The sequence below is a fragment of the Streptomyces sp. MAR4 CNX-425 genome (assembly GCF_048656465.1).
Classification (GTDB): Bacteria; Actinomycetota; Actinomycetes; order Streptomycetales; family Streptomycetaceae; genus Streptomyces.
Genome location: NZ_JBMDLF010000001.1, coordinates 226,644 through 281,975 on the forward strand (window position 1 = coordinate 226,644; position 55,332 = coordinate 281,975).

General features: G+C 76.7%; 53 protein-coding genes and 1 riboswitch (2 of these 54 running past the window's edge). Of the genes, 34 read left to right on the forward strand and 19 right to left on the reverse strand.

What is annotated here, in order from left to right:
- Positions 1–337: the beginning of a LysR family transcriptional regulator gene (locus ACHZ99_RS00980; protein WP_420302354.1), read on the reverse strand. Its footprint begins 605 nt before the window's first position; 337 of the gene's 942 nt are visible here — the first part of the coding sequence; its start codon is at positions 335–337; its stop codon lies beyond the left edge, outside the window.
- Between the two features lie 119 nt (positions 338–456).
- Positions 457–876 (reverse strand): hypothetical protein, encoded by a 420-nt coding sequence (locus tag ACHZ99_RS00985; protein WP_420302355.1) that lies wholly within the window; start codon positions 874–876, stop codon positions 457–459.
- Positions 877–1,094: 218 nt separating this feature from the next.
- Here ACHZ99_RS00985 and ACHZ99_RS00990 point away from each other — a divergent pair, with 218 nt between their 5' ends.
- The 5 genes from ACHZ99_RS00990 to ACHZ99_RS01010 all read left to right on the forward strand — a co-directional run bounded on the left by ACHZ99_RS00990 (position 1,095) and on the right by ACHZ99_RS01010 (position 6,056).
- Positions 1,095–2,399, forward strand: a complete 1,305-nt coding sequence (locus tag ACHZ99_RS00990; RefSeq protein WP_420302356.1) for a sensor histidine kinase — start codon at positions 1,095–1,097, stop codon at positions 2,397–2,399.
- Entirely contained in the window at positions 2,396–3,085 is a 690-nt protein-coding gene (locus ACHZ99_RS00995) for a response regulator (protein WP_420302357.1), read from the forward strand. Before ACHZ99_RS00990 ends, ACHZ99_RS00995 begins: the two co-directional genes overlap by 4 nt.
- A gap of 90 nt (positions 3,086–3,175) precedes the next feature.
- Positions 3,176–4,321 carry a DEDDh family exonuclease gene (locus tag ACHZ99_RS01000; RefSeq protein WP_420302358.1) on the forward strand — a complete coding sequence of 382 codons (1,146 nt, stop codon included), beginning with the start codon at positions 3,176–3,178 and terminating at the stop codon, positions 4,319–4,321.
- Positions 4,322–4,366: 45 nt separating this feature from the next.
- Positions 4,367–5,296, forward strand: coding sequence for an SURF1 family protein (locus tag ACHZ99_RS01005; RefSeq protein WP_420302359.1), 930 nt, complete (start codon positions 4,367–4,369; stop codon positions 5,294–5,296).
- Between the two features lie 4 nt (positions 5,297–5,300).
- Positions 5,301–6,056, forward strand: a complete 756-nt coding sequence (locus ACHZ99_RS01010) for an SDR family oxidoreductase (protein ID WP_420302360.1) — start codon at positions 5,301–5,303, stop codon at positions 6,054–6,056.
- Positions 6,057–6,081: 25 nt separating this feature from the next.
- Here ACHZ99_RS01010 and ACHZ99_RS01015 read toward each other — a convergent pair whose 3' ends face one another.
- Genes ACHZ99_RS01015 through ACHZ99_RS01035 form a run of 5 tightly spaced genes read right to left on the reverse strand, consistent with a single transcriptional unit; the run spans position 6,082 to position 8,680 of the window.
- A complete protein-coding gene (locus tag ACHZ99_RS01015) occupies positions 6,082–6,831 on the reverse strand; it encodes a hypothetical protein (RefSeq protein ID WP_420302361.1) in 750 nt (249 codons plus the stop codon).
- 5 nt (positions 6,832–6,836) lie between these two features.
- On the reverse strand, positions 6,837–7,508 hold the full coding sequence (locus ACHZ99_RS01020; protein ID WP_420302362.1) for a DUF6286 domain-containing protein: 672 nt from the start codon (positions 7,506–7,508) through the stop codon (positions 6,837–6,839).
- Complete coding sequence (locus ACHZ99_RS01025) at positions 7,505–7,948, reverse strand: hypothetical protein (protein WP_420302363.1); 444 nt, start codon at positions 7,946–7,948, stop codon at positions 7,505–7,507. Before ACHZ99_RS01025 ends, ACHZ99_RS01020 begins: the two co-directional genes overlap by 4 nt.
- A 3-nt stretch (positions 7,949–7,951) precedes the next feature.
- A complete protein-coding gene (locus ACHZ99_RS01030) occupies positions 7,952–8,146 on the reverse strand; it encodes a hypothetical protein (RefSeq protein WP_344296173.1) in 195 nt (64 codons plus the stop codon).
- Between the two features lie 48 nt (positions 8,147–8,194).
- Positions 8,195–8,680: an Asp23/Gls24 family envelope stress response protein gene (locus tag ACHZ99_RS01035; RefSeq protein WP_420302364.1), complete on the reverse strand. Its 486-nt coding sequence runs from the start codon at positions 8,678–8,680 to the stop codon at positions 8,195–8,197.
- A 144-nt stretch (positions 8,681–8,824) separates the two neighbouring features.
- On the opposite strand from ACHZ99_RS01035, the gene ACHZ99_RS01040 reads away from it, so the two are divergent.
- On the forward strand, positions 8,825–9,772 hold the full coding sequence (locus ACHZ99_RS01040) for a hypothetical protein (protein ID WP_420302365.1): 948 nt from the start codon (positions 8,825–8,827) through the stop codon (positions 9,770–9,772).
- Positions 9,773–9,811: 39 nt separating this feature from the next.
- On the opposite strand, the gene ACHZ99_RS01045 is transcribed toward ACHZ99_RS01040, so the two are convergent.
- The 3 genes from ACHZ99_RS01045 to ACHZ99_RS01055 form a co-directional block, all read right to left on the reverse strand.
- Positions 9,812–10,603, reverse strand: coding sequence for an enoyl-CoA hydratase/isomerase family protein (locus ACHZ99_RS01045; protein ID WP_420302366.1), 792 nt, complete (start codon positions 10,601–10,603; stop codon positions 9,812–9,814).
- A 91-nt stretch (positions 10,604–10,694) separates the two neighbouring features.
- Complete coding sequence (locus ACHZ99_RS01050) at positions 10,695–10,913, reverse strand: helix-turn-helix domain-containing protein (RefSeq protein WP_026276177.1); 219 nt, start codon at positions 10,911–10,913, stop codon at positions 10,695–10,697.
- 346 nt (positions 10,914–11,259) lie between these two features.
- The gene (locus tag ACHZ99_RS01055; RefSeq protein ID WP_420302367.1) at positions 11,260–12,858 is read right to left on the reverse strand and encodes an ABC-F family ATP-binding cassette domain-containing protein; all 1,599 of its coding nucleotides are present in this window, start codon (positions 12,856–12,858) and stop codon (positions 11,260–11,262) included.
- Positions 12,859–13,079: 221 nt separating this feature from the next.
- On the opposite strand from ACHZ99_RS01055, the gene ACHZ99_RS01060 reads away from it, so the two are divergent.
- On the forward strand, positions 13,080–13,487 hold the full coding sequence (locus ACHZ99_RS01060) for a VOC family protein (protein WP_420302368.1): 408 nt from the start codon (positions 13,080–13,082) through the stop codon (positions 13,485–13,487).
- Positions 13,488–13,524: 37 nt separating this feature from the next.
- Here ACHZ99_RS01060 and ACHZ99_RS01065 read toward each other — a convergent pair whose 3' ends face one another.
- The 3 genes from ACHZ99_RS01065 to ACHZ99_RS01075 form a co-directional block, all read right to left on the reverse strand.
- The gene (locus tag ACHZ99_RS01065) at positions 13,525–14,829 is read right to left on the reverse strand and encodes a hypothetical protein (protein ID WP_420302369.1); all 1,305 of its coding nucleotides are present in this window, start codon (positions 14,827–14,829) and stop codon (positions 13,525–13,527) included.
- A 164-nt stretch (positions 14,830–14,993) separates the two neighbouring features.
- On the reverse strand, positions 14,994–16,133 hold the full coding sequence (locus ACHZ99_RS01070; RefSeq protein WP_420302370.1) for an alpha/beta hydrolase: 1,140 nt from the start codon (positions 16,131–16,133) through the stop codon (positions 14,994–14,996).
- Between the two features lie 77 nt (positions 16,134–16,210).
- Positions 16,211–16,888, reverse strand: a complete 678-nt coding sequence (locus ACHZ99_RS01075; protein WP_420303162.1) for a class II aldolase/adducin family protein — start codon at positions 16,886–16,888, stop codon at positions 16,211–16,213.
- Positions 16,889–17,000: 112 nt separating this feature from the next.
- Between ACHZ99_RS01075 and ACHZ99_RS01080 the strand changes: the two genes are divergently transcribed.
- From ACHZ99_RS01080 to ACHZ99_RS01090, 3 genes are read left to right on the forward strand one after another with little or no spacing between them, the layout of a single operon-like run.
- Positions 17,001–18,230 carry an inorganic phosphate transporter gene (locus ACHZ99_RS01080; RefSeq protein ID WP_420302371.1) on the forward strand — a complete coding sequence of 410 codons (1,230 nt, stop codon included), beginning with the start codon at positions 17,001–17,003 and terminating at the stop codon, positions 18,228–18,230.
- A gap of 36 nt (positions 18,231–18,266) precedes the next feature.
- Positions 18,267–18,509, forward strand: coding sequence for a hypothetical protein (locus ACHZ99_RS01085; RefSeq protein ID WP_420302372.1), 243 nt, complete (start codon positions 18,267–18,269; stop codon positions 18,507–18,509).
- Positions 18,509–20,035, forward strand: coding sequence for a cobyric acid synthase (locus tag ACHZ99_RS01090; protein ID WP_420302373.1), 1,527 nt, complete (start codon positions 18,509–18,511; stop codon positions 20,033–20,035). Before ACHZ99_RS01085 ends, ACHZ99_RS01090 begins: the two co-directional genes overlap by 1 nt.
- 189 nt (positions 20,036–20,224) lie before the next feature.
- Here the strand turns inward: ACHZ99_RS01090 and ACHZ99_RS01095 are convergent, their stop codons facing one another.
- Positions 20,225–21,271, reverse strand: a complete 1,047-nt coding sequence (locus tag ACHZ99_RS01095; protein ID WP_420302374.1) for an SCO1860 family LAETG-anchored protein — start codon at positions 21,269–21,271, stop codon at positions 20,225–20,227.
- A gap of 154 nt (positions 21,272–21,425) precedes the next feature.
- The gene (locus ACHZ99_RS01100) at positions 21,426–22,517 is read right to left on the reverse strand and encodes an amidohydrolase family protein (RefSeq protein WP_420302375.1); all 1,092 of its coding nucleotides are present in this window, start codon (positions 22,515–22,517) and stop codon (positions 21,426–21,428) included.
- 407 nt (positions 22,518–22,924) lie between these two features.
- Here ACHZ99_RS01100 and ectA point away from each other — a divergent pair, with 407 nt between their 5' ends.
- The 4 genes from ectA (at position 22,925) to thpD (ending at position 26,204) form a co-directional block, all read left to right on the forward strand.
- Positions 22,925–23,479 (forward strand): diaminobutyrate acetyltransferase, encoded by a 555-nt coding sequence (gene ectA, locus ACHZ99_RS01105; RefSeq protein WP_420302376.1) that lies wholly within the window; start codon positions 22,925–22,927, stop codon positions 23,477–23,479.
- Between the two features lie 53 nt (positions 23,480–23,532).
- The gene (ectB, locus tag ACHZ99_RS01110) at positions 23,533–24,801 is read left to right on the forward strand and encodes a diaminobutyrate--2-oxoglutarate transaminase (protein ID WP_420302377.1); all 1,269 of its coding nucleotides are present in this window, start codon (positions 23,533–23,535) and stop codon (positions 24,799–24,801) included.
- Positions 24,802–24,906: 105 nt separating this feature from the next.
- Positions 24,907–25,305: an ectoine synthase gene (locus tag ACHZ99_RS01115; protein WP_420302378.1), complete on the forward strand. Its 399-nt coding sequence runs from the start codon at positions 24,907–24,909 to the stop codon at positions 25,303–25,305.
- 5 nt (positions 25,306–25,310) lie between these two features.
- Entirely contained in the window at positions 25,311–26,204 is an 894-nt protein-coding gene (gene thpD, locus ACHZ99_RS01120; RefSeq protein WP_420302379.1) for an ectoine hydroxylase, read from the forward strand.
- A gap of 230 nt (positions 26,205–26,434) precedes the next feature.
- Here the strand turns inward: thpD and ACHZ99_RS01125 are convergent, their stop codons facing one another.
- Both ACHZ99_RS01125 and ACHZ99_RS01130 read right to left on the reverse strand, forming a co-directional pair.
- Positions 26,435–27,142, reverse strand: a complete 708-nt coding sequence (locus ACHZ99_RS01125) for a DsbA family oxidoreductase (RefSeq protein WP_420302380.1) — start codon at positions 27,140–27,142, stop codon at positions 26,435–26,437.
- Between the two features lie 82 nt (positions 27,143–27,224).
- Positions 27,225–27,806, reverse strand: coding sequence for a histidine phosphatase family protein (locus ACHZ99_RS01130; RefSeq protein WP_420303163.1), 582 nt, complete (start codon positions 27,804–27,806; stop codon positions 27,225–27,227).
- Between the two features lie 121 nt (positions 27,807–27,927).
- Positions 27,928–28,008, forward strand: a riboswitch (cobalamin riboswitch).
- Positions 28,009–28,066: 58 nt separating this feature from the next.
- On the opposite strand from ACHZ99_RS01130, the gene ACHZ99_RS01135 reads away from it, so the two are divergent.
- The 16 genes from ACHZ99_RS01135 to cobC all read left to right on the forward strand — a co-directional run bounded on the left by ACHZ99_RS01135 (position 28,067) and on the right by cobC (position 47,707).
- Positions 28,067–28,303 (forward strand): CbtB domain-containing protein, encoded by a 237-nt coding sequence (locus ACHZ99_RS01135; RefSeq protein ID WP_420302381.1) that lies wholly within the window; start codon positions 28,067–28,069, stop codon positions 28,301–28,303.
- A 34-nt stretch (positions 28,304–28,337) separates the two neighbouring features.
- Positions 28,338–29,132: a CbtA family protein gene (locus tag ACHZ99_RS01140; RefSeq protein WP_420303164.1), complete on the forward strand. Its 795-nt coding sequence runs from the start codon at positions 28,338–28,340 to the stop codon at positions 29,130–29,132.
- 82 nt (positions 29,133–29,214) lie between these two features.
- Positions 29,215–30,255, forward strand: a complete 1,041-nt coding sequence (locus ACHZ99_RS01145) for a cobalamin biosynthesis protein (protein ID WP_420302382.1) — start codon at positions 29,215–29,217, stop codon at positions 30,253–30,255.
- Positions 30,252–33,902, forward strand: coding sequence for a cobaltochelatase subunit CobN (gene cobN, locus ACHZ99_RS01150; protein ID WP_420302383.1), 3,651 nt, complete (start codon positions 30,252–30,254; stop codon positions 33,900–33,902). The genes ACHZ99_RS01145 and cobN overlap by 4 nt, the downstream gene beginning before the upstream one ends.
- Positions 33,903–34,095: 193 nt before the next feature.
- A complete protein-coding gene (locus ACHZ99_RS01155) occupies positions 34,096–36,234 on the forward strand; it encodes a putative cobaltochelatase (RefSeq protein ID WP_420303165.1) in 2,139 nt (712 codons plus the stop codon).
- Positions 36,234–36,848: a cob(I)yrinic acid a,c-diamide adenosyltransferase gene (gene cobO, locus ACHZ99_RS01160; RefSeq protein WP_420302384.1), complete on the forward strand. Its 615-nt coding sequence runs from the start codon at positions 36,234–36,236 to the stop codon at positions 36,846–36,848. Before ACHZ99_RS01155 ends, cobO begins: the two co-directional genes overlap by 1 nt.
- A 5-nt stretch (positions 36,849–36,853) precedes the next feature.
- Positions 36,854–38,323 (forward strand): cobyrinate a,c-diamide synthase, encoded by a 1,470-nt coding sequence (locus ACHZ99_RS01165; protein ID WP_420302385.1) that lies wholly within the window; start codon positions 36,854–36,856, stop codon positions 38,321–38,323.
- The gene (gene cobI / locus ACHZ99_RS01170; RefSeq protein WP_420302386.1) at positions 38,320–39,048 is read left to right on the forward strand and encodes a precorrin-2 C(20)-methyltransferase; all 729 of its coding nucleotides are present in this window, start codon (positions 38,320–38,322) and stop codon (positions 39,046–39,048) included. The genes ACHZ99_RS01165 and cobI overlap by 4 nt, the downstream gene beginning before the upstream one ends.
- 125 nt (positions 39,049–39,173) lie before the next feature.
- The gene (gene cobM / locus ACHZ99_RS01175; RefSeq protein ID WP_420302387.1) at positions 39,174–39,962 is read left to right on the forward strand and encodes a precorrin-4 C(11)-methyltransferase; all 789 of its coding nucleotides are present in this window, start codon (positions 39,174–39,176) and stop codon (positions 39,960–39,962) included.
- Between the two features lie 8 nt (positions 39,963–39,970).
- The gene (locus ACHZ99_RS01180; RefSeq protein ID WP_420302388.1) at positions 39,971–41,203 is read left to right on the forward strand and encodes a cobalt-precorrin-5B (C(1))-methyltransferase; all 1,233 of its coding nucleotides are present in this window, start codon (positions 39,971–39,973) and stop codon (positions 41,201–41,203) included.
- 464 nt (positions 41,204–41,667) lie between these two features.
- Positions 41,668–42,942: a precorrin-6y C5,15-methyltransferase (decarboxylating) subunit CbiE gene (cbiE, locus tag ACHZ99_RS01185; RefSeq protein WP_420302389.1), complete on the forward strand. Its 1,275-nt coding sequence runs from the start codon at positions 41,668–41,670 to the stop codon at positions 42,940–42,942.
- Positions 42,943–43,048: 106 nt separating this feature from the next.
- Positions 43,049–44,755, forward strand: a complete 1,707-nt coding sequence (cobJ, locus tag ACHZ99_RS01190; RefSeq protein ID WP_420303166.1) for a precorrin-3B C(17)-methyltransferase — start codon at positions 43,049–43,051, stop codon at positions 44,753–44,755.
- Positions 44,752–44,982 (forward strand): indolepyruvate ferredoxin oxidoreductase subunit alpha, encoded by a 231-nt coding sequence (locus ACHZ99_RS01195; RefSeq protein WP_420302390.1) that lies wholly within the window; start codon positions 44,752–44,754, stop codon positions 44,980–44,982. The genes cobJ and ACHZ99_RS01195 overlap by 4 nt, the downstream gene beginning before the upstream one ends.
- Entirely contained in the window at positions 44,979–45,614 is a 636-nt protein-coding gene (locus ACHZ99_RS01200) for a precorrin-8X methylmutase (protein WP_420302391.1), read from the forward strand. Before ACHZ99_RS01195 ends, ACHZ99_RS01200 begins: the two co-directional genes overlap by 4 nt.
- Positions 45,615–45,684: 70 nt before the next feature.
- Complete coding sequence (locus ACHZ99_RS01205; RefSeq protein WP_420302392.1) at positions 45,685–46,614, forward strand: sirohydrochlorin chelatase; 930 nt, start codon at positions 45,685–45,687, stop codon at positions 46,612–46,614.
- Positions 46,604–47,707 (forward strand): Rv2231c family pyridoxal phosphate-dependent protein CobC, encoded by a 1,104-nt coding sequence (gene cobC / locus ACHZ99_RS01210; RefSeq protein WP_420302393.1) that lies wholly within the window; start codon positions 46,604–46,606, stop codon positions 47,705–47,707. The genes ACHZ99_RS01205 and cobC overlap by 11 nt, the downstream gene beginning before the upstream one ends.
- Before the next feature lie 21 nt (positions 47,708–47,728).
- On the opposite strand, the gene ACHZ99_RS01215 is transcribed toward cobC, so the two are convergent.
- Together ACHZ99_RS01215 and ACHZ99_RS01220 are read right to left on the reverse strand one after the other, a co-directional pair.
- On the reverse strand, positions 47,729–49,753 hold the full coding sequence (locus ACHZ99_RS01215; protein WP_420302394.1) for a hypothetical protein: 2,025 nt from the start codon (positions 49,751–49,753) through the stop codon (positions 47,729–47,731).
- A 160-nt stretch (positions 49,754–49,913) separates the two neighbouring features.
- Entirely contained in the window at positions 49,914–51,458 is a 1,545-nt protein-coding gene (locus ACHZ99_RS01220; protein WP_420302395.1) for an aldehyde dehydrogenase (NADP(+)), read from the reverse strand.
- Positions 51,459–51,593: 135 nt separating this feature from the next.
- Here ACHZ99_RS01220 and ACHZ99_RS01225 point away from each other — a divergent pair, with 135 nt between their 5' ends.
- From ACHZ99_RS01225 to ACHZ99_RS01240, 4 genes are all read left to right on the forward strand, one after another.
- Complete coding sequence (locus ACHZ99_RS01225) at positions 51,594–52,367, forward strand: IclR family transcriptional regulator (protein ID WP_420302396.1); 774 nt, start codon at positions 51,594–51,596, stop codon at positions 52,365–52,367.
- Positions 52,368–52,454: 87 nt separating this feature from the next.
- On the forward strand, positions 52,455–53,777 hold the full coding sequence (locus ACHZ99_RS01230) for a hypothetical protein (RefSeq protein WP_420302397.1): 1,323 nt from the start codon (positions 52,455–52,457) through the stop codon (positions 53,775–53,777).
- Positions 53,778–53,781: 4 nt separating this feature from the next.
- Positions 53,782–55,014: a sensor histidine kinase gene (locus tag ACHZ99_RS01235; protein WP_420302398.1), complete on the forward strand. Its 1,233-nt coding sequence runs from the start codon at positions 53,782–53,784 to the stop codon at positions 55,012–55,014.
- Positions 55,015–55,190: 176 nt separating this feature from the next.
- Positions 55,191–55,332: the start of a response regulator transcription factor gene (locus ACHZ99_RS01240; RefSeq protein ID WP_420303167.1), read on the forward strand. 500 nt of this gene lie beyond the right edge of the window; only the first 142 of its 642 coding nucleotides appear in the window; it begins with the start codon at positions 55,191–55,193; the stop codon falls past the right edge of the window.

Below are 55,332 nucleotides of genomic sequence, written 5' to 3' on the forward strand. Positions count from 1 at the left end.
CGCCGTAGTGCAGGGCGGTGACGATGTCCGGCAGCCACTCGCCCGCCAGTGTCTCCGGCGCCCCGATGCGCAGCCGGGGCCGGGAGGCGGCGGCGGCGCGGCGCATGCGTTCGTCGACCTCCAGCGCCTCGCGCGCGTACGGGAGCAGCCGGCGGCCGGCGTCGGTGAGGGAGGCGCCGGTGGAGGTGCGGACCACGACCGTCACGCCGAGTTCCTGCTCCAGCCGGCGCAGTTGGGCGCTGAGGCTCGACTGGGCGTAGCCCAGGCGCTCGGCGGCTGCCGATATCCCGCCGGACTCGGCCACCGTCACGAATGCGCGCAGATATCGTGAGTCCACCGTGGGATCGTGTCACCGCCCTCTTCGCCCGCGCCATCACTTTTTTGCATGCACGCGCCACACCCTACGGGCGGCCTCCGGTGTGAAGTGGCCCAGGGGGGCGGGCAGTTGAACCGCCCTCACGCCGCGGCGTCGAATCCGAAGGCGTCCAGATCGATCCCGGACCACGCCAGCTCGATGAGCACGTCCACCGCCCGCCGGCCGTCCGGCACCTCGGCGATCAGCACCGCCGGGTCGGCGCCGGGCAGCGGGGGCGCGTCGAGGACGAGCGCGAGCAGCCGGCGCGCCTCGGAGCGGCGCGCGGGCTCGCACAGCCGCAGCCGCAGGTGCCGCGTCTGCCCGGCCGCCGGCCGCCACGCCCCGGCCGCCCCCGACCCGGCCGCCTCCCACTGCCCGGTCTCCCACTGCCCGGTTTCCGGCCGCCCGGGCTCCGGCCGCGCGGCCTCCCACTGCCCGGCGGCGCGCCGCCCGGCGGGGCGCGGCGCCGTCGGCCGCGGGATCCGTACCCGCTGGTTTCCGTCCGCTCCGTGAAGGGGCATGGTGGGTCTCCCGTCTGCCGTGCGCTGCCGGCCGTCCTCGGCCGGCTGCCGTCGGGCTCCACGATCCGCCTCTCCCCCGCCGTCCGTCATCGTCCGCCGAGCGGCTCCCGCGCTGCCGTCCGGGGCGTACCGGAGCGGCGGCTGCAACCTGCGCAGCAGCGCCCGCTGCGCCTTCCGGAGGACGCCTGACCGGCACGGACTGGTCTACGGTGCAGAACATGACGGCGGCAACGCAGACCGAGGCGAGCATCGAGCGCACGGTGCTCCGCTACCTCACGACGGCGGTCGAGGGCGGGCGGGAGGCCGCGCGCCACTCCCGCGTGTGCGCCAGGGACGCGGGCTTCGCCGCCGCCGTGGCGCTCGCCGCGGTGAGCACGATGCTGCTGGCGCCCGACGGCCGGCACGGCTTCGACGCGCTCGCCTGGGTGCTCGGCACGGTGGGCAGCGCGGCGCTGATCGGCTCGCAGCGCTTCCCGCGTACGGTGCTGGCGGTCACGGTGCTGGCCATGCTCGCGTACCAGCTCCGCGGCTACCCCGACGGCAGCCCGGTGCTGCCGGTGCTGGTCGCCACATACCGCTGCATCCGGGCCGGGCACCGCGGCTTCTTCCTCGTCACCGCCCTGCTCTCGCTGGCCGTCGGCCTCGGCTCGCTGCCCTTCCTCTCGCTCGGCGACGAGGCGCTGCGCGCGGCGCTGGAGAAGCGGTTGCTGTCCTTCGGCTGGGTGCTGGCGTGCGCGATGGCCGCCGCGATGCGCATCCAGCACGAGGCGATGCTCGCCCAGGCCGAGGAGCGGACGGCCGAGCACGCGCAGCGCAGCGCCGACGAGGAGCGGCTGCGGATCGCCCGCGAGCTGCACGACACCCTCACGCACAGCATCTCCGTGATCAAGGTGCAGGCCGGGGTGGCCGTGCACCTGGCGAAGAAGCGCGGCGAGGAGCCCACCGCGGCGCTGCTCGCCATCCAGGAGGCCAGCGGCGACGCCGCGCGCGAGCTGCGCTCCACGCTGCACGTGCTGCGCAACGCGGACGGCGGCGCCGAGGGCGTCGGGCTGGAGCGGCTGCCGGAGCTGGTGGAGCGGGCGCGGGGCTCGGGGGTACCGGCGACGGTGGCCGTGACGGGCGAGCGGGCGGAGCTCCCCGCGGAGGTGGACCGGGCCGCGTACCGGATCGTGCAGGAGTCGCTGACGAACGTCGCCCGGCACGCGGGGCCGGCGGCGGCGGTGGCCGTGCGGGTCTCGTACGGGCCGGAGAGGGTCGTCGTCCAGGTCGACGACGACGGCGCCGCCGACCCCGGGGCGCCGCCGGAGCCGGGCATCGGGCTGACCGGGATGCGCGAGCGGGTCGCCGCGCTCGGCGGCGCGCTGCACGCCGCGCCCCGCCCCGAGGGCGGCTTCCGGGTACGCGCCGAGCTGCCGCTGCGGCAGCCGCGGCCACCGCGGCCGGAGCATCGGCGGCCGGAGCAGCAGCAGTCGGAGCGGCGGCAGCCGGAGCCCGGCGGGCCCGCCGCGGAGGCCGCCCGGTGATCCGGGTGCTGCTCGTGGACGACCAGGCCCTCATCCGGGGCGGGTTCCGGGCGCTGCTCGACGCCGAGGACGACGTCGAGGTGGTCGGCGAGGCCGCCGACGGCGCCGAGGGCGTGCGGCTGGCCGCCCGGCACCGGCCGGACGTGGCGCTGGTCGACGTGCAGATGCCGGTGCTCGACGGCATCGAGGCGACCCGCAGGATCGCCGCCGACCCCGAGCTGGCCGGCGTGCACGTCGTGATCCTCACCAACTACGGCGTGGACGAGTACGTCTGGGGCGCGCTGCGCGCCGGGGCGGCGGGCTTCCTCGTCAAGGACATGGAGCCGGAGGACCTGCTGCACGGCGTACGGGTCGCCGCCCGCGGCGACGCCCTGCTGTCCCCCGCGCTGACCCGCAAGCTGATCCAGGAGTACGTCTCCCGCCCCGCCGGCGGCACGCCCGACGCGGAGGACGCGCTGTGCGACCTCACCCGGCGCGAGCGGGAGGTCGTCACGCTCGTCGGCGGCGGCCTCAGCAACGAGGAGATCGCCGCCCGGCTGCACATCAGTCCGATCACCGCGAAGACGCACGTCAGCCGGGCGATGACGAAGCTGGGCGCCCGGGACCGGGCCCAACTCGTCGTGATCGCCTACGAGACGGGCCTGGTCACCCCGCGCGGACCGGCGGCCGGACAGCCGTCCGGCTGATCCGCCGGCCGTGGGACGGCGCGCGGGCGCGCGCCCGGACGGCACCCGCGCGGGCGGCGGTGTCAGTGGCAGGCTCTATGCTCTGACTCCATGCTCGAAGACCGCGCGGCGCACCTGAATCCCCGTCAAGTCGCGCAGCAGGAGCCGCTTCCGGGCACCGATCCGGCCGCGCCGCCCCCGCCCGCCAGCGGCCCGGCCGGGACCGCGGACCCCGGCATCCCCGCGCCCGCCGCCCCGCCCGACGGCTGGCCCGCCGACTACCCCGAGGCGTACGCCGTCGTCGACGTCGAGACCACCGGCCTGCGGTCCGACGACCGCATCGTCTCCGCCGCCGTCTTCCGCCTCGACGCCCGCGGCGCGGTGGAGGACAGCTGGTACACGCTGGTCAACCCGCAGCGCGACCCCGGCCCGGTGTGGATCCACGGCCTGACCCGCGAGATGCTCGCCGACGCCCCGCTCTTCCCCCAGGTCGCCGAGGAGTTCGCGGCGCGGCTGGAGGGCCGGGTGCTCGTCGCGCACAACGCGGTCTTCGACTGGATGATGATCGCCCGCGAGTACGCCCGCGCCGGGCTGACGGCGCCCGTGCGCCACCGGCTGTGCACCATCGCGCTCGCCCGGCAGCTGCGGCTGCCGCTGCCCAACGCCCGGCTGACGTCGCTGGCCGCCCACTTCGGCGTCGCGCAGCGCCGGGCCCACGACGCCGAGGACGACGCCCGCGTCCTCGCCGAGGTCTTCCGCCCCAGCCTGCGGCAGGCCGCCGAGGCCGGCGCCCGGCTGCCGCTGCTGGCCTGCCAGCCGCTGACGGAGTGGGCGGATGCGCCGGCGGCCGGCGGGTCCGGCGCGGGCGGCACCCGGTCGCCGGGCGGGCACGGGGCGTACCAGTGGCGCACCTGGCGGCCGAACCGCCGGCTGCCCCCGTCCCCGTACCCCAACCCGGGGCGGTACGTGCGCGGCGGGCGGCTGAAGCAGGGCATGCGCGTGGCGTTCTCCGGCGACACGTCGGTGGACCGCAGCCTGCTGGAGGACCGGGCGGTCGAGGCGGGGCTGCACGTCGCGGCCAGCGTCTCCCGCTACACGAGCCTGCTCGTCACCAACGACCCGCAAGCGCCGACGAGCAAGGTGACGCGGGCCGCGGCCCACGGCACCCCGGTGCTCGACGAGGCCGCCTTCCTGCACCTCATGCGGGACGTCGAGCCCGCGGACGCGCCGCCGCAAGGGGACGGCGGGGCGGGGTAGCGGGGTCGCGTCGGGCGCCCGGGCCGCGGGGGGTACGGTCAAGGGGTGTACCGCTTCCTGTTGTCCCGCCAATGGGTGATCGTCACCCTGGTGGCCGTCCTGCTCATCCCCGTGATGATCCAGCTCGGCTTCTGGCAGCTGCACCGCCACCAGGACCGGGTCGCACGCAACGACCTCGTCGCGCGGAACCTCAAGGCGGAGCCGGTGCCGGTGGAGCGGCTCACGCGGGAGGGGCGCGCGGTGCCGCGGGAGGACACCTGGCGCCGGGTCACGGCCACCGGTTCGTACGAGCCGGAGCAGGAGGTCGTCGTACGGCAGCGGCTCGGCGCCGACGACAAGCAGGGCTACTTCGTCGTCACCCCCCTCCGCCTCGACGGCGGCGCCGCCGTCCTCGTCAACCGCGGCTGGGTGCCGGCGGGCGCCGACCTCACCCGCCTCCCGAAGGTGCCGCCCCCGCCGGCCGGCGAGGTCACCGTCACCGGGCGGCTCCGCCCGGACGAGACGACGGACAGCGGCATCCGCGACAAGGCGGGGCTGCCCGACCGCATGGTGATGCTGATCAACAGCCGGCACCAGGCGGCCGACGGGCTCCCGGGCCCGGTGCTCGGCGGCTTCGTCGAGCTGACCGCCACCTCGCCGGAGCCCGCCGGCAAGCAGCCCGAGCCGGTCGGCGAGCCGGACCACAGCAGCATCGGGGTGCACGTCGCGTACGCGATCCAGTGGTGGATCTTCGCGGCGGCGGTGCCGCTGGGCTGGTGGATTCTCGTACGCCGCGAGCGCCGCGACCGCGAAACGGCGGCGGCCGGGGCGACGGCGCAGGCCGCGGAAGGGACCACGGAGCACGCCGGGGAGAAAGCAGAGGAGAAAGCCGGGGAGAAGGCCGCAGAGAACGCCGCGGAGAACGCCGAGGAGAAGGCCGCGGACGACGAGCGTGCCCCATCCCTGGCGCCCGCCGAGCAGATGGCGGCAGACTGACCCCATGGATCTTGGACTCAACGACCGCGCCTACGTCGTGACCGGGGGTTCCCGCGGCCTCGGTCTCGCCGTCGCCGAGCAGCTGCTCGCCGAGGGCGCGAAGGTGGTGCTCAGCGGCCGCGACAAGGACCGCGTGGCGGGCGCCGCCGCCGCACTCGGCGAGTCCGCCGTCGGCGTCGCCGCCGACAACGCGGACCCCGCCACCCCGGACCGGCTCATCGCCGCGGCCCGGGAGCGCTTCGGCCGTTTCGACGGCGTGCTCATCAGCGTCGGCGGCCCGCCCGCCGGCAACGCCACGGCCAACACCGACGCCGAGTGGGAGGCGGCGTTCGACTCCGTCTTCCTCGGCGCCATGCGCATGGCGCGGACGGCGGCGGGCGAGCTGACGGCGGGCGGGGTCGTCGGCTTCGTGCTTTCCGGCTCCGTCCACGAGCCGATCCCGGGGCTGACCATCTCCAACGGGCTGCGCCCCGGCCTCGCCGGGTACGCCAAGTCCCTCGCCGACGACCTCGGCCCCCGCGGCGTGCGCGTCGTGGGCCTGCTGCCGGCCCGGATCGACACCGACCGGGCCCGCGAGCTGGACGCGCTGTCCGGCGACGCGGCGGCGGCGCGGGCGCGCACGGAGGCGAAGATCCCGCTGGGCCGCTACGGCACGCCGGAGGAGTTCGGCCGCACGGCGGCGTTCCTGCTGTCGCCGGCGGCCTCGTACCTGACCGGGATCATGCTGCCGATCGACGGCGGCATGCGGCGGAGCATCTGAGGCGGGCGCGGCGGCGCCCGCGCGGTCAGGAGACGCGCTCCGGGCGGTGCTTGGCGGAGCGGAACCTGATCTCCGCGGGCAGCCGCGCCAGGCCCACCGACGCGCGGGCCGGGGCCAGCGCCCGCTCCTCGATGTGGTCCACCGCCGCCGCGGGGCGGGCGCCGGGGCCCAGCAGCACGCCGAAGCTGGCGCGCGGCGCCGTGCGGCGGCCGGTGAGGGTGACACGGGCCCGTTCCACGCCCGGCAGCGCCCCCGCCTCCTCGGCGAGCACCTCCTCCAGCGCCGAACCGCGCAGCAGGGCCAGCGGGGCGGCCGGCAGCGTGAGCGTGGCGGGGCCGTCCGGCCCGTCGCCGTCCTCGCCGCCGAGGCCGTCGGGGTCTGCGCCGGTGTCCGGCTCCCGGTCGGGGTCGGTGGCGGTGGCCCAGTCGCCGCCCGGGCCGCGGTCCGCTCCGGACCCGTCCGGTACGGAAACGGCGCCGGCGCCGGTGTCGACGACGACCTCGCCGAGCCGGGCCCGGCGCAGCTGGGCGGTCAGCCACCAGCCGCCGCAGAGCACCAGCAGCGCCAGCCCGCCGACCACCGTCGGCCACCACCAGCCCTCGTCCCGCCGGCGCAGCCGGGTCTCGCGGCTCAGCAGCACGTCGTCGGAGCCGTCGGCGTACGGCGCGAAGCCCGGCCGCGGCAGGTCGAGGCCGGCGGCGAGCACGGCGATGCCGGCCGCGGCGACCGCGAGGCCGGTGAGGCCGAGCAGGATGCGGTTGACCACGCGGAGCATCGCGCTCACCCCTTCGCCGGCGGCCGGCGCACGTGCACGGACAGCTCGGGCGTACGGGCGAGGCCCAGTTCGCGGATGCCGTCGCCCAGCACGGCGGCGAGGTCGGCGCGGACGTCGTCCAGCTCGCGGAAGTGGGACTCGGCGCGGGCGCCGACCCGGCGGCGGCCCACCGTGACCCGCACCGAGCGCACGCCGGAGATCTGCATCGCCCGGTCGCGCAGCACCACCGACGCGGCCCGCCGGTCGAGACCGGCCCGCAGGTCCGGCGACGGGTGCCGCATCGGCAGCACCCCGCGGAGCCCCGGGGTCACGGCCAGCACCACCAGCCAGGCGCCGGCCAGCACGGCCACACCGGCGGCGGAGAGTACCCAGGCGTCGTCGAGCGGGCGGGCGGCCAGCTCGTCGGCGACGCGGCGCCGCCAGCGCATCGCGGGGCGTTCGGCGCGTACGGCGACGACGTCGTAGAGCAGCAGCCCGACGCCCGCGGTGACCGCGGCGGCGGTGAGCGCGGCGGGCACCCGGCGTACGGACCAGAAGCGGGCCGCGGCGTCGGCGGGGCCGCCGCCCGCGCCGTCCGGTCCGGCGGCGTACCCGGACGCCGACGTGCTCTGCCGCCACTCGTCCGGCTCCGCGGCCGCCCCGCCCGCGGGCCAGGACTTCGTCTTCTCCGCGCTCATCGCACCCTCCCCCGCGGCGCGTTCGGCCGCTCCGTGGTGTGCAGCCGCTCGACCTCCACGGCCACCTCCGGCACCTCAAGCCCGACCAGCGCCTCCACCCGCTCGGTGACCGCCCGGCACACGGCGCGGCACTGGCCGCCGAGGTCGGACGGGAAGCCGAGGTGGACCCCGACGCGGACGCGGGCGGTGTCGCCCCGTACGACGACGGCGGCGTGCGCGGCGTCGGTTCCCGGCGCGCCGAGCAGCGCTTCGCGGGCCGCCTGCGAGGCGATCTTCGCGATGACGCGGTCCTCGACCCGGGTCGCGCCCCGCTCCCCCGCCGGTACGGCGGCTTCGGCGGCTTCGCCGGCTTCTTCGGCTTCACCGGCGCTTCCGGCCCGTGCCGGATCGCTCTCCTGACGCTGCTCCTGCTCCGCGTGCCCGCTCGCGAGGGACCCCACCGGTCACCGCCGCCGGTCGTCGCGCTCGCTCGGCCGGCGGAAGAAGTCCCCCGGCTCCAGGTCGCCGTCCAGCACCCGGCCGACCACAAAGCCGATCGCGCCGAGCGCCGCCACCAGCAGGAAGGCACCGAATCCGCCGAAGTAGCCGGCGAAGCCCAGCGCCATGCCGGCCAGCAGGCCGACCACTGCCATGCTCATCGCACGCACCTTCCCGAAGCTCCCCGGGGCGGCCTGCCCGCCCCGCCGTCACTGCAACCGCGGCTGCTCGGCGTCCTCCTCCTCGTCGTCGGGCAGCTTCACGTCGGTCACCGCGATGTTGACCTCGACCACTTCGAGGCCCGTCATCCGCTCGACGGCGGAGATGACATTCTCCCGTACGACGCGGGCGAGTTCGGTGATGGAGACCCCGTAGTCGACGACGATCTCCAGGTCGAGCGCGGTCTGCACCTCGCCGACCTCGGCCCGCACCCCGGCCGGCGACCGGCCGGTGCCGGGCAGCCGGTCGCGTACGGCGCCCGCGGTGCGGGAGAGCCCGCTGCCCATGGCGTGCACGCCGACGACGTCGCGCGCGGCCAGACCCGCGATCTTCTCGACCACGCCGTCGGCGATGGTCGTACGCCCCCGGGTCGCCGGATCGCCGGTGCCGCGCCGCGTGCCCAGCACCTTCGGCGGTGCCGGGGCCGGCTCCCGCGTGGCCTCCCTGACCGTGGACTCGCTGTTCACCGTCTCCACCCTTCCTGGCGCACGTGCCGTGCGCGCGTTTCGCTCCCCCACTATCCGTCCCCTGCCCGGGGTGGGCCAGGGGAATGCGACAGCCGGCCCACCGGAGATCGGCGATCGGGTGGCGGCGGGCGCGGGTGGGGGAGGATGGGACGCATGACGGCGGGGAGCTGGGAGCAGGCGGTGCGCGAGCAGGTGGCGCTCGGCCGGCTGCTGCCCCTGGGCGACGCGGCGGACGGCGCGTGGATCGCGGAGCGCGCGGCGTCGGGTGTGCTGCGGCGGGCGGCGGCGGGTGTGCGCGGGGTCCGGGTGACGGCGCTGCGGGTGGAGCCGGCGGACCGGTACGCGGAGGGCGCCGGGGGCGAGGCGGGGCCGGTGCGCGACGGGGGCGGCGCGGGAGCGGCGCCGGGCCGCGCGGGCCCCGAATCCGCGGAGCCCCCGCACGACGGCGGTGACGCACCAGCGGCGGACGGCACCGGCGCGGGTTCCGGATCCGCCGAGCCCTCACACGACGGCGGTGACGCACCGGCGGCGGACGGCACCGGCCCGGGGCACGGAGACGGCGCGGGTTCCGGATCCGCGGAGCCCCCGCACGGCGCGGGTCGCGCGCGGGCGGCGGACGCGGCGCGGCGCCCCGGCGAACGGGGCCCGGGCGCGGCGGTCCCGGGGCCGCCGCCGGTGAGCGCGCTGCCGTTCGGGGAGCTGCTGATCACGGCGGAGTGCGACGCCGCGACGGACCGGCCGATGACCGCCGCCGCCGACGCTCTGCGGGCGGCCCTGCTGCGGGGCGCAGACGAGCGCCTCGGGCTGCGCGTGGCGGCGGTGGACATCCACGTGACCGGCCTGCTGGAAGCCCCGCAGAACGCCGCTCAGGCGGCGGACGGCACCGGCGGCGGCGCCCCGCCGGCCCCGCCTGCGCCCGCCGGGCCCGCCGCCGCGCCCCGCGTGCCCGGGCTGCTCGACGCCGACGTGCGCGAGGTCGCCGGCCACGCCGAGGTACGGGCGGTCACCGACGCCCGGCACCGCGCGCTCGACGTCGCCACGGCCGTACGCGCCCGTATCCCGGCGGCGACCGTCACCGTCCTCATCACGGACATCCGCTGAGCCGCCCCGCGACCGCGCCCGCCCCGCGGCCGGGCCCCGCTACTCCCCCACCCCCGCGAGGTCCCGCAGCCGACGCGCCTGCGCCGCGCGCTCGGCCGCGCGCTGCTCGTCGTCCGACCGGCCCGCGGCCCCCCGCAGCAGCGCCTTCGTCTCGATCACCGCGTCGCGCGGCGCCGCCAGCAGCGCCGCCGCCAGGTCCTCGACCGCCGCCCGCAGCTCCGCCGCCGGGACGACGAGGTTCGCCAGGCCCGCCCGCTCGGCCTCCTCCGCGTGCACGAACCGTCCGGTGACGCACATCTCCAACGCCCGCGCATATCCGACGAGTTGCACCAGGGGCCGGGTTCCGGCGAGATCGGGCACCAGCCCGAGCGAGGTCTCCCGCATCGCGAACTGCGCGTCGTCCGCGCACACCCGGAGGTCGCAGGCGAGTGCCAGCTGAAATCCGGCGCCAATCGCATGTCCCTGCACCGCCGCCAGGGAAACGATGTCATTCCGCCGCCACCAGGTGAACGCCTCCTGGTATTCGGCGATGACGGCGTCGAGGTCCCCGTCGGAATAGCGGGCCAGCTCCGGGAATGACGGCTCGTCCGCAAAGCCTTCCGGGGTGAATGCCTGCCGGTCGAGTCCGGCGGAGAAGGATTTGCCCTCGGCGCGCAGCACGACCACGCGGACGCTGCCGGGGAGTTCCCGCCCCGCGGCGGCGAGCGCCCGCCACATGGCGGGCGACTGCGCGTTGCGCCGGTCGGGGCGGTCGAGGGTCACCGTGGCCAGCGTTCCGTCCGCGCCGTCCAGGGCGAGGCGGACGCCGTCTCTGTTCAGCAGCTCTGTCATATACCGAACAGTAACCACCCGGCCGGTCCAACGGACCGGCCGGGTGCCCGAACGGTGCCGGGGCGCCGGTCACGGCGGCCGCGGCGGTCCGTCAGGACGACGCCTTCTTGCCTCGCGTCGCGCCGCCGCGACCGCGCAGGGTCACGCCGGATTCGCTGAGCATCCGGTGCACGAATCCATAGGAGCGGCCCGTTTCTTCGGCCAGCGCCCGGATACTCGCCCCGGAGTCGTACTTCTTCTTCAGGTCAGCCGCGAGCTTTTCGCGCGCGGCGCCGGTAACCCGGCTGCCCTTCTTCAGAGTCTCGGCCACCCGTGCCTCCTCGTACGGAAGTGCGCTCTGGACTCTCATGATCACCCCTTTATCGCGTCCTGGCCACCCATTCGGCAAGGTCCGCGGCACGAGGTTTTCTCCCCAGTTCCCCCCGGAGGCCGTCGGAGCCCAGCATTCCGAGCCGCCCCCGGACCTCGCCCGGGACCGCGGCTCCGAGTGATTAAGCAGGTCAGGGGCGGTGGCGTGACACCTGGTCACGGCGCGTCCGGCGGCGTCGCGCGTAGCCGGCACCGCATGCTCGGTGACCAGGTGCCACACCGTGGTACGAGCAGCTCTCACTCAGATGATGGATCACGCATGAGCCGAATGATCCAGACGGAGGTGATCAAGCAAGCGCTACCAGGTCTGCGTAGCCCTGGTTCCACAGGTCCTCCACGCCGTCCGGGAGCAGGATGATCCGCTCGGGCTCCAGGGCGTCCACCGCCCCCTCGTCGTGGGTGACGAGGACGACGGCGCCGGTGAAGGTGCGCAGCGCGCCGAGGATCTCCTCGCGGCTGGCCGGGTCGAGGTTGTTGGTCGGCTCGTCGAGCAGCAGCACGTTGGCCGAGGAGACGACGAGGGTGGCCAGCGCGAGCCGGGTCTTCTCGCCGCCGGAGAGCACGCCGGCGGGCTTGTCGACGTCGTCGCCGGTGAAGAGGAACGAGCCGAGCACCTTGCGCATCTCGACGGCGTCCATGTCGGGCGCGGCCGAGGCCATGTTCTCCAGGACCGAGCGGCCCGGGTCGAGGGTCTCGTGCTCCTGCGCGTAGTAGCCGAGCTTGAGGCCGTGGCCGGGCGTGACCGCGCCGGTGTCGGGCTTCTCGACGCCGGCCAGCAGGCGGAGCAGGGTGGTCTTCCCGGCGCCGTTGAGGCCGAGGATGACGACGCGGGAGCCCTTGTCGACGGCGAGGTCGACGTCGGTGAAGACCTCCAGCGAGCCGTACGACTTGGACAGGCCCTCGGCCGTCAGCGGGGTCTTGCCGCACGGGGCCGGGTCGGGGAACCGCAGCCGCGCCACCTTGTCGGCCTGGCGCTGCTCGTCGAGGCCGGAGAGCAGCCGCTCGGCGCGGCGGGCCATGTTCTGCGCGGCGACGGCCTTGGTGGCCTTGGCGCGCATCTTGTCGGCCTGGGCGTTGAGCGCGGCGGCCTTCTTCTCGGCGTTGGCGCGCTCGCGGCGGCGGCGCCGCTCGTCGGCCTCGCGCTGGGCGAGGTAGAGCTTCCAGCCCATGTTGTACGCGTCGATGCGGGCGCGGTTGGCGTCGAGGTAGAAGACCTTGTTGACGATGGTCTCGACGAGCTGTTCGTCGTGGGAGATGACGACGAAGCCGCCGTGGTACGTCTTCAGGTAGTCCCGCAGCCAGATCACCGAGTCGGCGTCGAGGTGGTTCGTCGGCTCGTCGAGCAGCAGGATCTCGGAGTCGGAGAAGAGGATCCGGGACAGCTCCACGCGGCGGCGCTGGCCGCCGGAGAGGGTGTGGAGCGGCTGGGCCATGACCCGCTCGGGCAGCCCCAGGCTGGCGGCGATGGTCGCGGCCTCGGCCTCGGCGGCGTACCCGCCCTTCGTCAGGAACTCGGTCTCCATGCGCTCGTAGCGCCGCATGGCCTTGTCGCGGGTGGCGCCCTTGCCGTTGGCCATCCGGTCCTCGTCCTCGCGCATCTTGCGGATGACGGTGTCGAGGCCGCGGGCGGAGAGGATCCGGTCGCGGGCGAGCACGTCGAGGTCGCCGGTGCGCGGGTCCTGCGGCAGGTAGCCGACGGTGCTGCCGCGGGTGACGGTGCCGGCGGCGGGCTGGCCCTCGCCGGCCAGGACCTTGGTGAGGGTGGTCTTGCCGGCGCCGTTGCGGCCGACGAGCCCGACCCGGTCGCCCTTGGCGACGCGGAAGGTGGCGGATTCGAGGAGGAGGCGGGCGCCGGCGCGCAGCTCCAGGCCGGAGGCGGTGATCACGGAAGTTCTCCAGGGCAGGTGGGCAGACGGCAGGGACGAATGTTTAAGGAGCTTCGCCGTTACTCATGCACGAGGAGAGTGGCCATGCGGCAAGTGTATCGGGGGCCGCAACCCGTTTGTTCCGCCGGACCCCCGCGGCCGCCGCGGGCCTCCGGCCGGGCTGCCGCTGTCGGTGGCCGGTGCCAGACTGCCCGTAGAGACACCGAGAGGACGTGATCGGCATGCCCGGCAGCGGAAGCACCCCCACCGTCTACCCGACACTGCTGTACCGCGACGCGAAGGCCGCGGTCCGGCTCCTGACCGAGGGGCTGGGCTTCCGGGAGGTCGCGGTGTACGAGGGCGAGGACGGCAAGGTGGCGCACGCGGAGCTGGCCCAGGGCAACGGGCTGGTGATGCTGGGGTCCAAGGGCACGGGCAGCAGGTTCGACGAGGCGATGGGCGCCGGCGGCCCGGCGGGGGTGTACGTGGTCGTGGCCGACGTCGACGCGCACCACCGGCAGGCCGTGGCGCACGGCGTGGAGATCCTGATGCCGCCGACCGACCAGGACTACGGCTCGCGGGACTACATGGCGCGCGACCACGAGGGCAACGTCTGGAGCTTCGGCACGTACGCCCCGAACCCCGGCTGACGCGCGCCCGCCCCGGGCCGGCGGGCGCCCGCGGCGGTCACGCCCCGCCGGTGTGCACCCGGAAGGCGGCCCGGCGGACGGCCTTGGCCACCGCCGGGTCGGGGTGCGCGGCGGCCAGCGCCACCAGCACCTGGACCGTGCGCGGATGCCCCGCGCCGCCCACCTCCGCGAGCAGCGCCGGCACGCTGCCCTGCACCGCGGACTCCAGATGCCGTACGAGCAGGCTCCCCTCGCCGTGGTCGGCGACCGCGGCGGCGGTGTCCACCCACAGCCAGGTCGCCTCCTGGCGGCTCAGCGCGCCCAGCGCCTCGTCCGCGTCGCCGCCCTCCTGTTCGGCCAGCCACAGCAGCGCGTACGGCCGCAGCATCGGCTCGTCGCACGCCTGGCGCACCGCGCTCTGCGCCGCCGCGCCCACCACGCGCAGCGCCTCGAACGCCAGCCCGCGCAGCAGCGCGTCGTCGCCGCGCGCCACCTCCAGCAGCTCCGCGATCGCGCTGCCCGAAGGGCGCGCCGCCAGCCAGGCGCGGTACTCGGCGCGCGCCGGCCCCGGGGTCAGCCCGGCGCAGCTGCGGAGCATCGCCTCGGCGGGCTTCTCGATGTGCCCGTCGGGGCCCTGGGCGGCGATGCAGATCTGCTCGATCTTCATCCACACGGCCCAGTTCCCCAGCGGCGTCAGCGACACCTCGCCGCCCTCGCGCGTCAGCGCGCCCACGGAGGCGAACGCGGCCAGCGCCCAGTCCAGCAGCCCGGGCAGCAGCGCCGCCAGCTCCGCGTCCGGCACCGCCGCCGGGGGCGGATCGGCGGCCCGGCCGGGCACGGGGGTGCCCTCGCTGCCGTACGCCACCTCGCAGCGCTCGGTGCGCAGCTCCTCGACGCGCTGGCGGAGGAGGTCGAGCAGGGCGGGCACGCGCACGGGGCCGCCGGTGAGGTGGAGCAGGGCGAGCATCTGCGGCATGGCCTCGATCGCGTCGCCGAGGGCGACGGAGTCGTGGGCCAGCGGCTCGGGCGCGGGGTGGGCCAGCGACCAGGCGTCGAAGAGCGCGACCCAGCCGCGGAGCACGGCGCGCTCGTCGCGCTCCCAGGCGCGCAGCCGCCAGGCCGGGCGGGCGTACGCGCCCTGCACCTCGACCAGGCCGGCGAGCCGGGCCCGGTCCCACTCGGCCGGCGGCGCGTCGGTCCACGGCCGGGGGCGGCCCTCCGCCGCCCGGGCGACGCGGACCGCCTCGGCGAGCAGTTCGCGGGCGTGACCGGCGAGTACCCGGGGTGGCGCGATGCCCTCCGGGGGTCGCGGCGCGGGGCGTAGCGCCCGGTCGACGACGGCCCGGCGGGCTGCGGCGGCCATCTCGCGACGGGGCTGCCTGGGGACGAGGCGGAGCGGCGGGTGGTGCGAACGGTGCGCCATCACGCACCAAGTCTCGCCGGTGGGGCGGCGAAAGCCCAATCCGGGGGTTGCGGGAGGTGGCCGGAGCCGGTGGCGGCGGCCGCCGGGCCGAGGCGGGTGGGCGGCTAGAGCAGCGGCGTCAGGAAGCGGCGCAGGGTCTCCTCGTACGCGCGCGGGGTCGCGTTCCACAGCGCCGCGTGCCGGCCGTCGGGGACCTCGCGGAGCAGCAGCCGGTCGCCGCCGCGGGCGGCGAACGCCCGCGCCGCGGCCGGCGGGGCGACGTCGTCCGCCTGGCCCTGCAACAGCAGCGATGGCGCCTCGGGGACGGCGAGCGGGGCGTCCAGCTCCCCGTACTCGCCGGCCGCCAGCACCGCGAGGCCGCGCAGCGGCGCCGGCAGCGCCGGCCGCCCGGGGGCGCCGGAGCGGCCGGCCAGGGCCCGTACCGCGGCGCGCCAGTCGAGGACCGGCGAGTCCAGCACCACCCCCGCGACGCCGTCGGCCGCCGCGGACTCCGCCGCCGTGCGCAGCGCCATGGTGGCGCCGGTGGACCAGCCGTACAGCACCGCGCGCCGCGCGCCGTTGCGCAGCGCCCAGTGCAGGGCCGCGTCGAGGTCGGGCCACTCGGTGTGGCCCAGGGCGCCGCGGCCGCCCGGGGGCGGCGGGGCGCCGGGGTCGCCGCGCTGGGCGGGGGCGAGGACCGGCAGGTCCAGCTCGCGCAGCAACGGCAGGGCGGCGAGGGTCTGTTCGCGGGTGCCGCCGAGGCCGTGGGCGGCGATGACGCAGGTGCCGCGGGCGCCCGGCACGTACCAGGCGGGCAGCGGCCCCAGCGGGCCGTCGACGGTCACGTCCTCGTACGCGACGCCGAGGGCCGACGCCGGCGTGCCCTCGTACACCTTCGGCGTCAGCCGCACCCTGGTGCCGGGGTCGAGGCTGCCGTACGTGACCCGCTCCAGACGGCGGACCAGCCGGCCGCCGTCCCACGACTCCGCGCGCAGCACCGGGCCGACGACGGCGTGCACGCCGTCGCCCGTCAGGCCGTACGTCTCGGGGCTCAGCGCGGGCGCCGCGCCGGGCGCGAGGGTGACCTGCCCGTCGGTCGCGGCGATCACCCGCAGCCGGGCGCCGCCGAACCCGGCGGGGCCGGCGGGGCCGGGCCGCAGGGCGGCCCGGGAGCCGTAGCGGCCGGCGGCGACGGCGGCGGCTCCGGCGCCGAGTCCGGCGGCGACGAGGCTGGTCACGGCGGTGGCGACCGGTTTGATGCGCATCCTGGCCATTGTCCGCGTACGGACCCGGCCCTGCCAGTGCGCGGACCCGCCCGGGTCAGGGCCCCGCGCCCCCGGGCTCACCGCTGGCCGTAGCCCTTGAGCTTCTCCGCCACCTCCTCCAGCTGCCCCGGCGTCAGCAGCGACGGGTCCAGCCCCGGCACCGAGCGGGCCGCCAGCCACACCCGGCACATCCACTCCAGCTGCGCGGTGCGGTCGTACGCCTGCGCCAGGTCGGCGCCGTAGGCGACCGTGCCGTGGTTCTGGAGCAGGCAGGCCGACCGGCCGGCCAGCGCCCGCAGCATGCCGGCGGCCAGCTCCTCCGACCCGTACAGCGCGTACGGGGCGACGCGCGCCCGGCCGCCGAACGCCGCGGCCGCGTAGTGGACGGCGGGCAGCTCCGGCACCAGCGTGGAGACGGCCGTGGCGTGGACGGCGTGGGTGTGGACCACGGCACGCGCCTCGGTGCTCCGGTAGACGGCGAGGTGCATGGGCAGTTCGCTCGTCGGCCGGAGCGTGCCGTCCGTCTGCCGCCCCCGGAGGTCGACGGCGACGAGGTCGTCGTCCCCCAGCTCGTCGTACGGGACGCCGGTCGGCGTGATGAGCACGCGATCGCCCACCCGTACCGAGACGTTGCCCGAGGTTCCGACGACGAGCCCGTCGGCGTACGTCCGCCGGGCCGTCCGAATAAGCTCACGCCACGCGTGACGCACCAGTATCCTCCTATGACCTGCACATGAAGCGGTCGCCGGCGACATTGCGACACCCATTCGCCTCCGTCATCGCCACGCCCGACCCAGTTCACCTTGTGTTCACTCGGAGTACCTACGTTCCTCACGGCCCCCGACCTTCGAGCCGATTGCTGGGTACATGGAACACCTCACTCTCATCATCGGAGTCGTCATCGTCACCGCTCTGGTGTTCGACTTCACGAACGGGTTCCACGACACCGCCAACGCCATGGCCACCACGATCTCCACCGGGGCGCTCAAACCCAAGGCCGCCGTGGCGATGAGCGCGGTCCTCAACCTCGTCGGCGCCTTCCTCTCCGTCGAAGTCGCCAAGACCATCTCCGGCGGCATCATCGACGAAGGGTCCGGCATCCAGCCCGAAGTGATCTTCGCGGGGCTGGTGGGTGCGATCGTCTGGAACCTGCTGACCTGGCTCGCCGGGCTGCCCTCCAGCTCCTCGCACGCCCTCTTCGGCGGCCTCATCGGCGCGACGCTCGTCTCCGTCGGCTGGAACGGGGTCCACATGGACGCCATCGCCATGAAGATCCTCATCCCCGCCGTCGCCGCGCCGCTGGTCGCGGGCATCGCCGCCGCGTTCGCGACCCGGCTGACGTACCGGATGGCCCGCGGCCGCTCCACGGCCGGCACCGCCCGGGGCTACCGGGCCGGCCAGATCACCTCCGGCGCGCTGGTCTCCCTCGCCCACGGCACCAACGACGCGCAGAAGACGATGGGCGTCATCACCCTCGCGCTGATCGCCGGCGGCTCCCTCGCCCCCGACTCCGACCCGCCCACCTGGGTCATCGTCTCCGCCGCCGTCGCCATAGCGCTCGGCACGTACCTCGGCGGCTGGCGCATCATCCGCACCATGGGCAAGGGCCTGACCGACATCCAGCCGCCGCAGGGCTTCTCCGCGCAGACCAGCTCCGCCACGGTGATCCTCGCCTCCTCCCACCTGGGCTTCGCCCTGTCCACCACGCAGGTCTGCTCCGGCTCGATCATGGGCTCGGGCGTGGGCAAGAAGGGCGGCGTGGTGCGCTGGAGCACGGCCGGGCGGATGCTCGCCGCGTGGGGGCTCACGCTCCCGGCCGCGGGCCTGATCGCCGGGGCGGCGGCGTTCCTCGCCGAGCGGGGCGACTGGGGTGTGGTGACGGTCGCGGTCCTCGGCGCCGCGGCCTGCGCGACGATCTGGGCGGCCTCGCGCCGCAACCGGGTCGACCACTCCAACGTCAACGACGTGGACCCGGAGACCGGCCGCCCGGTCGGCCCGGACGGCACGGCCGACGGCTCCGCGGACGGCGCCGTGGAGCCGGTGAGCATCCCGTCGCCGCGGACCACCTCCGGGCCCGCCTCGCGGGCCACGGCCTGACCGCCGACCCCTTATCGAGAGCACTGAGGTAACAGGATGGACATCGACTGGGCAGCACTCGGCGAGGTCTTCGGCGTCAGCCTCGTCATGACCGTGGGGCTCGTGGGGCTCTTCACCGCCGGCATCGTCGGCCTCTCGCCGAAGCCCGGGCCCGGGGGCGCCGACGGCTCCGCGGCCGCGGAGACCGCCCCCACCCCGCTGGCCAGGGCCGGCGCCTACGTATGCTTCACGCTGTGTGCAGCGGCAGTGGCGTACGGGATCTATCTGATCGTCAAGTGATGGCGCGCGCCGGCGGCCTGCTGGTCGCCGGCACGACGTCGGACGCGGGCAAGAGCGTCGTGACCGCGGGCATCTGCCGCTGGCTGGCCCGGCGGGGCGTGTCCGTCGCGCCGTTCAAGGCGCAGAACATGTCGCTCAACTCGTACGTCACCCGCGAGGGCGCCGAGATCGGCCGCGCGCAGGCGATGCAGGCGGCGGCCGCCCGGACCGAGCCCAGCGCGCTGATGAACCCGGTGCTGCTGAAGCCGGGCGGCGAGGCGCGCAGCCAGGTCGTGGTGCTGGGCCGGCCGATGGCGGAGCTGAGCGCGGCGGACTACCACGGCGAGCGGCAGCGGGCGCTCTTCGACACCGTCACCGACTGCCTGGAGCAGCTGCGGCGCTCGTACGACGCGGTGATCTGCGAGGGCGCGGGCAGCCCGGCGGAGATCAACCTGCGGCACGGCGACATCGTCAACATGGGCCTGGCGCGGGCGGCGCGGCTGCCCGTCGTGGTGGTCGGGGACATCGACAGGGGCGGGGTCTTCGCCTCGTTCTACGGGACCACCGCGCTGCTGAGCGAGGCGGACCAGGGGCTGGTCGCGGGCTATCTGGTGAACAAGTTCCGGGGCGACGTCTCGCTGCTGGAGCCGGGTCTCGCCATGCTCCGCGGGCTGACGGGACGGCAGACCCTCGGGGTGCTGCCGTACCGGCACGGGCTCGGCATCGACGAGGAGGACGGGCTGCGGCTGTCGCTGCGCGGCCGGATCCGGGAGCTGCCGGCCCCGGCGCCGCACGGTTCGGAGGTGCTGCGGGTCGCGGTGGTGCCGGTGCCGCTGATGTCGAACTTCACCGACCTCGACGCGCTGGCCGCCGAGCCGGGCGTCGCCGTGCAGTTCACCGACCGGCCGGAGGAGCTGGCGGACGCGGACCTGGTGGTGCTGCCGGGGACGCGGGGCACGGTACGGGCCCTCGGCTGGCTGCGGGAGCGGGGCCTCGACGCGGCGGTGGCGCGGCGGGCGGCGCAGGGGCGGCCGGTGCTGGGGATCTGCGGCGGGTTCCAGCTGCTCGGGGAGCGGATCAGCGACCCGGAGGGGGTGGAGGCGCGGCCGGCCGGCGAGGTCGACGGGCTGGGACTGCTGCCGGTACGGGTCGCGTTCGCGGCCCGGAAGACGCTGGCCCGGCCGGCGGGGACGGCGCTGGGCGAGGCGGTCGCGGGGTACGAGATCCACCACGGGGTCGCGGAGGTGCTGGGCGGGGAGCCGTTCCTGGACGGGTGCCGGGTGGGGCAGGTGTGGGGGACGCACTGGCACGGGGCGCTGGAGAACGACGGCTTCCGGCGGGCGTTCCTGCGCCGGGTGGCGGCGGACGCGGGGCGGGCGTTCGTGCCCGCGCCGGACACGTCGTTCGCGGGGCTGCGGGAGGAGCAGCTGGAGCGGCTGGGGGATCTGATCGAGGAGCACGCGGACACCAAGGCGCTGCTGCGGCTGATCGAGGCGGGCGCCCCGGGCGACCTGCCGTTCCTGCCGCCGGGGGCGCCGGCCGGCTGAGCGCCTCCGGCGCGGTCCGCGGAGTCCTCCGTCCCGCCGCGTCCGGCGCCGCCCCGGTGTCCGGTGTCCGGCCGGGCCGCGCGGGCGCGGCACGCGCCGCGGATGCCGGAGCCGGACCGCGGACGGGCGCCCGGCGGCCCGTGCCGGTGCGTGCCCGGCAGGCGTCGCACGCACCGGCACGTACACGCCTCAGCCCCGGGCACGCCCGCGGGCCAGCGCCACGCCGGTGAGCCCGAGGCCGACGAGCACCGCCGCGCCGCCCACCAGGTACGGGGTGGCCGAGCTGCCGCCCGTCTCGGCGAGCTGCTCGCCGGGGGCGGGACCGGCCGGGTCCGCGGCGTCCCCGGCGTCCGCGGCGTCCGCGGGCCGCGCGTCCCCGGTCGGCTCCGCGTCCCCCTGCGGGCGCTCCCCCGGCTCGCCGCCGGCCGGCGTCGCGCACTCCGCCTCGACCAGCGTCACCTCGCCCTCGACCGCGGCGACGTTCAGCTTCAGCGGGTTCACCGACACCGTGAGCCGCAGCGCGGCGGCGCTCGCCGTCGAACGCGTCGTCCGCGTCTGCGAGAAGCCCAGCGACACCTCCCCCACGCCCGGCACGGTCACCGCCGTCGGCTCCCCGCCCGCGGTGAGCGTGACGCGCTTGCCCAGCACGGAGACGGACCCCGGCGCGGAGGACTCGGCCTCCGGCTCCCCGTCCACCGGGCACACGGCCGTCGACGTCACCTGCTCGACCTTGATCAACGACAGCGCGGGCAGGCCGGGGACGTGCACCTCGGCGCGGGCGAGGTGCGACGACGCCTCGGCGCCGCTCGCGTCGACGGTGGCGGCGGCGGTGGCGACGTCGGCGCGCGCGATGTCCACCACATCGCCCCCGCCCGGCCGTTGGCCGTCCCGCGCGGCGGCGAGGCCGTCGACGCGTACGTCGAGGGCAGTCTTGTCGGCGGCGCCGGAGCCCCGGCCGGCGGCGGGCTCGCGGACCTCGTTGAGGGTGGCGCGCACCGGCACCCGCACGGAGTCGTCGAGCAGGGAGACGTCGAGGTCGGCGCGGAGCACGGACGCGGCGGCCGAGCCCGTACGGGCCGGGGCGGCGCCGCCGTCGTCGTCGGCGTACGCGGGTGCGGGCGCGGCCAGGAGCAGGGCGGGGCCGGTGGCGAGGGCGGCCGCGGTGACGGCGGCCGCGGGCGTGCGGAACAGGCAGGAGAGGCGGAACAGGCGGAACAAACGGGACGGACGGGACACGGAACAAACCCCCCACGGGCGAACGGTCGTCGGAACGTCAACTGCCCCGCCATGCTTACGCACTCAGGGTGACACGACGGACACTGTGCGCTCGTTCACCCCTTCGGGCGAATCAGGCCCCGGAAGTCCCCTTCCGCCCCTCGCTTACCGGATATCAGCCGACGATCCGGCCCCGGAGCACGGTCCGCCGCGGCGCCGTCAGCACCCGCACGTCGTCCAGCGGGTCCGCCTCGTACACGACGAGGTCCGCCGGCGCGCCCTCCACCAGCCCCGGCCGCCCGAGCCACGCCCGCGCGCCCCACGTCGCCGCCGAGACGGCGTCCGCCACCGGGATCCCGGCGGCGACCAGCTCGCCCACCTCCTGCCCGACCAGCCCGTGCGCCAGCGAGCCGCCGGCGTCGGTGCCCGTGTAGACGGGGATCCCGGCGTCGTAGGCGGCGCGCACGGTGTCGTAGCGGCGGGCGTGCAGCCGGCGCATATGGCCGGCCCAGCGCGGGAACTTGTCCTGACCGCCCTCCGCGAGCCGCGGGAAGGTCGCGATGTTCACCAGCGTGGGCACGATGGCGACGCCGCGCTCGGCGAAGAGCGGCACGGTCTCCTCGGTGAGCCCGGTGGCGTGCTCGATGCAGTCGATGCCCGCCTCGACCAGGTCGCGCAGCGAGTCCTCGGCGAAGCAGTGGGCGGTCACGCGGGCGCCGTGGCGGTGCGCCTCGGCGATGGCGGGGGCCAGCGCCGCACGCGGCCAGCAGGGGCGCAGGTCGCCGGCGTCGCGGTCGATCCAGTCGCCGACGAGCTTGACCCAGCCGTCGCCGCGCCGCGCCTCGCGGCCGACGTACGCGACGAGGTCGGCCGGTTCGATCTCGTGGGCGTAGTTGCGGATGTACCGGCGGGTACGGGCGATGTGGCGGCCGGCGCGGATGATCCGCGGCAGGTCGTCGCGGTCGTCGATCCAGCGGGTGTCGGCGGCGGAGCCCGCGTCGCGCAGCAGCAGGGCGCCGGCGTCGCGGTCGGCGAGGGCCTGCTTCTCGCTGGTGGCGGCGTCCACGGCGCCGTGGGCGTCGAGCCCGACGTGGCAGTGGGCGTCGACGAGCCCCGGCAGCGCCCAGCCCTCGACGTCGACGACGTCGCGGGCGGCGGCCGGTGGCGTGAAGGTGACGCGTCCGCCCACCACCCACAGCTCGTCGCGGGTCTCCTCGCGGCCGGTCAGCACCCGGCCCCTCACGCGCAACACCGGCCCCTCGCTCATGGGGGCACCCTAGCCAAGCGCCCTTCCGGACCGGCGCCCGGATCCACCACAACCCCTTTCACGCGAAGGGGCGATCACGGGGTGTGAGGCATTGACGGATGTTTAACGGCAGTTTATCGTCGCCTGGCGAAGTGATTTTCCCGTCTTCTTCTGCCCGCTTCGCGGCCGGGTAAACCAGGAAATTTTTCGGCCAGTCAACCTTCTCAATCCGGACACTGGCCGCAGTCGTTATCAAGCCGTTACTTTCCCCCTCGTGGCACTGAATGCCCCCGGGAATTCCGTGAGATACCGGGCATATCCCCTTCGGCTCGCGCGCTCGCGCGTGCCCGCGGATAACACACCTACGTCCCTTTTGTAACCCCTACCGGCCGTGCGATTTCAATTTCCGCTAGGTAAATTCAATCTGCATGACTGCCGCACAAGCAGACCTAGCAGGCCCTCCCGATAAACCCCGCGCCGCGGCTGCAGACGAGACGGACGTCCGGCTGGACACCCCGCGAATCGAGGACGGCGCCGCAATCTGGCGCATCGCCCGCGACTCCGGGTCGCTGGACCTCAACTCCTCGTACAGCTACCTGCTGTGGTGTCGCGACTTCGCCGACACCACGGTCGTGGCGCGGGACTCGGACGGCGCCCCGGTCGGCTTCGTCACCGGCTACATCCGGCCGTCCCGGCCGGAGACGCTGGTCGTCTGGCAGATCGCCGTGGACGCCGCCTTCCGCGGCCGCGGTCTGGCCGGCACGCTGCTCGACGGACTCACCGAGCGCGCGCTGAAGGACCGCGGCATACGGCGCCTGGAAACGACCATCACCCCGGACAACTCCGCCTCCGACCGGCTCTTCCGTTCGTACGCGCGCCGCCACGGCGCCGACGTCGACCGCGACGTGCTGTTCCGCGGTGAGCACTTCCCGGACGGCCACGAGCCCGAGCTGCTGTACGCCATCGGCCCCCTCACGGGCTGAGCCCCGCCATTCGTACCCCCCGCACACACCGGATCATCTCCCAGGAGAACGCTGTGACCATCACACCGCCCGCCCTGAGCGTCTTCGAGACCCTGGAGTCGGAGGTGCGCAGCTACTGCCGTGGCTGGCCCGCGGTCTTCGACCGGGCCCAGGGCAGCTATCTGTACGACGAGGACGGCCACACCTACCTCGACTTCTTCGCCGGCGCCGGATCCCTCAACTACGGCCACAACAACGCCGTGCTCAAGCGCGCGCTCCTCGACTACCTGGAGCGCGACGGCATCGTTCACGGCCTGGACATGGCCACCACCGCCAAGCGCGGATTCCTGGAGACCTTCCAGAACGTCGTCCTGCGCCCCCGGGACCTTCCGTACAAGGTCATGTTCCCGGGGCCGACGGGCACCAACGCCGTCGAGGCGGCGCTGAAGCTGGCCCGTAAGGTCAAGGGCCGCGAGGCGATCGTCTCGTTCACCAACGCCTTCCACGGCATGTCGCTCGGCTCCCTCGCCGTCACCGGCAACGCCTTCAAGCGCGCCGGCGCCGGCATCCCGCTGGTGCACGGCACCCCGATGCCGTTCGACAACTACCTCGACGGCCAGGTCCCGGACTTCCTGTGGTTCGAGCGGCTGCTGGAGGACCAGGGCTCCGGGCTCAACATGCCGGCCGCCGTCATCGTCGAGACCATCCAGGGCGAGGGCGGCATCAACGTGGCCCGCGCCGAGTGGCTCCGCGGCCTCGCCGAGCTGTGCAAACGCCGCGACATGCTGCTCATCGTCGACGACATCCAGATGGGCTGCGGCCGCACCGGCGCCTTCTTCTCCTTCGAGGACGCGGGCATCACGCCGGACATCGTCACGCTGTCGAAGTCCATCAGCGGCTACGGGCTGCCGATGTCGCTCACCCTGTTCAAGCCGGAGCTGGACGTGTGGGAGCCGGGCGAGCACAACGGCACCTTCCGCGGCAACAACCCGGCGTTCGTCACCGCCACCGCCGCGCTCGACACCTACTGGGCCGACGGGCAGATGGAGAAGCAGACCCTCGCCCGCGGCGAGCAGATCGAGCAGGCGCTGCTCGCGATCTGCACGGAGCACGCGGACGCCGACGCCTCGTACCGCGGCCGCGGCATGGTCTGGGGGCTGGAGTTCCCCGACCCGGCGCGCGCCTCGGCGGTCTGCCGCCGCGCGTTCGAGCTGGGGCTGATCCTGGAGACCTCGGGCCCGCAGAGCGAGGTCGTCAAGCTGCTGCCGGCGCTGACGACCACGCCGGACGACCTGGACCAGGGGCTGCGCACGCTGACCCGGGCGGTCCGCGAGACCGCCTGAGACCACCCGTCCGAGACCCGCCCGCGGGCAGGCACGGGTACGTACACGCCGAAGACCACCGACCGAACGCCGCCGACCACCGGAGAAGAAAGGCACAGAAGTACCGTGATCGTCCGATCCTTCAAGGAGCTTGAGGGCACCGACCGGCATATCAAGTCCGCGTCGGGCACCTGGGAGAGCAAACGCATCGTGCTCGCGCAGGAGCGCGTCGGCTTCTCCCTCCACGAGACCGTGCTCTACGCGGGCACCGAGACGTCCATGTGGTACGCCAACCACATCGAGGCCGTGGTCTGCGTCGAGGGCGAGGCCGAACTCACCAACGACGAGACCGGCGAGAAGCACGCCATTACGCCGGGGACGATGTACCTGCTGGACGGCCACGAGAAGCACACGATGCGCATCAAGCAGGACTTCCGCTGCATCTGCGTCTTCAACCCGCCGGTCACGGGTCGCGAAGACCACGACGAGAACGGCGTGTACCCACTGCTGACCGAGGAGGACTGAGAACCATGGCCACCCCGACTGTCACCGACCTCTACCCGACGCGCGGCGCCGAAGAAGTGAAGACGCCCCGTCAGGACCCGGTGGTCTGGTCGGAACCGGGTGCCGACGGGCCCATCCCGCCCTGGGAGCTGGAGGGCTACGAGCGCAACGGATTCCTGACGGTCGACCAGCTGATCACGCCGGAGGAGGTGGAGACGTACAAGGCGGAGCTGGAGCGGCTCGTCGCCGACCCGCGGATCCGCGCCGACGAGCGCGCGATCGTCGAGTCCCGCACGCAGACCGTGCGCTCCATCTTCGAGATCCACAAGATCAGCGACGTCTTCGGGAAGCTGGTGCGCGACGAGCGCGTCCTCGACCGGGCGCGGCAGATCCTCGGCTCCGAGGTGTACATCCACCAGAGCCGGATCAACGTCAAGCCCGGGTTCGGGGCCAGCGGCTTCTACTGGCACTCGGACTTCGAGACCTGGCACGCCGAGGACGGCCTGCCGAACATGCGGACCGTGTCGGTCTCGATCGCGCTGACGGAGAACTACGAGACCAACGGCGGGCTCATGATCATGCCGGGGTCGCACAAGACGTTCCTCGGCTGCGCGGGCGCCACGCCGAAGGACAACTACAAGAAGTCGCTCCAGATGCAGGACGCCGGCACCCCCACCGACGGGGCGCTGACGGAGATGGCCGAGGCGCACGGCATCAAGCTGTTCACCGGCGCGGCCGGCTCGGCGACCTGGTTCGACTGCAACTGCATGCACGGCTCGGGCGACAACATCACGCCGTACGCCCGCAGCAACGTTTTCCTCGTGTTCAACAGCGTGGAGAACACGGCGGTGGAGCCGTTCGCGGCCCCCGTACGGCGGCCGGAGTTCATCGGCGCGCGGGACTTCACCCCGGTGCAGTGACGCGCAGGCCGTAGCGGAGCCGAAGCCCCCGGTGCGTCCGGGGGCTTCGGCTTGCGGGGCCGGCGTCGGCAGGACCCGGCTCGTGCACGAACTCCTCGCCCGGCCGCGCCTCGCCTCCCTGCGCCCGATGGTGGGGCACTGCCAGCAGCTCCGGCGTGCGCGTTCGACGGATCGGGGTCGTCGGACGAGGACGGTTCGGTCGCGTCGTACGCGGGGACGTTCGGGCCCCGCTACGGGACGTCGCAGGCGTCGTCCGCGCAGACGGCGCCGTCGTCGCCGCCGGAGCCCGTGACGGTCTGCAGGCCGCCCGCGGCGGCGGCCTGCTCCAGGGCCTGAGTGAAGACCGCCGCCGGCTGCCCGCCGGAGACGGCGAAGCGGCGGTCGATGACGAAGAACGGCACCCCGGTGGCGCCCAGCTCCGCGGCCTCCTGCTCGTCGGCGCGTACGGCCTCGGCGTAGGCGGTGTCGTCCGCGAGCACCGTGCGCACCTCGGCGGCGTCGAGGCCGGCGCCGGCGGCGATGTCGACGATGGTGTCGACGTCGCTGATGGGGCGGGCCTGGGCGAAGTTCGCCTCGTACAGCGCGCCGAGCAGCCGGTCCTGCAGCCCGCGCTCCTTGGCGAGGTGCAGCACGCGGTGCAGGTCGAAGGTGCCGGTGGCGAACCGGTCGTGGCGCATGCCGAGCCCTTCGGCCGCGGCGGCGGCGCCGACCCGGTCCTCCATGGCCTTGAGCTGCGCGTCGTCGACCCCGTACTTGGCCTTCAGCTCCTCGGCGACGGACTTCCCGCCCTCCCGCGGCGCCCCGGGGGCCAGCTCGAACGACCGGTGCACGACCTCCACGCCGTCCCGGCCGGCGAAGGCGGCGAGGCCCTTCTCGAAGCGGGCCTTTCCGATGTAGCACCAGGGGCAGACGACGTCGGACCAGATCTCTACTCGCATGACGGGGCAAACGGGCGGGGCGGTGGGCGGTATTCCCGCGGAATTCCCGCGGACCCGTGACCCGGGCCGCCCGGGGACGGGGTCAGGGGTCCGGGTCGAGCGGGGCGCCGCAGGTCAGGTTCCAGCGGCCGGCGCGGCCGGTGAGCTCGGTGCGGCTGAGGGGCGGCACGTCGAGCCGCCAGAACGCCTCGGACGGCAGGTCGAGGGCGTGCACGACCGCGGCCCGCACCGCCGCGGCCTCGGCGACGGCGACGACGCGGCCGGAGGCGTCGGCCCCGCCCGCCAGGCCGTCCAGCCACACCCCCACCCGCCCCCGCAGTTGCAGCAGCGACTCCCCGCCGTGCGGCGCCGCCGCCGGATCCGTCAGCCAGCCCCGTACCGCCTCGCCCTCCGCCGCCGCCAGCTCCTCCAGCCCCCGCCCGCGCCAGCGGCCGACGTCCCAGTCCGCCAGCTCCGCCTCCGGCTCGGCCGCGAGCCCCAGCGCGTCGGCCGTCTGCCGGCAGCGCACCGACGGCGCGGCGTACGCGGGAGCGCGCGTACGGAGCGACACCGCCGCCCGTGCGCCCGCGCGCTCCGCCGCACGCCGACCCGCCGCGTCCAGCGGCTCGTCCGCGCCGAACACCGCATGCCGCAGCTCGGCGTTGATCGCCGGCGTGACAAGCATCACCCGGACCGTCACCAGCCGTCTCACCTGCCCCTTCCACCACTCGGCCGCCGGAGGCCGTATGGCCGCCGGCCCGCAGCGACGGTATCGTCAGCCCGTCAACCGCATACGACGGCGCAACGGAAGCCCGGTGAGATTCCGGCACGGCCGCGCCACTGTGAGCCGGACGACGCCCGCCAGGGCGCGGTCCGGTGAGTCAGACCCGCACCGTCGTCAGAGCTCCACCGAATGGGACGCGTGATCCCAGGGAGGTTTTCGCCATGGCTCAGTCAGCCGTGTCACCCACGACGCCCGCCGCCGACGGATCGGCCGGTGTCCGTATCGCACCCGTCCCGCTGAAGACCCTCGCCCCGTGGGCGCTGTTCGGCGGGATCCTCATGCTCGTTCTGCTGTACTTCGTCGGCGCCGAACAGGGCGCCACGTCCCTGGTGTCCGGCGAAGGCGTGCACGAGTGGTTGCACGACGGCCGGCACCTGCTCGGCTTCCCCTGCCACTGAGCAGGGGTGAGTTCTGATGACATCGGAGATTTCTGTGGGTTCCGCGGCCGTGCGCGGGCTGCTGCTGCGCGGGATGCTCGCGGGGCTGGGCGCCGGGGCGCTGGCGCTGGTCGTGGCGTACTTCCTGGGCGAGCCGCAGGTCGACGCGGCGATCGAGCGGGAGGCGCACGCGGCGGGCGGCGGCCATGGTCACAGCCACGGTCACGGCCACGGGGCGGCGGAGGGGGGCGGCGAGGGCGAACTCGTCAGCCGTTCCCTGCAATCCACCGCGGGCCTCGCGACGGGCATGCTCGTGTACGGGGTCGCGCTCGGCGGCCTCGCGGCGCTGGCCGTGGCGTACGCGCTGGGCCGCGTCGGCCGCTTCGGGCCGCGGGCGACGGCGCTGCTGCTGGCGCTGGGCGGGCTGGTCGCGGTCTCGGTGGTGCCGTCGCTGAAGTACCCGGCGAACCCGCCGGGCGTCGGGAACGCGGAGACGGTGGGTGAGCGGACGGCCCAGTACTTCCTGATGGTGGCGCTGTGCGTGCTGCTGGCGGTCGGTGCGGCGATGGCCGGGCGGGCGCTGGTGCCGCGGCTGGGCGGCTGGTACGCGACGGTGGCGGGCGGAGCGGTGTTCACGGCGGCGGCGGGGGTGGCGGTGGCGCTGCTGCCGGAGTCGTCGGTGGCGGTGCCGGAGGGTTTTCCGGCGGATCTGCTGTGGCGGTTCCGGATCGCGTCGGTGGCGGTGCACGGGGTGGTGTGGGTCGGGTTCGGGCTGCTGTTCGGGGAGTTGGCGGAGCGGTTGCTGCGCGGGCCCCGGCGGGCGGTGCGGGTGGCGCCGGGGGCGGGCTGAGAGCGCCCGCAACCGCACGGCACCCCATCCGCGCTCCCGCGCTCCGCCCTCCGCCCTCCGCCCTCCGCACGAGATCGGCACCATGACACTCCTCGCCACGTCGCGCCCGCGCTCCTACGCCCTGGGCGCCGCCCTCGGCTACGTCGCCGACCACCTCGTCGGCGACCCCCGCCGCGCCCACCCGGTCGCGGCCTTCGGCCGCGCCGCGGCGGCGCTCGAAGGCCGCCTCTGGCGCGACACCCGGGCCGCGGGCGCCCTGCACACGGGGCTCTGCGTGGGCGGGACGGTGGCCGCCGCCGCCCTGGCCGCGGCGGCGGCGGCCCGCGGGCGGGCCCGCCGGGCCGCGGGTGCGGGGGGTGCCCCCGCCCACGACACCACCCCCGCCCCCCTCACCTCCCTCACCGCGCTCACCGCCCTCACCACCTGGTCCGTTCTCGGCGGCGCCTCCCTCCGCCGCGAGGCCCTCGGCATCGCCCACGCCCTCCGCGCCCACCGCCTCGCCGACGCCCGCCGCCGCCTCCCGCGCCTCTGCGGCCGCGACCCCGACACCCTCGGCGAAGCCGACATCGCCCGCGCCGTCGTCGAGTCCGTCGCCGAGAACACCTCCGACGCCGTCGTCGGCGCCCTCGTCTGGGGCGCCGTCGCCGGCGTTCCCGGGCTCGCCGGCTTCCGGGCCGTCAACACCCTCGACGCCATGGTCGGCCACCGGTCGGCCCGCTACCTGCGCTTCGGCTGGGCCGCCGCCCGGCTCGACGACCTCGTGGGTTACCCCGGCGCCCGCCTCACCGCCGCCCTCGCGGCCCTCGCCGGGCCCGCTCCCGCCGCCGCCCTCCGCGCCTGGCGGCGGGACGGGCCCCGGCACCCCAGCCCCAACGCCGGGCCCGTGGAGGCCGCGTTCGCCGGGGCGCTCGGGCTGCGGCTCGGCGGGGAGCTGTCGTACGGGGGGCGTACCGAGCACCGGGCGGTGCTCAACCCCGGGGGCCGCGCCCCCGACGCCGGCGACATCGAGCGTGCCGTACGCCTCTCCGCCCGCGTCTGCGCCCTCGCGCTGCTCACCACCGCCGGCGCCGCCCTGCTGCGTACGCCGCCGGCCACGACGCCTACCGAAGCGAGCCGTGCATGACGACCGTCCTCCTCCTCTCCACCGCCGACACCGACCTCCTCGCCGCCCGCGCCTCCGGCGCCGGCTACCGCATCGCCAACCCCGCCCGCACCGCCCCCGACGACCTGCCCGCGCTCCTCGACGGCACCGACCTCGTCGTCGTACGGCTCCTCGGCGGCAAACGCGCCTGGGAGGAGGGTCTCGCCGCGCTCCGCCGCACCGGCGTGCCGACCGTGCTGCTCGGCGGCGAGGCCGTGCCCGACGCGGAGCTGACCGCCGAGTCGTCCGTGCCGGCCGGGGTGGTCGCGGAGGCGCTGCGCTACCTCGTCGAGGGCGGGCCGGCGAACCTCGCCGAGCTGGCCCGGTTCCTCTCCGACACCGTGCTGCTCACCGGGGAGGGCTTCGCACCGCCGCGGCCCATGCCGGCGTACGGGGTGCACGGTTCGTACGTCCTGAAGGACGACCGGCCCACCGTGGGCGTGCTCTTCTACCGCGCCCACGAACTCTCCGGAAACACCGCCTTCGTCGACACGCTCTGCGCCGCCGTCGAGGCGTGCGGCGCCAACGCCCTGCCCGTGTACTGCGGTTCGCTGCGCGGCGCGGACCCCGGCCTGTTCGAGCTGCTGGGCCGCGCCGACGCCCTCGTGGCGACCGTTCTCGCCGCCGGCGGCACCCGGCCGTCCGACGCCACCGCCGGCGGGGACGACGAGACCTGGGACGTGGGCGCGCTCGCGGCGCTGGACGTCCCCGTGTTGCAGGGGCTGTGCCTGACGTCGTCCCGGGCCGCCTGGCTGGGCTCGGACGCCGCGCTGTCGCCGCTGGACGCGGCGATGCAGGTGGCGATTCCGGAGTTCGACGGGCGGCTGGTGACGGTGCCGTTCTCGTTCAAGGAGGACGGCCCGGACGGCGTGCCGGTGTACGTGGCGGACGAGGAGCGGGCCGGGCGGGTCGCGGGGATCGCGGTGCGGCACGCGCGGCTGCGGCACACGCCGAACGGCGACAAGCGGATCGGGCTGGTCTTCACCGCGTACCCCACCAAGCACTCCCGGGTCGGCAACGCCGTCGGCCTGGACACCCCCGCCTCCGCCGTCCGCCTGCTCGACGCGCTGCGGGACGCGGGCTACGCCGTCGACGGCCACCCCGACGACGGCGACGAGCTGATCCACCGCCTCATCGCCGCCGGCGGGCACGACGTGGAGTGGCTGACGGAGGAGCAGCTGGCGGCGGCGCCCGCGCGCGTGCCGCTGGCCGACTACCGGCGGTGGTTCGCCGCCCTGGACCCGGAGCTGCGGGCCGCGGTCGTCGCGCACTGGGGCGAGCCGCCCGGCGGGCTGTACGTGGCCGGGGACGAGATCGTGCTCGCCTCGCTGCGCTTCGGCAACGTCGTGGTGATGATCCAGCCGCCGCGCGGCTTCGGCGAGAACCCGATCGCCATCTACCACGACCCGGACATGCCGCCGTCGCACCACTACCTGGCCGCGTACCGCTGGCTGGACCGCACGTTCGGCGCCGACGCGCTCGTGCACATGGGCAAGCACGGCACGCTGGAGTGGCTGCCCGGCAAGGGGCTCGGCCTGTCGGCGGGGTGCGCGCCGGACGCGGTGCTGGGCGACCTGCCGCTGGTGTACCCGTTCATCGTCAACGACCCGGGCGAGGGCACCCAGGCCAAGCGCCGCGGGCACGCCACCGTGGTCGACCACCTGGTGCCGCCGATGGCCCGCGCGGACTCGTACGGCGACCTGGCGAAGCTGGAGCAGCTCCTCGACGAGTACGCGCTCGTCTCCGACCTCGACCCGGCCAAGGCGCCCGCCGTCCGCGGCCAGATCTGGACGCTCGTACGGGCCGCGGAGCTGCACCACGATCTGCACGTGGCGGAGCAGCCGGCGGACGACGACTTCGACGACTTCGTGCTGCACGTCGACGGCTGGCTGTGCGAGATCAAGGACGTGCAGATACGGGACGGGCTGCACGTGCTCGGCGCCGGCCCGGCCGGCGAGGCGCGGGTGAACCTGGCGCTGGCGGTGCTGCGTTCGGCGCAGGTGTGGGGCGGCACCGGCGGGGCGCTGCCGGGGCTGCGGGCGGCGCTGGCGGCGCGGGTGGGGCTGGTCGAGGCGGAGCTGCTGGCGGAGCCGGGCGCGCGGGTCGCGGTGCCGGCGGGGCTGACGGAGCGGGTGGCGGGTCCGGCGCGTACCGCGTCGGACGCGGTCGACCTGCTGGAGACGCTGGCGCGGCGGCTGGCGGAGGGCCTGGAGGCGCGCGGGTGGCAGGGCGCGGCGGTGCCGGAGGTCGTCGCGGGGGTGCTGGGCGAGGGGGACACCGCCGACGTCGTCCGGGTGCTGGAGTTCGCCTGCGCGGAGGTGGCGCCGCGGCTGGCCCGGACCACCGACGAGATCGGCAACGTGCTCCGCGCGCTCGACGGCGGCTACGTCCCCGCCGGGCCGTCCGGCTCCCCCACCCGCGGCCTGGTCAACGTGCTGCCGACCGGCCGCAACTTCTACTCCGTCGACCCCAAGGCCATCCCGTCCCGGCTCTCCTGGGACGTCGGCAGCGCCCTCGCCGAGTCCCTCCTCGCCCGCCACCTCGCCGACCACGGCGCGTACCCGCGGTCCGTGGGGCTGACGGTCTGGGGCACGTCCTGCATGCGCACCCAGGGCGACGACATCGCGGAGATCCTGGCGCTGCTCGGCTGCCGCCCGGTGTGGGACGACGCCTCCCGGCGGGTGACGGGCTTCGAGGTGGTGCCGGCGGCGGAGCTGGGCCGGCCGCGCATCGACGTGACCGTCCGCATCTCCGGCTTCTTCCGCGACGCCTTCCCGCACGTCGTCGGCCTGGTCGACGACGCGGTACGGGCGGTCGCCGAGCTGGACGAGCCGCCGGAGGTCAACTTCGTACGGGCGCACGCGGACGAGGACACCGCCGCCCACGGCGACCGCCGCCGCGCCACCGCCCGCGTCTTCGGCTCCAAGCCCGGCGCGTACGGCGCGGGCCTGCTGCCGCTGATCGACGCCCGTAACTGGCGCTCGGACGCCGACCTGGCGGAGGTCTACGCGGTGTGGGGCGGCTACGCGTACGGCCGCGGGCTCGACGGGCGGGCGGCGCGCGGGGACATGGAGGCGGCGTTCCGGCGGATCCAGGTGGCGGCGAAGAACGTCGACACGCGCGAGCACGACGTGTTCGACGCCGACGACTACTTCCAGTACCACGGCGGCATGGTGGCGATGGTGCGCCACCTGACGGGCGGTTCGCCGGAGGCGTACGTCGGCGACAGTGCCGTCCCCGAGCAGGTGAGGACGCGCACGCTGGGCGAGGAGACGCACCGCGTCTTCCGCGCCCGGGTGGTGAACCCGCGCTGGACGGCGGCCATGAGAAGGCACGGCTACAAAGGAGCCTTCGAGATGGCCGCCACCGTCGACTACCTCTTCGGCTACGACGCCACCGCGGGCGTGGTGGACGACTGGATGTACGAGAAGCTCGCGGCGACCTACGCCTTCGACCCGGAGAACCAGGAGTTCATGCGGCGCTCCAACCCGTGGGCGCTGCGCGGCATCGCCGAACGGCTGCTGGAGGCGGCCGACAGGGGGCTGTGGACGGAGCCGGACCAGCGGACGCTGGCCCGGCTCCGGGAGATCTACCTCGAACTTGAGGGCGATCTCGAGGGGGAGGAATGACCCACTCGCAAGCCTCGCCTCCGCGGGGAAAACACAGCTCGAACGACCGTCGACGGCCCAATCCCCACCGCTGCGGGACCTGCACGACCAGTGTCACGCATCTCCGCAAAGCGCCACAGGAACAGTCGGTTTCCTCACCCGAAGGAAGGATGATCGCGTGAGCGTCCCCTATCCGTTCGCGGCCGTCGTCGGCATGGCCGACCTGCGGCTGGCCCTGACGCTCAACGCGGTGGACCCCGCCGTCGGCGGTGTCCTCGTCCGCGGTGAGAAGGGGACCGCGAAGTCGACCGTGGTCAGAGGGCTCGCCGCGCTCCTCCCGGACGTCGCCGTCGTGCCCGGTTGCCGCTTCTCCTGCGACCCGGCCGCGCCGGACACCGGCTGCCCGGACGGGCCGCACGAGGCGGGGCGTACGGACGGCGTGCGCGCGGCGCGGATGGTGGAGCTGCCGGTGGGCGCGTCGGAGGACCGGCTCGCGGGGGCGCTGGACATCGAACAGGCGCTGGCCGAGGGCCGGAAGACGTTCGAGCCGGGGCTGCTGGCCCGGGCGCACCGCGGCGTGCTGTACGTGGACGAGGTCAACCTGCTCCACGACCACCTGGTCGACCTGCTGCTGGACGCGGCGGCGATGGGCGCCAACTACGTGGAGCGCGAGGGCGTCTCCGTACGGCACGCGGCCCGCTTTTTGCTCGTGGGCACCATGAACCCGGAGGAGGGCGAGCTGCGCCCGCAGCTGCTCGACCGGTTCGGCCTGACGGTCGAGGTCGCCGCGTCCCGGGAGCCGGCCGAGCGCGCGGAGGTGGTGCGGCGGAGGCTCGCGTACGACGCGGACGCGGCCGGTTTCGCGGCGCGCTGGGCGGCGGAGGAGGACGCGCTGCGGGCGCGGATCGCGGCGGCCCGGGCACGGCTGCCCGCGGTGGTGCTGGGGGACGCGGCGCTGCGGCAGATCACGGCGACGTGCGCGGCGTTCGAGGTGGACGGGATGCGCGCGGACATCGTCATGGCCCGGACAGCGACGGCGCTGGCGGCGTGGTCGGGGCGTACGGAGGTGGCGGCCGAGGACGTACGGCAGGCGGCGCTGCTGGCGCTGCCGCACCGGCGGCGGCGCAACCCGTTCGACGCGCCGGGGCTGGACGAGGAGAAGCTGGACGACACGCTGCGCGAGCACGCCGGCCCCGGGGACGACGGGCCGGACGGCGGCGGCGAGGGCGGCCCGGGCGGCGACGGGGACGGCGGCCCGGGCGGGGACGGCGGCCCGGGGCCGGACGGCGCCCGGGACCCCGCACCGGACGGCCCCCCGGACGGCGACGGCGGCGCCCGCCCGCCGCAGGAACGGCCCGGCGCCGGCGCGGCGCCGCAGGAGCCGGCCCGTACCGGAACCGACGGCCCCCCGCACTCCGCCCCCGCCGCCTCCGGCGCTCCGGCGGAGGACCCCGGCGCCGGGCCCGACGCACAACCCCCCGCCGAGCCGTTCCGCACCCGCCGCCTCGACGTACCCGGCGTCGGCGAGGGCGCCGCCGGCCGCCGCTCCCGCGCCCGTACCGCCCACGGCCGCACCACCGCCGCCCGCCGCCCCCGCGGCGCCCTCGGCGCCCTGCACCTCGCCGCCACCGTCCAGGCCGCCGCCCCGCACCAGCGCACCCGCGGGCGACGCGGCCCCGGCCTCGTCCTCCGCCGCGACGACCTGCGCGAAGCCGTCCGCGAGGGCCGCGAGTCGAACCTCGTGCTCTTCGCCGTCGACGCCTCCGGCTCCATGGGCGCCCGGCAGCGCATGGGCGCGGTGAAGGGCGCGGTGCTGTCGCTGCTGCTGGACGCCTACCAGCGCCGCGACAAGGTCGGCCTGGTCACCTTCCGCGGCCGGGACGCGGAGCTGGCGCTGCCGCCCACCTCGTCGGTGGACGCCGCGGCGGCCCGGCTCACGCGGCTGCCCACCGGCGGCCGCACCCCGCTGGCCGCCGGGCTGCTGCGGGCCCGCGACACCCTGCGCGTCGAGCGGCTGCGGGACCCGGCGCGCCGCCCGCTGCTGGTCGTCGTCACCGACGGCCGCGCGACGGGCGGCCCGGACCCGGTCGGCCGGGCGGCCGGCGCGGCGCGGCTGCTGGCGGCGGACGGCGTCGCGTCGGTGGTCGTCGACTGCGAGTCGGGGCCGGTGCGGCTGGGGCTCGCGGGCGAGCTGGCGCAAGGGCTGGGAGGTCCGGCGGTGGCGTTGGGCGAGCTGCGGGCGGAGGCGGTGAGCGGGCTCGTACGGGAGGTCCGGGAGGACCGGCGCGCGAGTGCCGCGCCCGGCGGGACCGCCGCCGGGCGCGGGCCGGGGAGTGCGGGGAGGGCCGCCTGATGCCGAAGGGACAGCCGGCCGCCGTGCCGGACGACGGCCTGACGACGCGGCAGCGCCGCAACCGCCCGCTGGTCGTCGTGCACACCGGGCCGGGCAAGGGGAAGTCCACGGCCGCCTTCGGGCTGGCGCTGCGCGCCTGGAACCAGGGCTGGCCGGTCGGGGTGTTCCAGTTCGTGAAGTCCGCCAAGTGGCGGGTCGGGGAGGAGCGGGCGCTGCGGGTGCTGGGCGCGAGCGGCGAGGGCGGCACGGTGGCGTGGCACAAGATGGGCGAGGGCTGGTCGTGGATCCAGCGGCCGCCGTCCGGGGAGGCCGCCGAGCCGGACAACGAGGCGCGGGCCCGGGAGGGCTGGGAGCAGGTCAAGCGGGACCTGGCGGCGCAGACGTACCGGCTGTACGTGCTCGACGAGTTCGCGTACCCGATGCACTGGGGCTGGGTGGACACCGACGAGGTGGTGGCGGTGCTGCGGGACCGGCCGGGCAGTCAGCACGTCGTCGTCACGGGCCGGAACGCGCCGGCGGCGCTGATGGAGTTCGCGGACCTCGTCACGGAGATGGGGAAGGTCAAGCACCCCATGGACGCGGGCCAGAAGGGCCAGCGGGGGATCGAATGGTGAGTTCCGTGACGGACGTGCCCCGGCTGGTCGTCGCCGCGCCGGCCTCCGGCAGCGGCAAGACGACGGTCGCGACGGGCCTGATGGCGGCGTTCACGGCCGCCGGCCAGACCGTCTCGCCGCACAAGGCGGGCCCGGACTACATCGACCCGGGCTACCACGCGCTCGCGGTCGCCGACGGCCGCGCCGGCGGCCGCCCGGGGCGCAACCTGGACCCGTACATGTGCGGCCCGGACCTGGTCGCCCCGCTGTTCGCGCACGGCGCGGCGGGCGCGGACGTGGCCGTGGTGGAGGGCGTGATGGGCCTGTACGACGGCGCCTCCGGCGCCGGGGAGGCCGGTTCGACGGCGGAGGTGGCGAAGCTGCTGCGGGCGCCGGTGGTGCTGGTGGTCGACGCCTCGGGACAGGCGCGGTCGGTGGCGGCGCTGGTGCACGGGTTCGCGTCGTGGGACCCGGAGGTGCGGATCGGGGGCGTCGTCCTCAACCGGGTGGCCTCCGACCGCCACGAGGAGCTGCTGCGCGAGGCCCTGGACGCCGCGGGCGTCCCGGTGCTGGGCGCGCTGCGCCGGGACCCGTCGCTGACGGCGCCGTCGCGGCACCTGGGGCTGGTCCCGGCGGCGGAGCGGCGCGCGGACGCGGAGGAGGCGGTACGGGCGCTGGCGGCGCGCGTACGGGAGCGGTGCGACGTGCCGGGGCTGCTGCGGCTGGCGCGGACGGCACCGCCGCTGGCGGTGGCGGCGTGGTCACCGGAGGAGGCGGTGCTGCCCCCGCCCCCGGCGGAGGCGGAGGGGAGGAGAACCGCGGGCGGACCGGGAAGCGGCGCCCCCCGGGCCCGGGAAGGGACGGGATCGGGGACCACCCCCCGCCCGCCCGGACGGCCGGTGGTGGCGATGGCCTCCGGACCCGCCTTCACCTTCTCGTACGCCGAACACGCCGAACTCCTCACCGCCGCCGGCGCCGACGTCGTCCCCTTCGACCCCCGCCGCGACGAGTCCCTGCCCCCCGGCACCCGCGCCCTCGTCGTCGGCGGCGGCTTCCCCGAGGTGTACGCCGCCGAACTCGCCGCCAACGAACCGCTCCGCCGCGACGTCGCCCGCCTCGCCGCCGCCGGCGCCCCGGTGGCCGCCGAGTGCGCCGGCCTCGTCTACCTCGCCCGCGACCTCGACGACGCGCCCATGTGCGGCGTGCTGGCCGCCCGGGCCCGTATGACCGACCGGCTCACCCTCGGCTACCGCGACGCGGTCGCCGTCGCCGACAGCGCCCTCGCCGCGGCCGGCACCCGCGTGCGCGGGCACGAGTTCCACCGCACCGCGCTCGACCCGCCCGCCGGCGCGACGCCCGCATGGGGGATGACGCGGCCGGCCCGGCGCGTCGAAGGTTTCGTACGGGGCGGAGTCCACGCCTCGTACCTGCATGTGCACTGGGCCGCCGCCCCCGCCGTGGCGCGCCGGCTCGTCGAAGGGTGTGAAGCGGCATGAGCATGCGACTCGTCGGCGTCGGGGTCGGCCCCGGCGACCCGGAGCTGGTCACGGTCAAGGGCGCGGGCGCGCTGCGGGCCGCGGCGGTGGTCGTCGTCCCCGTGCTGGAGGGCGGCGGCACGGGCCGCGCCGAGGCGACGGTCCTGCACTACGTCGACGGGGCGAAGGTCGTCCGCGTCGTCTTCGCCCTCAACGAGCGCAGCGACGCCGCGCGCCGCGAAGCGGCGTGGGACGCGGCCGGCGCCCGGGTCGTGGAACTGCTGCGCGCGCACCGCTCGGTGGCGTTCGCCACCCTCGGCGACCCCAACGTCTACTCCACCTTCACCTACCTCGCCGAGACGGTCACCGCCCTGCTCCCCGGCGTGCGGGTGGAAAGCGTGCCGGGCATCACCGCGATGCAGGACCTCGCGGCCCGCGGCGGCACGGTGCTCGCGGAGGGCACCGAGCCGCTGACGCTGGTGCCGGTGACCGCGGGCACGGCAGTGCTGACGGAGGCGCTGCGGGGGCCGGGAACGGTGGTGGCGTACAAGTTCGGGCGGCTGGCGGGCGAAGTGGCCGGGGCGCTGGCGGAGACCGGCCGGATGGAGGGCGCGGTGTGGGGGTCGTCGCTGGGTCTGGCGGAGGAGTCGGTGCGGCCGGCGGCGGAGCTGGGGGCGGAGGCGCTGCCGTACCTGTCGACGCTGATCGCGCCGGCGCGGCGGGCGGGCCGGGGGGACAAGCTGTGAGCGGGGGGCGGCTGCCGGAGCAGGCGAGGAAGCCGGGACGGCCGCCGGAACCGGCCCCGGGACCCGGACCGGACCCCGCACCCGAACCGGCGGCGACGCGCCCGGCCGCCCCCGGTACCGGCACGGTGACGTTCGTGGGGGCGGGCCCCGGCGCGGCGGACCTGCTGACGTTCCGGGCCGCCCGCGCCATCGCCGACGCCGACGTCGTGATCTGGGCGGCGAGCCTCGTCCACGAGGACGTGCTGCAACACGCGCGCGCGGACGCCGAGATCGTCGACTCGGCGGCGGTACCGCTGGAGGAGGTCGTCGCGGTCTACGGGCGGGCGGCCCGCGACGGGCTGCGCGTGGCGCGGGTGCACTCCGGCGACCCGGCGCTGTGGGGCGGCACGCAGGAGCAGGTGGAGCGGTGCGCCGAGCTGGGTCTGGCGGTGGAGATCGTGCCGGGCGTCTCGTCGTTCTCCGCGGCGGCCGCCGCGGCGGGGCGGGAGCTGACGGTGCCGGAAGTGGCGCAGTCGGTGATCCTCACCCGCCTGGGCGGCGGGAAGACGCCGATGCCGGACGGCGAGGAGGTACGGGAGTTCGCGCGGCACGGCACCACGATGGCGGTGTTCCTGTCCGCCGCCCGCTCCGGCCGGCTGGCAGCGGAGCTGCTCGCGGGCGGCTACGCGGCCGCGACGCCGGTGCTCGTGGCGTACCGGGTGACGTGGCCGGACGAGCGGGTGGTGCGCTGCACGGTCGGCACGCTGGAAGCGGCGGTGAAGCAGCACCGGCTGTGGAAGCACACGCTGTTCCTCGTCGGCCCGGCGCTGGCGGCGGCGGGCACGCGGTCACACCTGTACCACCCGGGGCACTTCCACGGCTTCCGCCGGGCGGAGCCGGGGGCGCGGCGGGCGCTCCGCGAGGGCGGGGCGTAGGAGAGCGGATGCCAGGCGAGCGGGGAGCGGACGCGGAGGGCGCCGGTGGCGGCGCCGCCGGCGGTCCGGGTCCGGGGCCGCCGGAGGGACCGGAGCCCTCCGGGGGGCCGGAGCTGCGAGAGCCGGATCTGCCGCGTACGGCCAAGGTGCGGCAGAAGGCGCTGCGTACCGGATGGACCACCGGCACCTGCGCCTCGGCCGCCGCACGCGCGGCGACGCTGCTGCTGGCGACCGGCGAGGCGCGGCGGTGGGTGGAGGTGGCGCTGCCGTCGGGGCGGCGGGTGACGTTCGCGGTGGAGCGGGCGGAGGAGCTGCGGCCGGGGCGTACGGAGGCGGTGGTCGTGAAGGACGCGGGCGACGACCCGGACGTCACCCACGGCTCGCACCTCACGGCCACCGTGAGCTGGCGCGCGGCGCCCGGGCTGGAGCTGCACGGCGGTGTGGGGGTGGGGGTGGTGACGAAGCCGGGCCTGGGACTGGAGCTGGGCGGCCCCGCCATCAACCCCGTACCGCGGCAGATGATCATGCAGGCGGTGGCGGAGGTCGTGGACCTCGGGCGGCGGGGCGTGGACGTGACCATCAGCGTGCCGGACGGAGAGCGGCGGGCCCGGAAGACGACGAACGCGCGGCTCGGGATCCTGGGCGGCATCTCCATCCTCGGCACGACGGGCATCGTGCGGCCGTTCTCGACGGCGTCGTGGCGGGCGAGCGTCGAGCAGGCGGTGGCGGTGGCGGCGGCGCAGGGCGAGACGGCGGTGGTGCTGTGCACGGGCGGGCGGACGGAGCGGGGAGCGATGGAGCTGCTGCCGGAGCTGCCGTCGGTGTGCTTCGTGGAGGTGGGCGACTTCACGGGGGCGGCGCTGCGGAGGGCGGCGGAGCGGGGGGTGGAGCGGGTGGTGTTCGTCGGGATGGTCGGGAAGCTGACGAAGCTGGCGGCGGGGGTGCTGATGACGCACTACACGCGGTCGAAGGTGGACCCGGAAGTGCTGGCGGAGATCACGCGGGCGGCGGGCGGTCCGGAGGACCTGGCGACGGCGGTGGGCGCGGCGAACACGGGGCGGCACGCGTACGAGCTGTGGGAGGCGGCGGGGGTGCTGCCGGCGGCGGGGCGGGAGTTGTGCGGGCGGGTGGCGGAGGTGCTGGAGCGCTTCACGGAGGGGCGGGTCGCGGCGGAGGCGGCGATGGTGGATTTCACGGGGCGGGTGCTGGTGGCGCGGAGCGACGGGGAGCTGCTGTCGTGATCACGGTCATAGGCTGCGGAACGGGGTCGCCTCCGGCGCGGATCGGGGAGGCGGACCTGGTGGTGGGCGCGGCGCGGCACCTGGCGGAGGTGGAGCTGCCGCGGGGTGCGGAGTGCGTGACGCTGGGGCCGCTGGGGCCGGCGCTGGAGCGGATCGCGGCGTATGTGGAGGGGGTTGAGGGACCGGAGGCGCTGCCGCGGGGGGCCGGGGGAGCCTGTGGTGGGGGGTCTGGAGCGGAGCCTGGCCAGGGGCCCGGGGGCGAGCCCCCGGGGGAGTCCAGGGCAGAGCCCGGGGCACAGCCGCGCGGGGTCGGGGGCGGAGCCCCCGAAGCGGGATCCGGGGCGGAGCCCTGTGGGGGGCTCGGGGCAGCGCCCAGCCCAGGGCCAGGGGCGCAGCCCTCCGGGGAGTCCGGGGCGGGGCCGGGCCCGGGATCCGGGGCGGAGCCTCACGGGGGGTCCGGGGCAGTGCCCGGTCCAGGGTCCGGTGCGCAGTCCCGGGAGGTCGGGGCACAGTTCCTCGGGGGGTCCGGCACGGGGCCTGGTCCGGAGTCCGGGGCGGAGCCCCGCGGGGGGTCCGGGGCAGTGGGACAACCCCACCCCCGCACCCGCACCCGCGTGGTCGTCCTCGCTTCCGGTGACCCCGGGTTCTTCGGCGTCGTCCGGGCCCTCGCCGACCGCTTCGGCCCGCACCTCCTCGACGTCCGCCCCACCGCCCCCGCCGTCGCCGTCGCGTTCGCCCGCGCCGGTCTGCCCTGGGACGACGCCGCCGTCGTCAGCGCCCACGGCCGCGACCTCCGTACCGCCGTCAACGTCTGCCGTGCCCACCCCAAGACCGCCGTCCTCACCGGTCCCGGCGCCGGGCCCGCCGAACTCGGTGCCGCGCTGGCCGCCGCCGGCGTCCCCCGTACCCTCTTCGTCGCCTCCGCCCTCGGCTCCGCCGCGGAGGACGTCGTACGCCTCTCCCCCGCCGACGCCGCCGACGCCGCCAACACCGGCCCCGCCGCCCGCCCCTGGCCGCCGCGTGCCGTCAACGTCGTCCTCTGTCTCGACGAGCGCCCCGGCCGCACCGTCGCCTCCGCGCCACGCACCCTCGCCGGGCCCGGCCCGTACCCCCTTCCGCACCCCCGCGGCCTGGGCTGGGCACTTCCCGAGGCGGACTTCGGCCACCGCGCCGGCATGGTCACCAAGTACGAGGTCCGCGCCCTGGCCCTCGCCCGTCTCGCCCCCCGGCTGGGCGAGTTGGTGTGGGACGTGGGCGCGGGGTCCGGGTCCGTGGCGGTGGAGTGCGCGCGGTTCGGGGCCGCCGTGGTCGCCGTGGAGCGGGATGCCGACGCCGTGGGGCGGATCCGGGCCAACGCGGCGGCGCACGGCGTGGACGTGCAGGTGGTGCCCGGCACCGCTCCCGCCGCGCTGGCGGGTCTGCCGGATCCGGACGCGGTGTTCGTCGGCGGCGGGGGCGGGGACGTGGCGGAGGTCGTCGCGGTGTGTGCCGCGCGGGCGCGCCGGGTGGTGGTCGTGACGCTGGCCGCCGTGGACCGGGTGGCGGGGGTACGCGCCGCGCTGGTGGCGGCCGGGTTCGGGGTGGACGGGGTGCTGCTGCAGTCCTCCCGGCTGGCGCCGCTGCCGGGCGAGGTGACGCGCCTCGCGGCGACGAATCCGGTGTTCGTCCTCTGGGGTCTCCGTGACGCGGCGGTGCGCCCACCGGGCCCGGATCCGCCGCCCGCGGTCCCCCGCCCGTAGCCGCACCCCCGGCCCAACCCGCCCCCCACCAGCCCACCGACCCGCCAGCCCGCACCCCGACTCCCCCAGAGAGGCCACCTCCGTGACCACCCCGCCGGACCGCCCCGTGATCGGGCTCGTCGCCGCCACCGCCGCCGGCTCCGCCGCCGCCCGGCGGCTGGCGGACGCCTGGCCGGACCGGACCCGCCGTTATGACGAGGCCCCGGTCCGTACCTCCGTGGAGCGCGCCTTCGCCGAGTGCGACCGGCTCGTCTGCTTCCTCGCGACCGGCGCCGCCGTCCGTCTCCTCGCCCCCCTGCTCCGCGACAAGGCCGCCGACCCCGGCGTGGTCTGCGTCGACGAGGCGGGCCGGTTCGCCGTCGCGCTGCTGGGCGGCCACGGCGGCGGCGCGAACGAACTCGCCGCCGAGGTCGCCGACGTGCTCGGCGACGGCTGCGCGCCCGTCGTGACCACCGCCACCGACGCGGTCGACGTCCCCGGCCTCGACTCGCTCGGCTGGCCGGTCGAGGGCGCGGTGGCGGCGGTGACGCGGGCGGTGCTGGACGGGGCGCCGGTGGCGTTGCGGGCGGACGCGACGTGGCCGTTGCCCGCGCTTCCGCCGCACGTCGGGGTGCGCGGGGTGGCGACGGACGTGCGCCTGTACGTCACGGACCGCCGGCTGCCGCTCGCGGCCCGGGAAGCGGTTCTCCGCCCGCCGTCCCTGGTCGTCGGGGTGGGGGCGAGCCGGGGGGTGGAGACGGCGGAGGTGCTGGGCGTCGTCGGGGACGCCCTCGCGCAGGCGGGGTTGAGCCCGCGCTCGGTGGCCACGCTGGCGACCGTCGACGCCAAGGCCGACGAGCCGGGGCTGTGCGCCGCGGCCGAGCGGCTGGGGGTGCCGCTGCGTACGTTCCCGGCCGCGGTGCTGGCCGCCGTGGACGTCCCGACCCCTTCCGCGGCGCCCCTCGCCGCGGTGGGGACGCCGAGCGTCGCGGAGGCGGCGGCGCTGACGGCGGCCGGGGAGGGCGGGGAGCTGCTCGTACGGAAGCGGAAGTCGGCCGCCCGTCCCGCGATGGCGACCTGTGCCGTGGCCCGCCGCCGCCCGCGCGGCCGGCTCGCGCTCGTCGGCCTGGGCCCCGGCGCCCGGGACCTGCTGACGCCGCGGGCCCGCGCGGAGCTGCGCCGCGCGTCGGTGGTCGTCGGGCTCGACCAGTACGTCGGGCAGATCCGCGACCTGCTCCGGCCCGGCACCCGGGTGCGCGAATCGGGCCTCGGCGCCGAGGAGGAGCGGGCCCGCACCGCCGTGGCCGAGGCGCGCGCGGGGTACGCGGTGGCCCTGGTCGGCAGCGGCGACGCCGGGGTCTACGCGATGGCCGCGCCGGCGCTGGCGGAGGCGGGCGCGGACATCGACGTCGTGGGGGTGCCGGGGGTGACGGCGGCGCTGGCCGCGGCGGCGCTGCTGGGCGCGCCGCTGGGGCACGACCACGTCGCGCTCAGCCTTTCGGACCTGCACACGCCGTGGGAGGTCATCGAGCGCCGGGTGCGGGCGGCGGCGGAGTCGGATCTCGTGGTCACGTTCTACAACCCGCGCAGCCGCGCCCGCCGCCGGCAGCTCCCGGAGGCGCTGGCGCTGCTGGCGGAGCACCGTGCGCCGGGGACGCCGGTGGGTGTCGTACGGAACGCGTCCCGGCCGGACGAGCAGGTGACGCTGACGACGCTGGCGGAACTGGACCCGGAGACGGTGGACATGATGACCGTGGTGACGGTGGGCAATGCGGCGACCCGCGAGATCGCGGGCCGGATGGTGACCCCCCGCGGCTACCGGTGGCAGACGTGACCCCCCGCCCCGGGCCCGCCGTCCCCGCGGCCCACGCCGCCCCCGTCACGGTCAACGACCGCTGCACCGGCTGCGGCGCCTGCCTCCTCACCTGCCCCGAGCACGCCCTCCGCCCGCGCGGCGGCGCCCTGTTCGTACGCGCCGACCTGTGCACCGGCTGTCTGGAGTGCGTGGAGGTCTGCCCGGCCGACGCCGTCGACGCGTACGAAGCGGAGGAGCGCCCGTGACCAGGACCGTCCACCCCATCGAGGAGGAGTCGTACCGCCGGCTGCGGGCCCGCGTCGACACCGCGCGGCTGCCTCCGCTGACCCGCGCGGTCGTGGAGCGGGTCATCCACTCCTCCGCCGACCTCGCCTACGCCGGCGACCTGGTCTGCGACGAGGCGTCCCTGCGCGCCGCCCACGCCGCGCTGCACGCGGGCGCGCCGGTCGTCGCCGACGTCGAGATGGTCGCGGCGGGCATCACCGCCCGCCGCGCGGTCTGCCGGCTGCGCGACGCCGTGTCCGTGCCCGGGCTGACCCGCTCGGCGGCGGCCGTGCGGCTGGCGTACGGGGAGGTGGGGGCGGGCGCCGTGTGGGTGGTCGGGTGCGCGCCGACCGCGCTGGCGGAGCTGATCGCGCTGGACGCGGCGCCGGCGCTGGTGGTCGGGCTGCCGGTGGGGTTCGTGGGGGCGGTGGAGAGCAAGGCGGAGCTGCGGGCCTCGGGGCTGCCGGCGGTCAGCAACGTCTCCGAGAAGGGCGGTTCGGCGGTGGCCGCCGCCGCGGTCAACGCCCTGCTGTACGCCCCGCCCCCCGCGCACCGCCCCGGCGGCCACGGCCCCGCCCCCGGCCCCGGCGGCGGCCCGCCGCCCGCCACGTAGCCCACCGTTCCCGACCGCTCGCACCGCTGTGCCCGGCGCCGCCGGGTCCCGTACCACCGAGGAGACGCACGTGACCAAGCCCGCCCTGCTCATCGCCGGCCACGGCACCCGCGACGCCGCCGGCGCGGAGGCGTTCCGCGCGTTCGTGCGCGTGCTCGCCGCACGCACCCCCGGGCTGCCCGTGGCCGGGGGCTTCATCGAGCTGTCGCCGCCGCCGCTGGGCGAGGCCGTCGCCGGGCTCGTGGACCGCGGCGTACGGCGCTTCGCGGCCGTGCCGCTGATGCTCGTCTCCGCCGGGCACGCCAAGGGCGACATCCCCGCCGCGCTGGCCCGCGAGAAGGAGCGCCACCCGGGCCTGTCGTACGCGTACGGGCGGCCGCTCGGCCCGCACCCGAAGCTGCTGTCCGTGCTGGCCCGGCGCGTGGACGAAGCCCTCGCCGGGGGCTCCTCCGCTCCGGGCCGGTCCCGTACGACCGTCCTCCTCGTCGGCCGCGGCTCCACCGACCCCGACGCCAACGCCGAGGTGCACAAGGCGGCCCGGCTGCTCTGGGAGGGCCGCGGCTTCGCGGGTGTGGAGACGGCGTTCGTCTCGCTCGCCGCACCCGACGTGGCCGCCGGTCTGGAGCGGTGCCGGCGGCTGGGCGCGGAACACGTCGTCGTGCTCCCGTACTTCCTCTTCCCCGGGGTGCTCCCCGACCGCGTCGCCCGCCAGGCGCGGCAGTGGGCGGCGGCGCACCCGGCGGTGGACGTGCGCACCGCGGCGGTCATCGGCGCGGCCGAGGAGCTGGTGGAGCTGGTGGCGGAGCGGTACGACGAGGCCGTCGCCGGCGATCTGCGGATGAACTGCGACTCCTGCGTCTACCGCGTCGCCCTCCCCGGCTTCGAGGACAAGGTCGGCGCCCCGCAGCGGCCCCACTTCCACCCCGGCGAGGACGGCACCGGCCACGGCCACCGGCCCGGCCACCACCACTCCCACGGGGACCACGCCCATGCGCACTGAGCCCCCCGCCCCGGCCCGCCCCGGCCTCCCCGACGACGGCCACGACCTGCGCCACCACGGCGACGCCGAACTGCGCGACGCCGCCCCCGGCGTCACCGACCTGGCCGTCAACGTCCGCGCGGGCACGCCCCCGGCCTGGCTGAAGGCCCGCCTCGCCGCCTCCCTCGACCGGCTCGCCGCCTACCCCGACGACCGCGCCGCCCGCGCCGCGGTCGCGGCCCGCCACGGCGTGCCGGACGGCCGGGTGCTGCTCACCGCCGGCGCGGCCGAGGCGTTCGTGCTGCTGGCCCGGGCGCTGCGGCCGGCGGTGCGCCGGGCGGTGGTCGTCCACCCGCAGTTCACGGAGCCGGAGGCGGCGCTGCGGGACGCGGGGCACCGGGTGGAGCGGGTGCTGCTGCGCGCCGCGGACGGCTTCCGGCTGCCCGCGAGGGCCGTGCCGGACGACGCGGACCTCGTCGTCCTCGGCAACCCCACCAACCCCACGTCCGTGCTCCACCCGGCCGCCGCCGTCGCCGCGCTGGCCCGGCCGGGGCGCACGCTCGTGGTGGACGAGGCGTTCATGGACGCGGTGCCGGGTGAGCGCGCGTCGCTCGCGGGGCGCACGGACCTACCGGGTCTGGTCGTCCTGCGCAGCCTCACCAAGACCTGGGGGCTGGCCGGGCTGCGCGTCGGCTACGTCCTCGGCGACCCCGGCACCGTCGCCGCGCTGGCGCGGGCGCAGCCGCTGTGGCCGGTGTCGACGCCGGCGCTGGCGGCGGCCGAGGCGGTGTGCGCGCCGGAGGCGCTCGCGGAGGCGGCGGCGGCCGCCCGGGCGGTCGCCGCCGACCGGGCGTATCTGCTGGGCAGGCTCGGGGAGTTCGCGGCGGTCACCACGGCCGGGGCGGCGGCGGCGCCGTTCGTGCTGGCCCACGTGACGGGCGCGGACGGCGCCGCGGCCGGTCCCGCCGTACGCGACCGGCTGCGCCGCCTCGGCTTCGCCGTCCGCCGCGGCGACACCTTCCCCGGCCTCGGCCCCGGCTGGCTGCGGCTGGCGGTGCGGGACCGGGACACGACGGACCGGTTCGCGGCGGCGCTGGCCCGGGCGCTGCGGTGAGCCGGGGCGCGTCCGGGGTGTTCACGGCAGCCGGAGGACGACGGCCTCGCGGCGCGCGTCGGGGTGCGTCCAGCCGGTTGCCCGGCCGGCGTAGGGGCGGCCGAACGCCGCACCGCCGTGGGCGAACCGCTGCCGTGTGCCGGCCGGCGCGGTGGCGGGCACCTCGGTGCCGGCCGGCGCCCGCACCGTGACCGTACGGCCGACGCGGTAGGCGGTGACCTCCCCGTCCCGTACCGCCCGCGCCCACTCCGCGCGCCGCCGCAGGTCGCGGGCGATGGCGCGCGGGCGCGGGTGGGCGAGCGGGGCGGCGGGGGTGAACAGGCGGCGGTAGCGGGCGAGGACGCGGTCGAGCACCGGGTACGCGATGCGGTCCTCGGCGAGGTTCGACTGGTGGAGGTAGTGCGGGCGGGGGTCGGCGGCGAGGACGTGGCCGAGGGCGGTGCGGGCGGCGCGCGGCACGAGGTACGAGCGGTAGCGGGCCCCCGCGGCGTGGCGGCCCTCCGCCCGCCCGGTCCCGGCGCGCCCGCCCGCGCCGTCCGCCGCCTCCCCGGGCCCGCTCTCCCCGGGCCCGTACACGTACGCGTACGCGTCCATCTGCTCCTCCTCCCGCCCCGCCCCCGCGAACAGCCCCAGCCCGTGCCGCGGCACGGTCAGCGCCGTGCCGACCCGGCGCTGCACCGGGTCGCGGGCGGCGCCGGAGGCGAGCCGGCCGACCCCGGTGGCGGCGAGGGCGGGGGCGAGGTGCGGGTTGTCGAGGGGCTGGTGCGGCGGGGCGGCGAGCCCGGTGTGGCCGGGGGTGACGAGCTCGTCGCGGGACACGGGCAGGCCCCGGGCCCGCGCCCAGTCGAGGTTGTCCTCGATCTGCCGCGCGATGCGCCGCTCCGGCGTCCAGCGCACCGCTCCCGCCGCGTCGCGCGCGCAGCGCCCGGCGGGCCGGGGAACGCAGCCCAGCCGGGCGCGGTCGTACGTGCCGTTGATCCAGCGGTACGCCTCGCGGTCGGTGAGCAGCCGGTCCGCGAGGGCGTCGGCGCCGCCGTGGGCGCGGCGGTGGCGGTCGGCGGCGCCGCCGCTGTAGACGAGGTCGAGGGTGAGGTTCCGGTCCGCCGACCAGGTGCGGGCGTACGCGGCGTCGGCGCCGGTCATCCGGATCGGCGGCAGGTCGGCGCAGCCGGGGGTGCCGGAGGTGCAGTCGCCGGCGGGGTCCCAGCGGGCGTCGCTGCCGAGGACGCCGTCGACGTGGACGGCGAACGCGTGGCGGGCGGCGCCGAGCCGGACGCCCGCGGTGGCCCAGTCGACGATGCCGCGGGCGAGCAGCCGGTAGGCGAGGGGGTCGCCGGGCCGGCCGAAGGTCACCAGCAGCCGGCGGCGGCCGTCGGCGGCGTACTCGCCGACGAGCGCACCGCGGCCGGGCTCCTTCCCGGGCACGGCGGCGTCCACGTACGGCGTGAAGTCCCCGCCCGGCCGCACGAGATGGCCGTACGTCCCGGGCGTCCCCGGGCCGGGGTCCGCGAACGGCACCGGGCCCCCGAGGTAGCCGAAGGGCCCGGCCCGCCCGGCGGGGGTGACGCGGGCGGTGCGGCCGTCGAGGCGGCCGGACCAGGCGGGCGCGCCGAGAGCGGAGTGCGGGCGGGGGACGGCGTGGGCGTCGACCTGGCGGATGCCGAAGCGGCGTTCGTACGAGGCGAGCGCGGCGGTCTCGGCGCTCCCGAGGCCGGGCGCGCGGCCCGCGGAGCCGCTCCCCGGCACGATCACCGCCTGGAACCGCGCCCGCGGCCGTCCGCCGTCCGTGGCGGCCAGGAACCGGCCGTCGATCCGCGGCCGGTCCTCCTCCCGCAGCCGCACCGCGGTGACCGGCGTGCCGGCCGCCGCCAGGTGCTCGGTGATGGCCGCGACGGGCGCGCCGCCGTCGTCCACGACGAGGACGGCGAGGTCGACGCGGGGCGTGGCGGCCGTGCGCGCGTTCGGCACGGCGGCGAACGCCAGCGCGACGACGACCGCGCACGCCGCGGCGGCGCGCACCGCGGCGTGGGGCCTGGACCGGACCATGGTGCTCCTCCCGGGGAGCGCCGTCGGGCCCTCCCGGGGAGACATCCTGGGGCAGCCGGGCGGGGTGCGCGGGGTCCGGCCACCCGGACGGGCGACGAGTGCGGGCGGCGTTCGAACCGCCCGCGCCCGTCCGTCCCGTCCGTCCCGTCCGTCCCGTGTGTCAGCTCTCGCGGGCGCCGTTCACCGTGCGCGGCACGCCGGCCGGGTTGCCGTCGCGCAGCTCGGCGGGCAGCAGCGCCTGGGGGGCGTTCTGGTACGTCACCGGGCGCAGCCAGCGCTCGATCGCCGTGGCGCCGACGGACGTCGAGGTCGACGTCGTCGCCGGGTACGGGCCGCCGTGGTGCTGGGCGGGGGCGACGGCGACGCCGGTGGGCCAGCCGTCGACGAGGACCCGCCCGGCGATCGGGGTCAGTTCGGCCAGGAGCCGCGCCGCGCCGGCGTCCCCGGCGCCCTCCGCGCCCGGCTCCGACTCCGCCGCGCCGAGGTGCGCGGTCGCCGTGAGGTTGCCCGGCACCCGGGCCAGCACCGCGGAGACCTCGGCGACGTCCCCGTACCGCACGATGACGGTCACAGGGCCGAAGCACTCCTCGACCAGCAGGTCGTACTCCCCGCCGCCCGCGAGGCGTTCGGCGTCGACGGTGAGGAAGCCGCCGCTGACGGTGTGCTCCCCGTTCGCGCCGGGCGTCACCGGGCTGTGCACGCCGTCCAGCCCGGCCCGCTCCCGCACACCGGCGACGAACGCCGTCCGCATCCGCGGGTCGAGCATGACGCCCGCCTCGGTGTCGCTGACCGCCGCGGTGAGCGAGGTGACGAGCCGGTCCCCGGCCTCGCCCGCGGGCACCAGCACCAGCCCCGGCTTCGTGCAGAACTGGCCGACGCCCAGCGTCATCGAACCGGCGAGGCCCGCGCCGATCTCCTCGGCCCGCTCCGCGGCCGCCGCCTCGCTGACGACGACGGGGTTGAGGCTGCCCAGCTCGCCGTGGAACGGGATGGGCCGGGGCCGGGCCGCCGCGGCGTCGAACAGGGCGCGCCCGCCGCGGACCGAGCCGGTGAACCCGGCGGCGGCGACGGCCGGATGGCGCACCAGCTCCACGCCCGCGTCGAAGCCGTGCACGACGGAGACCGCCTCCTGCGGCACCCCCGCCTCCTCGGCCGCGCGGTGCAGCAGCGCCGCGGCCAGCTCGGAGGTGCCGGGGTGGTCGGGGTGGGCCTTGACCACGACGGGGCAGCCGGCGGCGAGCGCGCTGGCGGTGTCGCCGCCGGGGACGGAGAAGGCGAGCGGGAAGTTCGAGGCGGAGTAGACGGCGACGACGCCGAGCGGCACCTTCCAGCGGCGCAGGTCGGGCCGCGGCGGGACGAGGGAGGCGTCGGCGTGGTCGACGCGCACGTCGAGGAAGTCGCCGGCCTCGGCAATGTCGGCGAAGGCGCGCAACTGGTAGGTCGTGCGGGTGAGTTCGCCGCTGAGGCGGCCGGGTCCGAGGGCGGTCTCGGCGTCGGCGCACTCGACGACCTTGTCGACGTGCCGGTCGAAGAGATCGGCCGCGGCCCGCAGCAGCCGGGCGCGCTGCGCGCGTTCGGCGAGCGCCGGGGCGGCGGCGTGCGCGGCGCGTACGGTCTTGTCGACCTCCTCGGCGGTCGCCTCGGTGGCGACCTGCTCCCGGCGGTTACCGGTACGGGGATCGACGCTCCAGACTGGTGCGGACAACTGAGATGTCTCCGTTCCTCTTGCACACGTGGCGGACGGTGACCGACGATACCGCTGGTTCGGTATTCTGAACGCCGTCTCTATACTTGAATCTCGTGCACTTCTACAGCTGCTCAAGCGGAGGGGTCAAGCGCCATGGGGGTCGCCGACGCCGGTGGGGGCGGACAGGTCAAGTCTGCCGTCCGTACCGTTGAACTGCTTGAGTATTTCGCGGCCAGGCCCGGAATGCACAGCCTCGGCGACGTCCAGCAGGCTGTCGGCTACCCCAAGTCCAGTCTCTACATGCTTCTCCGTACGCTCACGGAGCTGGGCTGGGTGGAGACGGACGCGACCGGCACGCGGTACGGGATCGGGGTGCGGGCGCTGCTCGTCGGCACGTCGTACATCGACGGCGACGAGGTCGTCGCCGCCGCCCGCCCCACCCTGGACCGGCTCGCGGACGACACGACCGAGACCATCCACCTGGCGCGGCTGGACGGCGTGAACATCGTCTACCTCGCCACCCGCCAGTCGCAGCACTACCTGCGGCCGTTCACCCGCGTCGGCCGCCGGCTCCCGGCGCACGCGACTGCGCTGGGCAAGGCGCTGCTCGCGACGTACTCCGACGACGAGATCCGCGCGCTGCTGCCCGAGGCGCTGGCGCCGATGACCGACCACACGGTCACGGACCGGGAGCGGCTGATCGAGGAGCTGCACGGGGTGCGCGAGCGCGGGTACGCCCTGGACCGCGAGGAGTCGACGCTGGGGCTGCGCTGCCTCGGGGTGGCGATCCCGTACCGGACGCCGGCCCGGGACGCGATCAGCTGCTCGGTGCCGGTGGCGCGGCTGACGCCGGCGCACGAGCAGGGGATCCGGGACGCGCTGCTCGACGCCCGGGACCGGCTCACGCTGGCGACGCGGCACCTCTGAGTACGGGGCGCTTCTCCCCCGCGCGGCGGAGGCGGATCGTCGGCGCGGGCGACGTGCGGGGCGGGGGCCCGGCGGGAGCGTGAAGGCATGGACTTCACCGCCGCCTCCGCCGCTTCCCGGCCGCCGGCCACGACGCGCCCGACCCGTACGGCCCGGGCGCTGCGGCTCGCCGCCACCGTCGCCTGCCTGCCGTACCTGACGCTGAAGACCGCCTGGATCGCCGGCAGCACCGTCGGCATCCCGGACGGCAGCGAACTGCTGGAGCACCGCGGCACCATGGCCGCCGTCAACTCCCTCACCGTCCTCATGGACGCCGCCGTCGTCGTGCTGGCGTTCGCGCTCACCCGGCCGTGGGGCCGCCGGGCACCCGCCTGGCTCGTCGCGCTGCCGCTGTGGGCGGCCACCGGGCTGCTCACGCCGATCGTGGTCGGCTTTCCGCTGCAAGCGGTGGTCCGGCTGTTCGGGGGCGGCGGCGCGGCGACGGACGACAGCGCGTCGTTCCTGCACGAGTGGGTGTTCACCGTCGTCTACACCGGCTTCGGCGTACAGGCGCTCGCGCTCGGCGGGCTGTTCGTGCTGTACGTACGCGACCGCTGGGGCCACCTGCTGCGCGACCGGCTCGGCGACCTGCCCGCGTCCCCCACCGCACCGGCGCAGCGGGTGCTCGCGGTGCTGGCCGCGGGGGTGGCGCTGGCGGTCGCGGCGGTGCACCTGAGCTGGGCGCTGGGGTCGACGGCCGGCCTGTCGGGCCACGTCGTCGGGCAGCGCTCCGCGGCGCTGCGCGTGAACGAGGCGGTGCAGGTGGCGTGCGCCCTCGCGGCGGCGGCGGGCGCCGTGCTGGCGGCGCACCGCCCGCGGCCGCGGACCCGGCTGGCGACGGCCGCGGCGCTGGGCTGGACCGGGGGGTCGGCGCTGGCAGCGTGGAGCGGCTGGATGCTGCTCACGTCGCTGGTGACGGACAGCCCGGTGGACGAGGACAGGCAGCCGACGCAGCCGATGAACCTCGCCTACGCTGGCGGGGTGATCACCGGCCTGCTGGTCCTCGCCGTCGGCGCGACCCTGCTCGCGGAGCGGGCCGCGCGGCCGCCTGCGGCGGCCGGCGGGGGCGCGGGACCGGCCGGCGACACGGTTCCGGTGCGGCCGGACGCGGGCCGGGCACCCGGGCAGGACGCGGCATCCGCGCGTGACCCCCGGCCCGCCGGGCACGGGGCGCCCGCCCTGTGCACCGACCCGGCCCGCCCCACGACCCTCGCCGGACCGCGGTCCCCCGCCCCCGCTACTCCCCCGCCGCCCACCGCACCTGCCACCACCGAACCCACCAGCCCCACCCGTCTCCCGTCCCCCGCCCGGCCCGCCGCCGCGGAGCCCGCGGGCGCCGGCCGGCGCTCCCCGCTCCCCCGGCGGAGCTGACCGCGTGTCCGCGGACGTCGTGCGGCTCCGCTGGGGGCACCTGCTGCTCGGCGGGGCCCTGCTCATGCCGTACTTCCTCCTGGTCGGCGTGGCGTTGCAGCTCGTCGACCGGGACGCGGACACCTTCCGCAGCCTCGGCTGGCAGGTCGCCGCGTACCTCCTCGCCCTGCCCCTCGTCGCCGCCACCCCGCTGGCGTTCCCGACCGTGCGGACCCTGGAGACCTCGGCCGCGCAGGCGCTCTGCCGGGTGCCCGGCGGCGGGCTGCCGCCCGCGGGGCCGGACCGGTCGTGGGCGGCGCGGCGGCGGACGGCCGGGTGGTTCACGCTGCACGTGGGGCTCGGGGCGCCGGTCAGCGGCGCGACGCTGGCGGTGCCGCCGATGTCGGCGGTGCTGGTCGCGACGCCGTTCTCGGACACGTTGCGCGAGCGGGACCGGGGCCTGCTCGCGGTGCCCACGTGGCTCGCGCCGCCGCTCGGCCTCGCGCTGCTCGCCGCGCTCGCCGCCGCGGCCGCGGCCGCCGGTCTGCTGCTGGCCCGCGCCGCGCCGCCCCTCCTCGGCCCCACCCCGGCCGACCGGCTGGCCGCCGCCGAGGAGCGCGCCGCCGACCTGGCCCGCCGCAACCGGCTGGCGCGGGAGCTGCACGACTCCGTGGGGCACGCGCTGAGCGCGGTCACGCTCCAGGCGAGCGCGGCACGGCGGGTCTTCGACGGGGACCCCGCGTTCGTACGGGAGGCGCTGGCGGCGATCGAGGGCACCACGCGCTCGGCGGTCGCGGAGCTGGACGCGGTGCTGGGGCTGCTGCGGCAGGAGGAGAGCGACGCGCCCGGCCCGGCGCCGGACCTGGCCGGCGGGCTGGACGCGCTGCTGGACCGCACCCGGGCGGCGGGGGCGACGGTGCGGGCGCGGGGGGCGGTGGACCCGGGGGCGCTGCCGGGGCCGGTGTCCCGGGAGGCGTACCGGATCGTGCAGGAGGGGCTGGGGAACGTGCTGCGGCACGCGGGCCCGGTGGCGGTGCGGCTGCGGATCACGGCGACGGACGGCGGGGCGGACGGGAGCGGGGAGTTGCGGATCGTGGTGGAGAACGACGTACCGGAGGCCCCGGGCGGGACGGACGCGGGCCGGGGCGGCGGCCGGGGGCTGCGCGGGGTCGCCGAGCGGGCCCGGCTGCTCGGCGGCGCCGCGGAGGCGGGCCCGTACGAGCGGGGCTGGCGCCTGACGGCGAGGCTCCCGCTGTGAACGGGCCGCACGGGGACGGGGCCGTGCCGCCCGCCGGGACACCGCGGCCCCCCGCGCATCCCGCGGCGGACCCCGGGGGCCCCGCCGCCGGCGAAGGGCCCGCGCCCTCCCCGCACCCCGCCGACCCCGGCCCAGCCCCCGATTCCGGCCCGCCGCGCGCGGCGCGGCCGGATCCGCTGCGGATCGTCGTCGCCGACGACGAGCGCATGGTCCGCACCGCCCTCCGCGCCATCCTCGGCGCCGAGGACGGCCTCGACGTCGTCGGCGAAGCGGCCACCGGCGCCGAGGCGGTGTCCGTCGTACGCCGGCTGGAGCCGG

What these genes read in the sequence shown, in the direction of transcription:
- ACHZ99_RS01015 (WP_420302361.1), bottom strand. Translation starts at nt 6,831, where the DNA reads ATGCTCCGCGTGGTCAACCGCATCCTGCTCGGCCTCACCGGCCTCGCG.
- ACHZ99_RS01085 (WP_420302372.1), top strand. Translation starts at nt 18,267, where the DNA reads ATGGACATCGACTGGGCAGCACTCGGCGAGGTCTTCGGCGTCAGCCTC.
- ACHZ99_RS01090 (WP_420302373.1), top strand. Translation starts at nt 18,509, where the DNA reads ATGGCGCGCGCCGGCGGCCTGCTGGTCGCCGGCACGACGTCGGACGCG.
- cobI (WP_420302386.1), top strand. Translation starts at nt 38,320, where the DNA reads ATGAGCATGCGACTCGTCGGCGTCGGGGTCGGCCCCGGCGACCCGGAG.
- ACHZ99_RS01155 (WP_420303165.1), top strand. Translation starts at nt 34,096, where the DNA reads ATGGCCGACCTGCGGCTGGCCCTGACGCTCAACGCGGTGGACCCCGCC.
- ACHZ99_RS01125 (WP_420302380.1), bottom strand. Translation starts at nt 27,142, where the DNA reads ATGCGAGTAGAGATCTGGTCCGACGTCGTCTGCCCCTGGTGCTACATC.
- ectA (WP_420302376.1), top strand. Translation starts at nt 22,925, where the DNA reads ATGACTGCCGCACAAGCAGACCTAGCAGGCCCTCCCGATAAACCCCGC.
- ACHZ99_RS01030 (WP_344296173.1), bottom strand. Translation starts at nt 8,146, where the DNA reads ATGAGCATGGCAGTGGTCGGCCTGCTGGCCGGCATGGCGCTGGGCTTC.
- ACHZ99_RS00985 (WP_420302355.1), bottom strand. Translation starts at nt 876, where the DNA reads ATGCCCCTTCACGGAGCGGACGGAAACCAGCGGGTACGGATCCCGCGG.
- ACHZ99_RS01060 (WP_420302368.1), top strand. Translation starts at nt 13,080, where the DNA reads ATGCCCGGCAGCGGAAGCACCCCCACCGTCTACCCGACACTGCTGTAC.
- ACHZ99_RS00990 (WP_420302356.1), top strand. Translation starts at nt 1,095, where the DNA reads ATGACGGCGGCAACGCAGACCGAGGCGAGCATCGAGCGCACGGTGCTC.
- ACHZ99_RS01040 (WP_420302365.1), top strand. Translation starts at nt 8,825, where the DNA reads ATGACGGCGGGGAGCTGGGAGCAGGCGGTGCGCGAGCAGGTGGCGCTC.
- ACHZ99_RS01045 (WP_420302366.1), bottom strand. Translation starts at nt 10,603, where the DNA reads ATGACAGAGCTGCTGAACAGAGACGGCGTCCGCCTCGCCCTGGACGGC.
- ACHZ99_RS01065 (WP_420302369.1), bottom strand. Translation starts at nt 14,829, where the DNA reads ATGGCCGCCGCAGCCCGCCGGGCCGTCGTCGACCGGGCGCTACGCCCC.
- thpD (WP_420302379.1), top strand. Translation starts at nt 25,311, where the DNA reads ATGGCCACCCCGACTGTCACCGACCTCTACCCGACGCGCGGCGCCGAA.
- ACHZ99_RS01000 (WP_420302358.1), top strand. Translation starts at nt 3,176, where the DNA reads ATGCTCGAAGACCGCGCGGCGCACCTGAATCCCCGTCAAGTCGCGCAG.
- ACHZ99_RS01075 (WP_420303162.1), bottom strand. Translation starts at nt 16,888, where the DNA reads ATGTCGCCGGCGACCGCTTCATGTGCAGGTCATAGGAGGATACTGGTG.
- cobN (WP_420302383.1), top strand. Translation starts at nt 30,252, where the DNA reads ATGACGACCGTCCTCCTCCTCTCCACCGCCGACACCGACCTCCTCGCC.
- ACHZ99_RS01180 (WP_420302388.1), top strand. Translation starts at nt 39,971, where the DNA reads ATGCCAGGCGAGCGGGGAGCGGACGCGGAGGGCGCCGGTGGCGGCGCC.
- ACHZ99_RS01225 (WP_420302396.1), top strand. Translation starts at nt 51,594, where the DNA reads ATGGGGGTCGCCGACGCCGGTGGGGGCGGACAGGTCAAGTCTGCCGTC.
- ACHZ99_RS01145 (WP_420302382.1), top strand. Translation starts at nt 29,215, where the DNA reads ATGACACTCCTCGCCACGTCGCGCCCGCGCTCCTACGCCCTGGGCGCC.
- cobC (WP_420302393.1), top strand. Translation starts at nt 46,604, where the DNA reads ATGCGCACTGAGCCCCCCGCCCCGGCCCGCCCCGGCCTCCCCGACGAC.
- ACHZ99_RS01080 (WP_420302371.1), top strand. Translation starts at nt 17,001, where the DNA reads ATGGAACACCTCACTCTCATCATCGGAGTCGTCATCGTCACCGCTCTG.
- ACHZ99_RS01020 (WP_420302362.1), bottom strand. Translation starts at nt 7,508, where the DNA reads ATGAGCGCGGAGAAGACGAAGTCCTGGCCCGCGGGCGGGGCGGCCGCG.
- cobO (WP_420302384.1), top strand. Translation starts at nt 36,234, where the DNA reads ATGCCGAAGGGACAGCCGGCCGCCGTGCCGGACGACGGCCTGACGACG.
- ACHZ99_RS01130 (WP_420303163.1), bottom strand. Translation starts at nt 27,806, where the DNA reads ATGCTTGTCACGCCGGCGATCAACGCCGAGCTGCGGCATGCGGTGTTC.
- ACHZ99_RS01070 (WP_420302370.1), bottom strand. Translation starts at nt 16,133, where the DNA reads ATGCGCATCAAACCGGTCGCCACCGCCGTGACCAGCCTCGTCGCCGCC.
- ACHZ99_RS01215 (WP_420302394.1), bottom strand. Translation starts at nt 49,753, where the DNA reads ATGGTCCGGTCCAGGCCCCACGCCGCGGTGCGCGCCGCCGCGGCGTGC.
- ACHZ99_RS01100 (WP_420302375.1), bottom strand. Translation starts at nt 22,517, where the DNA reads ATGAGCGAGGGGCCGGTGTTGCGCGTGAGGGGCCGGGTGCTGACCGGC.
- ACHZ99_RS01135 (WP_420302381.1), top strand. Translation starts at nt 28,067, where the DNA reads ATGGCTCAGTCAGCCGTGTCACCCACGACGCCCGCCGCCGACGGATCG.
- ACHZ99_RS01230 (WP_420302397.1), top strand. Translation starts at nt 52,455, where the DNA reads ATGGACTTCACCGCCGCCTCCGCCGCTTCCCGGCCGCCGGCCACGACG.
- ACHZ99_RS01010 (WP_420302360.1), top strand. Translation starts at nt 5,301, where the DNA reads ATGGATCTTGGACTCAACGACCGCGCCTACGTCGTGACCGGGGGTTCC.